We start from the raw sequence: 55754 nt of genomic DNA, 5'->3' as shown, positions 1-55754 counted from the left end.
GGGCCAGCTATATCGTCAAAGCCTATGCGTGGGTGCTGCTGCTGGCGAAAGATGGCGTGGCGCAGTGGTTCCTCGGTCATCTTGGACTGGAGGGGGCGCTGAACGCGCTGTTGAGCGTCCCGGCGGTCGGCGGCAATACCTTGTCCACCTCCGGCCTTGGACGCTTTCTGGTGTTCGTCTACATCTGGCTGCCGTTTATGATCCTGCCGGTGCAGGCGGCGCTGGAGCGTATTCCGGGATCGTTGCTACAGGCCTCGGCCGATCTGGGCGCGGCCCCGCGGCAGACCTTTCGCTACGTGGTGCTGCCGCTGGCCATTCCCGGCATCGCCGCTGGGTCGATCTTCACCTTTTCGCTGACGCTAGGCGACTTTATCGTGCCGCAGCTGGTGGGCCCGCCGGGATACTTTATCGGCAATATGGTTTACTCGCAGCAGGGGGCGATCGGCAATATGCCGATGGCGGCGGCGTTTACCCTGGTGCCTATCGTCTTGATTGCCCTCTATCTGGCGTTCGTGAAACGTCTGGGAGCCTTCGATGCACTCTGAACGTGCGCCCTGGTATCTGCGACTGGCGACCTGGGGCGGGGTGATATTCCTCCACTTTCCGCTGCTGATTATCGCCATCTATGCTTTTAATACGGAAGATGCAGCCTTTAGCTTTCCGCCGCAGGGGCTGACGCTGCGCTGGTTCAGCGAGGCGGCCGGGCGCAGCGACATTCTGCAGGCAGTGACACTGTCACTTAAGATCGCCGCCCTGTCGACCGCCATTGCCTTAGTGCTTGGCACGCTGGCTGCAGGAGCTCTGTGGCGCAGCGCCTTTTTTGGCAAAAATGCGGTGTCGCTAATGCTGCTGCTGCCTATCGCCCTGCCGGGGATCATTACCGGCCTGGCGCTCCTGACGGCGTTCAAAGCGGTCGGCCTTGAGCCTGGCCTGCTGACGATAGTGGTGGGGCACGCGACCTTCTGCGTGGTGGTGGTGTTTAACAACGTCATCGCCCGCTTCCGCCGGACTTCGTGGAGTATGGTGGAAGCCTCGATGGATTTAGGCGCTACCGGTTGGCAGACCTTTCGTTACGTAGTGCTGCCCAATCTGGGGTCGGCGCTGCTGGCGGGGGGAATGCTGGCATTCGCTCTGTCGTTTGATGAAATTATCGTTACCACTTTTACCGCGGGGCATGAACGCACCTTGCCGCTGTGGTTGCTGAATCAGCTGGGGCGGCCGCGAGATGTGCCCGTCACCAACGTTGTCGCGCTGTTGGTGATGCTGGTAACGACGATACCAATCTTAGGGGCCTGGTGGCTCACCCGCGACGGCGATAACGACGCCGGAAACGGGAAATAAAACCATGAAACAGGATAATGCTATGCAACACAACCTATTGATAAACGGTAAGTTAGTGGCAGGTGAAGGCGAGAAGGTTCCGGTATATAACCCTGCAACCGGCGAAGTGATCCTGGAGATTGCCGAAGCGACAGCGGCCCAGGTCGATGCCGCCGTTGAGGCGGCGGACCGGGCATTCGATGCCTGGAGTCAGACGACGCCGAAGACGCGTGCGGAATGTCTCCTGAAGCTGGCGGACGCCATCTCGGCGCAGGCTGAAACCCTGGCGCAGCTGGAGTCGCTGAACTGCGGCAAGCCGCTGCACTGCGTGATTAATGATGAAATGCCGGCCATCGCCGACGTCTTCCGCTTCTTCGCCGGCGCCGCTCGCTGCCTGCCGGGGATGGCGGCCGGAGAGTATCTCGAAGGGCATACCTCAATGATCCGCCGCGATCCGGTGGGCGTGGTGGCCTCCATCGCGCCGTGGAACTATCCGCTGATGATGGCGGCCTGGAAGCTGGCCCCGGCGCTGGCGGCGGGCAACTGCGTAGTGATAAAACCCTCGGAGATCACCCCGCTGACGGCGCTGAAGCTGGCGGAGCTGGCAAAAGATATCTTCCCGGAGGGGGTTATCAACGTGCTGTTTGGCCGCGGTAAAACGGTGGGCGACCCCTTGACCGCCCACGTTAAAGTGCGAATGGTCTCCCTGACCGGATCGATTGCCACCGGGGCCCATATCATCGGCCATACCGCCTCGTCGATTAAACGCACCCACATGGAGCTGGGCGGTAAGGCGCCAGTGATCGTTTTTGACGATGCGGACATCGATGCGGTGGTGGATGGGGTGCGGACCTTCGGTTTTTACAACGCCGGCCAGGACTGCACGGCCGCCTGCCGGATCTACGCCCAGCAGGGTATCTATGACCAGCTGGTGGAGAAACTTGGGGCGGCGGTGGCCAGCCTGAAAATGGGGGCGCCGGAGGACGCTGCCACCGAACTGGGTCCGCTGAGCTCGCTGGCCCATCTTGAGCGCGTTAGCGCGGCGGTGGAAGCCGCAAGGGCGCTGCCGCACATTAAAGTGGTCACCGGCGGCAGTCGGGCTGACGGCGCGGGCTATTACTTCCAGCCGACGCTGCTCGCCGGCGCCCGGCAGGAAGACGCTATTGTCCAGCGCGAAGTGTTTGGTCCGGTAGTCAGCGTGACGCCTTTCAGCGATGAAGCGCAGGCCCTGAGCTGGGCGAATGACTCTCAGTATGGCCTGGCCTCCTCGGTATGGACGAAAGATGTCGGTCGCGCCCATCGTCTTAGCGCCAGGCTGCAGTACGGCTGCACCTGGGTCAATACCCACTTTATGCTGGTCAGCGAAATGCCGCACGGTGGCCAGAAGCTGTCAGGCTACGGCAAGGACATGTCGATGTATGGCCTTGAGGATTATACCGTGGTCCGCCATGTGATGGTTAAGCATAGCTAAAGGATTAACCATTTAGTGCCAGGCGACTATTGCGCGATGGGTGTGTTAGGCCGCTAATAGTCACAATGGCAAAAATTGTCAAAACTCAACCCAGGGGATATGAGATTATTCTGATGCCCCTTCAAGAGCTAAGCCATCATGAGTGCCGGAGATAAGCGCCGGATGGGGTCCGCCAGTCACCCTGGGCGCACAGCGCCCGGCGGGTGGGGCGGCAACATCGCGGTTCGCGACCGAATTGCGGCCCCTGTCTGTCGGCAGGGGCTTTTTTGTGCTCGCAGAAGAGCGAAGAGATGAGCCGGCCAGTCGCGCCGGGGTAACGAGAATACTGCTTTAATTACTTTCAGCGCTTGGTTTTTTTGCTGGGCAGGCTGGCGCTGCGCCGGTCACGAATGTAGGAAATAAGATTATACACCGCCGCGACCAGCAGGATTAGCGCGATGACCAGCGTGATGATTCCGGACATATCCACCTCGAAATTCACAGCGCGAACTGCGCTAAAGCATTACCAATGGTTATGAATGTAAGTATTATCTGACGCGAAGGCAAATGATATTTGTTGTCATTTAGCGCTATTTCTGGCTCTTATCCGTGATGACGGAGATGAAGAGGTTATGTTACAACGGCTTGCCATCGCCATTTATCTTCTTACGATGACGGCCCGCGCGATATATTGCGCCTGTGGCGAAGGCGGCGATCCTTTTCCCCTTGCCGACGGCGAAATATTTTCCTTATTAGCGAAATTAACTCCCCTGAACAGAAAGTATTTCACGGCTAGAGATAAGCTTTTAATATTTACGGTTATCGCATGATATTTGTTCTGAATATTTTATAGCCCTGAGGCAGAGGCAAATACCGGATGCCGCCCGGTAGCGCGCCCCGGGTTTGACTTTCCGCCGCCGCTCATGCGATCATTTAGGGCATATTAGGTTTTGACGTTGATGTCGCTGTGAAAATTTTTGCTTTTATTCTGCTGGCTATCGGCGCTGTGGCGCTGAGCTATGGTAATGCCCCGGCGAAACGAATCCAAAGCTGTGAGAAGATGGGCGTAGGGCAGGCCGTCTGCGCCGCCGCCGAATGGGATAGTGAAAAAGTCAATGTACTGCCGCGCTATAACCCCAGTCTTAATAAGGTAATAGCTGCCGCGCAGTTAGCCCCCGCCGCCCGACAGCAAGATAATAACTCTGTTGTTCGCGCGTAAAAAAGCAGCCTTCGGGGCTGCTTTTTTAGGTTTCGTTGCTGAATTAAATGATTAAAACCAGCCAAATCTTACGGACAGCAGGCTGATAAGCGCGAACGCGGCGCAGACATTAATCATAACGACGGTTTTACTGGAGACATCCATAGCGCCACCCTAATGAGTAAGTCCTAAAGGTATAGTACGGCGCCAGCGGTTGCGCTATCAGATTAAGACGAATCAGGCTTTATTCTGAATATTCAGCCCGTTTCTGATTTTGTTATACAGGTATCTCTGAATCACGACGTCATGGCAGATAATCATCCCACCATGGAGCGCCCCTCAGGGAAGGAAAAAGTAAGAATGACGTTATATCAAAAAATGTTGGTGTTTTACGCCATTATGGGCGTGATATGCGCCGTGATTAGCTGGTTTTTAACCAAAGAGAGCCGGATGATCCGCCTGCTGGCGGCCCTGCTGATCGGCGCCACCTGGCCGTTCAGCTTCCCGATGGCGCTGCTCGTCTCGCTGTTTTAACCCTCAGGCGCTAGACGGCAGAAAAGGGTAGCACAAAGGATAAGGTTACTGTATAAAAAACCAGTAACCTTATCATGGAGGCATACAGGTGAACGGTTTTTATTCGTCCGTCGCTGGCGCCACGCTGCGCTGGCACGATTTCCCGGGAGATGGCCTTCCGGTGGTGTTTATCCACGGCCTTGGCTGCGCGTCATCCTACGATTATCCCCGCATTGCCAGCGATCCCGCGCTCCGCGAACGGCGCAAAATACTCATCGATCTGCCGGGCTTCGGCTATAGCGATAAACCGCGCGTGTTTAGTTACAACATACATGAACAGGCTTTAGTTTTGGAGCAGTTCCTCAGCCACCTGCGCCTGCAGCGCTTCGCGCTGTTCGGGCATAGCATGGGAGGGAGCATCGCCATCGAAGCGGCGGGGCTACTGGGCGAGCGGGTGACCACGCTGCTGGTCTCGGAACCCAATCTGTTCGCCGGCGGCGGCGAGTACAGCAGGCGCATTGCGGCGCAGTCAGAGTCAGCCTTTGTCGCTGACGGCTATGCCCGGCTGCTGGCGGAGGAGCGCTCGCCGTGGGCGGGTTGTTTACAAAACAGCGCCCCCTGGGCCGTCTGGCGGGCCGCCAGCAGCCTGATATGCGGCAGCGACACGCCCTGGTTTACCCAGCTATGCCAGCTGCGCTGCCAGAAAATGCTGATCGTCGGAGAGCGGTCGCTCCCTTATGCGGATAGCGACCTCGTTCAGGCACAAGGGATCCCGGTCGGCATCGTGCCCCATGCCGGACACTCGATGGCGTGGGAAAACCCGCAGGGGCTGGCGCAGCTTATCGCCAGCCATAGTTAAGAGGCGCTGGGCCTCAGAAGGGAAGCTCGCGGGGCTGGGTCTGGATCGTTATCCAGCGCAGCTCGGTGAATTCCGCGATCCCGGCCCGGCCGCCAAAGCGGCCATAGCCGGAGGCTTTGCAGCCGCCAAACGGCATTTGCGCCTCATCATGCACCGTTGGGCCATTGATATGGCAAATCCCGGTATGCAGACGTTGCGCTACGTTCCACGCTCTGGCGCTGTCGCGGCTGTAGACCGCAGCGGAAAGACCGTACTCACTGTCGTTGGCCACCGCCAGCGCCTCCTCTTCGCTATGAACGCGAATAATCGCTTTCACCGGACCGAAGGACTCTTCACGCCACAGCCGCATCTCGCGGGTCACGCCGTCCAGCAGGGTCGGGCTCATATGGGTATCGTTGGCTTTACCACCGGTCAGCAGGCGAGCGCCTTTCGCTAACGCATCGTCAATGAGCGCGTTGCAGCGGGCGATGGTGTTCATATCGACAACCGGGCCCGTGAGGGCGGCAGGCAGGGCGGCGGCGCGCCTGGCCAGCAGCGGGATAAACGCCTCCGCTACGGCATTGTCGACAATAATGCGCTCGGTGGACATGCAGATCTGCCCGGCGTTGGCGAAGGCGCCAAAAACAGCGCCCGCCGCCGCTTGCTCAATATCAGCATCGTCCAGCACCAGCAGGGGCGCTTTTCCACCGAGCTCGAGCACCGCTGGTTTCAGATACTGTCCGCAGGTGCGGGCGATAATGCGTCCCACCGGTGTGGAGCCGGTAAAGTTAACGCGCCGCACAGCCGGGTGGGCGATCAGCGATTCCACCAGCGCCGGCGCATCTTCAGGCGCACAGGTAAGATAGTTCACCACGCCCGGCGGGAAGCCCGCCGCGTCAAGGGCGTCGATAATCAGTCCCTGAGCGGCGGGGGAAAGTTCGGCGCCCTTAAGGATCACCGTGTTGCCACAGGCCAGCGGCGTCGCCAGGGCCCGGGTGGCCAGAATCAGCGGCGCGTTCCACGGCGCCATGCCCAGCACCACTCCCGCCCCCTGGCGGACGCCCATCGCCAGGTTACCCGGCACGTTGGACGGAATTATTTGCCCTTCAATCTGGGTGGTCAGCGCCGCCGCTTCACGCAGAATATCTGCCGCCAGATGAACGTTAAATCCGGCCCAGTGCGCGGTCGCGCCGGTCTCCGCGGCCATGGCGGCGATAAATTTCGCCTCCCGCAACAGCATCTGTTCCGCCGCCTCGAGCAGTAAGCGACGTCGTTCCGCCGGCGCAGTATCGCGCCACAGCGGAAAGGCGCAGGCCGCGGCTTCGACGCAGCGTTTGCCGTCGGCGAGGCTGGCGGCAGCGGCCACCGAGGCTGCCTCATCGTGGGCCGGGTGGCGTCGGGTAAAGGTGCGGCGGCCTTCGGCATCGTGCCACTGGCCGTCAATGTACAGATTGCAGGTGATTGTCATGGTGGAAACCTCTTGTTCTGCGGTTCCCCCAGTGTACCGGGCGGCACTGACGGGAAGCGTGAGCCGGGCGGTTATCGCACATTTTTTTGCAGGAATTTTGTGTGGCTCACAACATCCCGAAGCCCTCTGGCGTAAAAAGCAGCGCAACGTCGATTAAACCACCAAATTCCACGCGTTTTGCATAAGGTGATAGCCATTGATTATTTGCCGCCGTCAGGCGGCTGTGCTGTTATTACTGTTCTTATAATCAATAATCAGGACTTATAACCATGTCTACAGGGAAAACCACGCTGGCGCTGCTGCTGAGCGCACTGCTGCCGGCCGGCGCCGCCTGGGCCGCAGGCAATGACACTCTGGTCTACTGCTCAGAAGCCTCTCCGGAGTCCTTCAATCCGCAGATCGCCAGCTCCGGTCCGTCGTTCGTCGCCAGCTCGCAGGTACTGTATAACCGTCTGGTGAGCTTTGACCCGGTGAAAAATACGCCGATCCCGTCGCTGGCCACCGAGTGGCACGTCTCTGAGGATGGCAAAACCTGGACCTTTACTCTGCGTCAGGGGGTGAAGTTCAACAGCAACAAATTCTTCAAACCGACCCGCGATTTTAACGCCGACGACGTTCTGTTCTCCGTGCTGCGCCAGATGGATCCTCAGCATCCTTATCACAAGGTGTCGCAGGGGAACTATGAATACTTCCACGACGTGGGCCTCGATAAGCTGATTAAATCGGTGAAAAAGGTGGATGATTACCATGTCCAGTTCGAGCTCAACGAGCCGAACGCGGCGTTTCTTGCCGACTGGGGCATGGACTTCGCCTCTATTCTGTCGGCAGAGTATGGTGAGGCGATGCTGAAGAAAGGAACGCCGGAAAACGTTGATAACTGGCCTGTCGGTACCGGGCCGTATGCGCTGCAGCAGTATAAAGTGGATTCGCAAATCCGCTATATTGCCAATCCCCACTACTGGGAAGGCGAGGTACCGACCAAGCACTTAATCTTCTCCATTACGCCGAACGTCGAGACCCGTCTGGCGAAACTGCAGACCAACGAGTGCCAGATTATTCCCGCGCCGTCGCCGGTACAGTTCCCGGTGATTAAGGGCAATAAAGATCTGGCGCTGCATGCGATTGAGGCGCTGAACGTCGGCTATCTGGCGTTTAACACCGAGAAAAAACCGTTTGATAATGTGCTGGTGCGCCAGGCGTTAAACTACGCTACCGACAAGCAGGCGATCGTCAAGGCGGTATTCCTCGATTCCGGCAGCGTGGCGAAATCACCGATCCCGTCGACGATGCTCGGGTATAAGAAAGATCTCCCGGACTATGACTACGATCCGCAGAAAGCCAAAGCGCTGCTCAAGCAGGCGGGTCTGGAGCAAGGCGCGGAAGTGACCCTGTGGTCAATGCCGGTCCAGCGCCCCTACAACCCAAACTCAAAACGCATTGCCGAAATGATCCAAAACGACTGGGCGAAAGTGGGGGTGAAAGCCAAAATTGTCAGCTATGAATGGGGCGAATACCTTGCCGGTATGCGTAAAGGGGAGCACGACAGCGCCCTGTATGGCTGGATGTCGGACAACGGCGATCCGGACAACTTTGCTGGCACATTGCTCAGCTGTGATAATATCCAGACCGGCTCCAACGCCGCCCGCTGGTGTGATAAATCCTATGACGCGCTGGTAAAGAAAGCGCTGTTGGTGAGCGATCCGCAGGCGCGGGCCAAACTCTACGAACAGGCGCAGGAGATTTTTTATCAGCAGGCGCCATGGATCACCCTGGCGACCGGTAAAACCTTCTATGCGACGCGCAGCAACGTCAGCGGCTACACCGTCAGCATGATGGGGAGCGATTTTTCCAAAGCGAAGCTGAATTAAGCGAAAGGAGAACAGGATGGCACATCTGGATGAGGTTATCGTCAAAGTCGATGACGCCCTGGCCGAGGGCGTTATCGCGCATATGAATGAGCTGCTAATCGCCCTGAGTGATGATGCGCAACTCAGTCGTGAGGAACGCTATATCCAACAGCAGCGTCTGCGCACCGCCATCGCCCATCATGGGCGACAGCATCAGGAAGAGCAGGACGCGCGCCGCGAGCAGTTGACCAAAGGCGGCGCGATCCTCTGAAGATGCGCTCAGAACTGGCGTCTGGCCACCAGCCAGGCGCCCACCACCAGCATCACCGCCCCGCATAACGGTCCGATCAGCGCCCGCACCGGCACGCCGTGGGCGCGAACTAAATCCATGATCAACCCGCCCACCAGCTGGCTGGCCACCAGTACCGCAATGGTCGTCGCCGCGCCAACGTTTTGATAACCGCTGATGCTGGCGAAGACGAAAAAGGACCCCAGCAGGCCGGGGATCAGCGTCCACCACTTCACGCTCAGGGCCAGCTCCTGAAAGCCGGCGACGCCCTGGCGCAGCAGTAACATCGTCACGAAGATAACGATCCCGACCAGCGAATTGAGCAGCATAGCGATAAGGATCGTCGACGCCGACTGGGTGATGCGCACCATCAGAGTGTTCTGCACTACCAGGCCAACGCCGGCGGCGATCAGGCAGGCGAGAGTGAGCGACGCGTTCATGCTTTGCCGTCCGGGTCCTGACGCGCATCCAGCTGCAGCTGCATAAAGGTCAGATCCAGCCAGCGGCCAAATTTGGTGCCCACCTGCGGCATCTGCCCGGTGGTGATAAAGCCCAGCGTTTCATGCAGATGCAGCGAAGCGTGATTCTGCGACTCGATGCCGGCGACCATCACATGTTTATTCAGCCGTCGCGCTTCGGCGATCAAGGCGACCAGCAGCTTGCGGCCCAGCCCTTTCCCCTGATGTTCGGGATGAACGTACACCGAATGCTCCACGGTATGGCGAAAGCCGTCAAACGCCCGCCAGTCGCCAAACGAGGAATAACCGGTAATGACGCCGTCTTCCTCGCTCACCAGTACCGGAAATCCAGCCAGCTGGCGGGCTTCAAACCAGGCGATGCGGTTGTCGGTATCCACAGTTTTATCATTCCAGATGGCGGCGGTATGGACGACGGCATGGTTATAGATCTCGGCGATCGCCGCGCAGTCGTCTTTAATGGCAGGGCGAATGGACATAGCAAACCTCAATTTTTCGTACACTATAGTAGTACAATATTATTACAATAATGAACGCCACGCTGTCATCCGTTTTCAGCATAATTTTAACGGCTAACCCGGGAATAACACGTCTCGGTGGATGGTTGTGTAATGGGGGGGCGCACACTATAGTGTTACGTTATGAATACTATAGAAGACAACCTCAATCAGCGCATCAGCGCGCGCATCCGCATCGAGCGCGAGTCCCGCGGCTGGTCGCTGAACGACCTCGCCGAACGGGCCGGCGCCTCGCGGGCGATGATCCATAAAATCGAGCGCGGCGAAAGCAGCCCGACCGCCTCGATGCTGGGCCGCCTTTCCGGCGCCTTCGGCATCAGTATGTCGACCCTGATCGCCCGCGCGGAAATGCAGGAGGGCAAGCTGCTGCGCTTTGCCAGCCAGCCGGTATGGCGCGACCCGCAAAGCCACTATCTCCGCCGCCACGTTTCGCCGCGCAGCGATTTGCCGATCGATCTGGTGCAGATTGAGCTGCCGCCCGGTAGCGATGTGCCGATGCCCGCCGCGTCCTATGCGCTTGCCCGCCAGCTAATCTGGCTGCAACAGGGCGAGCTGGTGTTTGTCGAAGGCAATACCCGCCATGAGATGCAGGCGGGGGATTGTCTGGAGCTTGGCCCGCCCAACGATTGTCGCTTTATTAATGAATCCGCAGAGACCTGCGTCTATCTGGTGGTTCGCCTTAATCAATCGCCATCCGGCTCTTAATGGTAAAGCACGTTGCGCATAAAGCAGCTAGCCTCAGTACAGTCTGCTAACAAGAGGAGTTTGCTATGACAGATCAACCGCAACGCCATCGCCGCTGGGTACTGGCTTCCCGCCCCCATGGTGAACCGACGGCAGAGAATTTCCGCCTGGAAGAGAGCGAAGTGCCGACGCCAGGCCCGGGTCAAGTGCTGCTGCGTACCGTTTATTTATCGCTCGACCCGTATATGCGCGGGCGCATGAGCGACGCGCCGTCCTATTCGCCGCCGGTGGCCATTGGCGCGGTGATGGTGGGAGGGACCGTGAGTCGCGTGGTCAGCTCAAATCATGCCGATTATCAACCCGGCGACTGGGTGCTGGGCTACAGCGGCTGGCAGGATTATGAACTCTCCGACGGCAGCGGACTGGTGAAGCTGGGTGACAATCCGCAACACCCGTCCTGGTCGCTGGGAGTTCTGGGGATGCCCGGCTTCACCGCCTACATGGGTTTGCTGGACATCGGCCAGCCAAAGGCGGGCGAAACGCTGGTGGTCGCCGCGGCGACCGGGCCGGTTGGCGCCACGGTTGGACAGATCGGCAAAATTAAGGGCTGCCGCACCGTCGGCATCGCTGGCGGCGCGGAAAAATGCCGCTATGCGGTTGAGACGTTAGGCTTTGATCTCTGCCTTGACCATCGTGCGGATGATTTTGCCGAACAGCTGGCCCAGGCCTGCCCGCAGGGTATTGACGTTTATTATGAAAACGTCGGCGGCAAGGTTTTTGACGCGGTGCTGCCGCTGTTGAATACCGCAGCGCGGGTACCCGTCTGCGGGCTGGTGAGCGGCTATAACGCCACCGGGCTGCCGGACGGGCCAGATCGTCTGCCGCTGCTGATGGCGACCATCCTCAAAAAGCGCATCCGGATGCAGGGCTTTATTATCGGCCAGGATTACGGGCATCGGATCGCCGAATTCCAGCAGCAGATGGGGCGCTGGGTGCAGGAGGGGAAAATTAAATATCGCGAACAGCTTATCGACGGTCTGGACCAGGCGCCGCAGGCGCTGATCGGCCTGTTAAAAGGTGAGAACTTCGGTAAGGTAGTGATCCGCGTCGCGGCGGACGACTAACCTGGCGGGCTTCGAATTAACAGGCCCCTTTTTCCGCCAGGGAAAAGGGGCCTGGCATAGAGGTCAGGCGTAGAAGGCTAACCGCTGGGCGAGCAGATCGACAAAGGCTTCGCGGTCCACATCCAGCATCAGGGTGGTATTGGGCCGATTGCCGGTCAGATGGTAGTAATCGACCACCGTCATCCCCTGGGTATATTTGCCTTCCGTTTCTACGCCAACCCAGCGTTCGATCGTGGTAAAGATCTCCGGCTTGAGGAGCCAGGCGATGGTGCAGGGATCGTGCAGCGGCGCGCCGTCGAAGCCCCACTTTTCATCTTTGTGGTAGGCCATAAAGAAGTCGAGCAGCTCGGCGACGATGGTCGACACCGGGTTGCCAATCTGGCGGAATCGCTCGATATCGGCGGGAAGGATTTGCGCCTTATGGGTGACGTCAAGGCCCGCCATCACCACCGGGATCCCGGACTGAAAGACCATTTCCGCGGCCTGCGGATCAACGTAAATATTAAACTCCGCCGCCGGCTGCCAGTTGCCCAGCCCCATGGCGCCCCCCATGATCACGATGCGGGCGATCTTCGCGTGCAGCTCCGGATGGCTGGCGAGCAGCAACGCCACGTTAGTCTGCGGCCCGGTGGCCACCAGGGTCACCGGCTCCTGGCTTTCCCGCAGCACGCTGGCCATCAGCTCGACGGCGGTGCAGTTCTGCGGCGCAAAGGCCGGCTCAGGCAGGCTCGGGCCATCCAGTCCGCTCTCGCCGTGCACGTTATCGGCGATGATCAGATCGCGCATCAACGGCTTCCACGCGCCGCCGGCAACCGGAATGTCCGGCCGGTTCAGCAGCGTCAACATACGCAGCACGTTGCGCAGGGTCTTCTCCGGGGTCTGGTTGCCCGCGGAAGCGGTGACGGCTTTCACCTCCAGCTCCGGCGAGGCGAGGGCGAGGACCAGGGCGATCGCGTCATCATGTCCCGGATCGCAATCAATCATAATCGGCAGTGCCATAGCAGCTCCTTGTTGGCGATGTTCTGTGACCAGACTAACGCTGCGAGTCGGGGCAGACGAGATGGTGTGCAGAATAGTGTGATGGAGACCACGATTGCTGCGAGGCAACGCGTATCGTTACGCGACCGTCCGTAAACATGGTGCCACGTTTTGCGGTGGCGCAAGATGGCGCCCGGCGCGACGCGATATAATAGAAAAATTGCTAATCCTTACGGATATTAATGGTTTGCTTTTCGGTGGGCGGGTTCTTATCCTTAAGAAAACTCAAGAGGTTATTACGATGAAAGATGTAGTAGATAAATGCAGCACCAAAGGCTGCGCCATTGATGTCGGGACGATCATTGATAACGAGGACTGCGTCTACCGGGCCGAGAAGGTGTTCCCAAACCGCGAAGAAGCGGAATCCACCGTAGCCGCCGTGCGCGAACGTGCTGCCGCCGCAGCGCCGGCCAGTGAACCGCCGCAGGTCGATTACACCATCGCCGCCGCTGGCGACGCGGTGAAACTCGACCTCTCCATCGCCTTCTCCTGCCAGGCGGAAAAGATCATTTTCGAGTTATCCCTGCGAAATCTGCTTTAATTCGCTCCTGTAGCGGAAGAACGTTGCCCCTGACGGGCAGACGCCTTCCGCTGGAGCAGCACGCTGCCCGCCCGGCGACCTGAGCCGGGTGAGCGCGGTTAGTCTTGAAAGACGACGTTTCCGCCAACCATAGTCATCACCACGCGGCTGGCGCCAATCTCCTCATGGGCTACGGCGAAGATATCGCGGTCCAGCACCTGAAAATCAGCGACTTTGCCGACCTCTATCGATCCGCGTACCGCTTCTTTCCCTTCCTGATAGGCCGCATTGATGGTGTACATCCGCACGCCGTCCGCCACGCTAATTGCCAGCTCCGGGCGAATAACCTTGCCGCTGGAAGATGATTTGCGGGTGACCGCTGCCTGAACCATTTTGCGCCAGTTCACCAGCGCCATAATGCCATCTGACCCGCCGGCGATGATGACCCCAAGGTCGATGATATCCCGTAGCCCTTTGCAGATTTCCCCCTTGATGCCACAGTAGCGGGCGCGCTGTTCATAGTCATATGCCGGGCCGCCGGGTGAGGGTTGTTCGGAAAGCAGAATGCCGTATTTTGCCGCCATCACGAAATCTTGCCGATCGCCCATTGAGCCGTGCAGCACATAATGCCGTCGGCTCTCCCCCGGATAGCGCTGAATCGCCTGCACGAAGCTGTTAATCGTGACTTTTACCGCCTTATCGCCGACCGCATGGACAGCCACCTGAAAACCCCGCTGGTGAGCCAGCAGAATCATCTGCTGTAGCGCCTCAACTTGTGCTTCCTCGGTCGCCTCGGGGCCACCAAACACCGAGCGTCCGCGATATCCCGGCCGGTCGGCGTAATCCTGATTCATCCACGCTGTGTGCGATGTGGGAACGCCATCGCAGAACAGTTTTATGGTCCGACAGTCCAGCCAGTCCCGGTCGGTGAACTGGGAGAAATCAAAGCTATCCAGATCGCGCTTCAGGGTGGCGCAGGATTGAACCCCCCGCTCGGCGGAGTAAAAGGCGATGGATACCCGGGCGGTGAGTTTTCCTTCATCCTGCAGTTCACGGTAGGCGGCGATGGCGCGATCCCCCGCAGCGCCCACCTCGCGCGTGTTTTCCCCCGGACCCATGGCGCCTTCCGTGTAGCTGGCATACCCTTCGCTGTTCATCAGGCGCTGGGCTGCCAGAAGGTTCTCTTTGAGGGCCGCTACGGTCAGACGGGGCATCGTGCCGGATGCGAGATGCAGGGCGGGCAGGTCGATGAAATTGCCGTCCAGTTCGCCACTGGCCGTTCGCCCCAGATGTCCGCCGAGGGGATCAGGGGGGCTGGCGTCAAGACCGGAGAGGGCCAGCGCCCGGCTGTTGACGATGCAGGAGTGACCGTCCCACAGGGCGAGCAGGGTGGGATGATCGGCCGTGACGTCGTCAATATCCCAGCGCGTCAGAGAGCGCTGCTCGGCCGCGCACTCCTTGATTGCGTTTGGATCCAGACCGCAGACACGAATCCATGCCCCGGCGGGAGTGTGGGCTGCCTGGTCGCGCAGTCTTTCCCGCAGTACTGCCAGGGAACGCACGTCCTGGCAGTTCAGGCAATGCCAGCTGTCAGCGAGCCAGCCGATATGGATATGTGAGTCATGCGCGGCGGGTAAAATGAGTTTGCCGCCAAGGTCAATGACCTGCGTCTGGGGACCAATATGCTGCTGAATCTCCTGGTCTTCACCAACGTTAATAATCCATCCCTGCTTCACGGCGATGGCGCGCTTAAAACTAAAATGTGCGTCCACCGTGGCGACCTTGCCATTAATCAATACGCAGTCCGCATAAACGACATTATCCATTTATCCCTCCCTGGCTGATAAAAGTGCCGATCAATATAAATAGTAACCATGGTGATTATGTGGTGACTATATGACTACGAAGGGGGGGGAGTGTCAAGCGCGGGTGGTTGGCGGGTGTCCGCCTGGCGGTGGAATAGACGGTAAGGAAAAGCGCTTTGCCCGCCGATCGCGAGAGCCATCGGCGGGGAAGGGGCGTGTTATTCGAAGCGCCAGGCGAGGTTCAGGCCGATGCCGTAGTTACGTCCCGGGGCAGGCTCGTAGTAACGCCCGTTAGACTCGTTAACGATGACAGACCCGACGTACTCCCGGTCGAACAGGTTGTCGATGCGACCGAACAGATCCATATCCATCCTGCCGTAGCTCCATTTATAGCCGGTCGTCAGGCCAACCACCGTCCAGGAGGGCGCTTTGGCGGTGTTTTCGTCATTGGCCATGATATCGCTCATATAGCGAATATCGCTCCCGGCGTACCAACCTTGCTCCGGCTGATAGCCAAAGGAGGCGTAGCCCATATTGCGCGCGATCCCCGGAATGCGATTGCCATTGCAGCTGGCGTCGTCGCAGACGTTAGTGCGATAGGTCGCGTCCAGCCAGGTCCAGGCCGCCTTCAGACGCCAGCTCTCGCCAAACTGCTGATCCAGCCCCAGCTCCATCCCCTGACGGCGGGTCTTGCCGGCGTTTTTATAACTAGTGCGCCCGCCGCTGCTGCTGTCGACCACAATCTCATTATCGGTATTGGTCTGGAACAGGGCGGCGGTGAACAGCCCATTGCCGATCCGCGTCTTGCTGCCGATCTCCACCGTGTCGTTGGTGGAGGGTTTCAGGCCGAAGTTGAGGCCGCTCTGGTTATCGGAGCGGTAGGAGAGTTCGTTAATGGTTGGCGTCTCGAAGCCGCGGCCGGCGGAAAGATAGACGTTCCACGCGTCGGTCAGGGCATATTTCAGCGAGCCCGCGGGCAGCCATTTGTGATAGCTGGCATCACCGCTGTCATCGCCATTGCCTGGGGTGATGTAGTAGTCGTTCGAGTCGAACCATACCGAGCTGTAGCGAACCCCGGCATCGAGCGAGAGTTTGTCAGTGAGCTGCCACTGGGTCTGCAGGTAGGGGTCGACGTTCCACATCAGGTTGCGTTCGTTACGGCGCAGCGCGCCCTGTTCGCCATACTGTGGCGCGCCGTTGACCATCACAAAGTTTTCATACCCTTTGCGCCGCTCGCTCATGTTCTCGTAGTCGAGACCGGCGGTGAGCGTGACGGGCACCAGCAGCTCTCCGCGATGGGTCAGCCGGGTATCGATCCCCTGGTAGTGACGGGTAAGGTCGATCACCCCGCCGGCATGGCTCGGCTTCAGCTGCGGCGCGCGCGGGATCGACTGGAACTGCGTGGTTTCACGTTCTCCAGCGTACATCATAACGCTGAGATCGTCCTGGGCACTGAGCTGGCGCTCATAGCGCAGGCCGGCCTGGGTCTGTCGGGTATTCTTGCGGGTATTATACTGGTCGCCGCGCGGTGACTGGCGCGGGTTATCGCGCCATTCATCGGCGGTCAGGCCACCGGCGTCATTGGCTTTGATATCCACGCTATTCAGCAGCAGAGTCAGCTTACTGACGTCGTTGATACGCACCCCCAGCCGGGCGTTCGCCAGATTTTTGCGCGCGCCGCTGTGATCGCGATAGCCATGGGTGGTGAAGCGATTGGTTGAGACCGTGTAATCCACATCGCCTGCGTGGCTGCCGTCGCCAACGGCGCCAGTGGCTTTCATCCCGTAGTGCCAGGTGCCGAAGCTGCCATAGTAGCTGCTGGCTTCCACGGTGGGCGGCTGGGTGCCGGTCTGGCTGGTGACGTTGATCACCCCGCCGGACGAGTTACCGTACAGGGCAGAGAAGGGGCCGCGCAGCACCTCAATGGTGTCAACGCTGCCGATATCAATATTTGAGGTCTGCCCCTGGCCGTCGGGCATGGTGGCCGGAATGCCATCCACATAGATGCGCAGTCCGCGCACGCCATAGGTTGAGCGCGAGCCAAAGCCGCGAATCGACAGCTGCAGATCCTGGGCATAGTTTTGCCGGTTCTGCACCTGCAGGCCCGGCACGGCGCCCAGCGATTCAGAGAGATTGACGCGCGGCGCGGCCTGGCGCATCTCATCCCCATTCACCACGCTGACGGCGGCGGGGGTATCCAGTTCAGAAACCGTGGTTGGCGCGGCGGTCACCACCATGGTTTGTTCATCAGCGGCCTGGGCTGCGGCAATGAGCGGCAAGAGCAGGGCCGGGAGGGCGACGTGACGCACGGACAGGATTTTCATCGATAATACTCAAAGACGAACCAAATGGAACATATGTATATATGTTACCTCGTTTGTAAAATATTTGAAAATTATTAACTGCTGCTGGTTAACGGATAGTGCTCGCCAGGCATGAATTTACCGCACAACAACAATTAACGCTCCACTTTGATATAAATAATGATTACTATTCGCATTCAAAAGTAAGGGTAAAGCCAGGACTTTACCGCCGGAAGCGATGTCGGGTCAGCACATACTGGTTTATCAAAGGGAGTCGTCATGTCATTACGTCATTTTGCCGCGCCGCGTCTGCGCCATTCACTGCTCGTCACTTCTCTGCTGCTGGCAGGCAGCTTTAGCGCCCACGCCGCGGAAGAGATGCTGCGCAAGGCCGTCGGAAAAGGGGCCTACGAAATGGCCTACAGCCAGCAGGAGAATGCGCTGTGGGTCGCCACATCACAGAGTCGTTCGCTGGACAAAGGCGGGGTGGTTTACCGTCTTGACCCCACCACCCTCGACGTGACGCAGATTATTCACAACGATCTGAAGCCGTTCGGCGCCACTATCAACCATGCCACCGGCACGCTGTGGTTTGGCAATACCGTCGACAGCACTGTCACCGCTATTGACGCCAAAACCGGCGCCGTGAAGGGGCGCCTGGTGCTGGACGAGCGTCAGCGCAGCGAAACCGTGCGTCCGCTGCAGCCGCGCGAGCTGGCGGTCAATGAGCAGACCAACACGGTCTACATTACCGGTCTGGGCAAAGAGAGCGTGATTTGGGTGGTAGATGGCGCAACCCTGAAGCTGAAAACGACCATTACCGGCACCGGGGCAATGGCGACGGGTCTGGCGATCGATCCGCAGGCTAAGCGTCTGTATACCACCAACGCCGATGGCGAACTGCTGACCATCGACAGCGAGAGCAACACGATTGCGTCGCGCAAAAAATTGCAGGATGACGGCAAAGCGCATTTCTATCTTAACCTGAGTCTCGATACCGCCGGCCATCGTGCCTTTATTACCGACAGCAAGCAGCCGGAAGTGCTGGTGGTCGATACCCGCGACGGCAAGGTGCTGGAGAAAATCGCCGCGCCGGAGTCGCTGGCGGTGCTGTTTAACCCGGCGCGCAACGAAGCCTATGTGACGCATCGTAAGGCCGGGGAAGTCAGCGTTATCGACGGCAAGAGCTACAAGGTAGTGAAGACCTTTAAAACGCCGACTCACCCCAACAGCCTGGCGCTCTCCGAGGACGGCAAAACGCTGTACGTTAGCGTGAAACAAGCTTCCAGCCGTGAGAAAGAAGCCACCGCGCCGGACGATGTGATCCGCATCGCCCTGTAAGACCTCAGCGCGACGAAACCGGAAAACGGTGGTCGCGCTCCGCATGCCGCCGGGCCAGGCCCGGCGACTCACCCTCTGTTACAAACGCCTATTGGCCTGACAAACCAGATGGTTATACACTTAACCCTTTCCCGCCACGTGCGGGCAGTGGTAATCAGTGGAGATAAAATGAAAAAGCCATTCATGGTGATTTGCGCCGGCGCGATGCTGGCGCTGCTGGCAGGTTGTTCGTCAAACTACGTTATGACCACGAAGAGCGGTCAAACTATCGTTACCCACGGCAAGCCGCAGCTGGATAAAGAAACGGGGATGACCAGCTATATCGATGAGTCAGGTAATAAGCGGGAAATTAACAGCAGCGATGTGTCGCAGCTGGTTGAAGATAATTAAGTTCTGACCTCCCGGTTTGCCCGCGATGGACAAACCGGGAGTCCTGCCAGTTACTTCCTCAGCGTCGGCGCCGTGCTGTGAATCTCATGCACGCGTTTACGCACACCAAACCAGCCAGCCACCAGCAATACCGCCAGCAGCGGAATTGATCCTATGGTGTAGGTACCGTTCGGATAATCGAAGGCCATCAGCACCAGCACGCTGAACAGGAACAGCAGCGTCAGCCAGGAGGTGAACGGCGCCCCCGGCATTCTGAAGCTGACCTTTGCCGCTTTCCCTTCCTTGATCGCTTTGCGCAGACGCATCTGACACACCACGATAAAGCCCCAGGAGGCAATGATCCCCAGCGAGGCGACGTTGAGTACGATCTCAAATACCTGAGATGGCACCAGATAGTTGAGGAAAACCCCGACTACATATACCCCCAGCGTCGCCAGGATCCCGGCGTAAGGGACGTGGTGACGGCTCATCTTCGACATAAACTTCGGCGCGGAGCCTCCCATCGACATCGAGCGCAGAATACGCCCGGTACTGTAGAGACCCGAGTTAAGGCTGGAGAGGGCCGCGGTTAACACCACGATGTTCATCACGCTGCCGATATATGGCACGCCCAGCTTTGAGAAGAAGGTAACGAACGGGCTCTGTCCGGCCTGGTAGGCGTTCCACGGCAGAAGCAGCACCAGCAACACCACCGAACCGACATAGAACAGACCGATACGCCAGATCACGCTGTTGATGGCCTTCGGCACCATTGTCTCCGGATCCTTACACTCTCCGGCCGCGGTCCCCACCAGCTCGATGGAGGCGAAGGCGAAGACCACCCCCTGCACCAGCACCAGCGCCGGCAGGAGGCCGTGCGGGAAGAAGCCGCCGTTATCGGTGATCAGATGGAAGCCGGTGGCATTGCCGTCCAGCGGCTTACCGGAGCCGAGGAAAATGGTGCCGACCACGAGAAAGGCGACGATCGCCAGCACCTTAACCAGCGCGAACCAGAACTCCATTTCGGCGAACCACTTCACGCCGATCATATTCATGGTGCCGACGATAGCCAGCGCGCCGAGGGCGAAGACCCACTGCGGCACATCGCCAAACGCGCCCCAGTAGTGCATATACAGCGCCACGGCGGTGATATCGACAATCCCGGTCATCGCCCAGTTAACGAAGTACATCCAGCCGGCCACGTAAGCGGCTTTTTCACCGAGGAACTCCCTGGCATAAGAGACGAAGCTGCCGCTCGAGGGGCGGTGGAGGACCAGTTCGCCGAGGGCGCGAAGAATAAAGAAGGAGAAGATGCCGCAGACCAGATAGACCAGGGCGAGCGCTGGCCCTGCCATTTGTAAACGTGCCCCGGCGCCGAGGAACAAACCGGTACCGATAGCGCCGCCGATGGCGATCATCTGTACCTGACGGTTGCCCATCGCTTTGTGATAACCCGCTTCATGTGAGTTAAGCCAGTGGCGTTTTGCAGCATGATGCTCCGCTGCACTTTCGTGTTTCGTATTCATTGATGTATCAGTTTCCTGTCAATGCCCATGTTTGCAGCCGGAATGGAGGACGGCTGGCACATTATGCTGGCTTTCTCATCATTCTGACGTAGGAGATAAGCTCAGACATGGCGCTGAATCCTACACGTAACCTAATAGTTACGCACCTAAAACATTTACCGAGAGCATTTGACAGATTTATCAATGAGATCAGCGTCGCAGAGTTTCCAGTAACAGCGTGAAAGCGCTGGTATGCTGGCGCCGGCTGGGGTAATAGAGATGGTAGCCGGGGAAGGCGGGGGTCCACTCCGCCAGCACCCGCACCAGCCGGCCGCTGGCTAAGGCCTCCGCCACGCAGTCATCCGGAACGTAGGCCAGCCCGAGGCCCGCCTCCGCCGCGTCGATGCGCTGCGGCAGGCTGTTGAGGATCAGCTGTCCCTCCACCCGCACCTGAATCTCCCGGCCATCGCGGGCAAATTCCCAGGCGTAAAGTCCCCCTCGTGTCGGCAGGCGCAGATTGATGCAGCGATGTTGGGCAAGATCCCAGGGCGTTTGCGGCGTACCGGCCCGCTGCAGATAGGCCGGCGAACCCACCACCGCCATCCGCATATCCGGGGCGATGCGCACGGCAATCATGTCTTTTGCCACCTGTTCGCCGAGACGCACCCCGGCGTCGAAGCGGTCACCCACGATATCCGTGAGCCCATTATCAACAGTGATTTCGATGTTAATATCAGGATATTGCAGCATAAATGGCTTTAGCGCCGGCCAGAGTACCGCGCTGGCGGCATGCTCCCCGGCGGTAATGCGCAGGTTGCCCGCCGGGCGTTCTCGGGTGTCGCGCAATGCAGCCAGGGCCTGCTCGATCTCTTCCAGATGCGGACCGAGGCGCTGAATCAGTCGCTCTCCCGCTTCGGTCGGCACCACGCTGCGGGTGGTGCGGGTCAACAGCCGGACATCGAGCCGCGTTTCGAGATGGCGCATGGCATGGCTGAGCGCCGACTGCGACACGCCAAGCTGGGCCGCCGCGCGGGTAAAGCTGCGTTCACGCGCCACCACCATAAAGGAGAGCAGATCGTTTACGTTCTCTTTTAGCATAATCTTTCCGGATTGATGAATACTGCTCACAGGTACGCAGAGTGTATGCCCGGCCTGAGGATTGTGCCAGCCTGATGACCGGACGCAGTGGAGCAGAATGGTTATGCCGGATGATTTATTCCTCTGTGCAGGGCAGGTATTGTAGTAGGCCCAAAAAACGCCAGCGCCAGGTGAACCGACATTCGCTGGCGCGGCATGACCGGGGGGACGGCAGCCCGAAAGATGATCCAAGAGTATCGCCAGGCAGAGTCTGGTAACCGGGAGAAACAGAGATGAATATCAACGTGGTCGGCACCAGCGGCTCAGGCAAATCCACTTTGGCCCGGCGCCTGGCGCACAGGCTGGAATTACCCTGGATCGAGCTCGATCGCCTGTACTGGCGGCCGAACTGGCAGGGCGCGCCGGATGAGGCATTTTTCGCCGCCATTGCCGCCGCGACGGCCACGCCGGGCTGGGTGCTGGATGGCAATTACAATCGCAGCCGCAGCGTTAAATGGCGTGCGGTGGATTTGGTGATCTGGGTAGATTATGGTTTCTGGCGCACGCTGCGCCAGGCGGTATGGCGGGCGGCGAGCCGGGCGTGGCGACATCAGGAGCTGTGGCCGGGCACGGGCAACTGCGAGAGTTTTCGCCGTTCGTTCTGCAGCCGGGAATCCATCATCCTCTGGACGCTGAAAACATGGCGGCAGCATCGCCGACGCTATCTGGCCGATATGCAGGATCCGCAATATCGTCATATTCGCTTCGTCCGGGTGCGCAATCCGCGGCAGGCCGAGGCGCTGCTCCGCGAGCTGGAAGCGCAGCGTTCAGCCGGGCATATCTAATTTTCAGCAGTACACATGTGAATTAATTGTTTCTCAATAGTTAGCAGAGATTTTAATAATGCAGGCACGTACTTTCATATGAGCCTGCGAAATGTCTTATCGAATCAGTATCCTGGATAAAAGTCCGCTTGCCGCCGGGGAAACCGCCGCGCAGGCGCTGGCGCGTACATTAACGCTGGCGCAACACGCCGAAGCCTGGGGCTACCACCGCTTCTGGGTCGCCGAACACCACAATACCGATCAGCTGGCGAGCCCCTCGCCGGAGCTGGTTATCGCCTGGCTGCTGGGCCACACCCGGCGGATCCGTCTTGGGTCCGGCGGCGTCATGCTCCAGCACTATAGCCCCTATAAGGTCGCGGAAAACTTTAACCTGCTGGCCGCCCTCGCGCCGGGCCGCATCGATCTCGGGGTCGGCAAGGCGCCTGGCGGCCTGCCGCTCTCCACCCGCGCCCTGCAGCAGGGCCTGCATCAAGAGGAGAAAGGGACCTTTGCCGATCAGCTGGCGCAGCTGGATAACTGGCTGTCGCTGACTGAGCCCGGGGGAGAGGAGAGCCTGCGCGCCACGCCGATCCCGCCGCGCCGGGCAGATGGTTTTCTGCTCGGCGCCAGCCTGGAGAGTGCTGAACTGGCCGCCCGCCTTGACTGGAACTTTGTCTTTGCCGCCCATCTCAATGGCGACAGCGCGCTGCGCCGTGCCGTGTTCAACCGCTGGCGCGAGCTCAGCCCGCGTGAGGCGATGGTCGCCGTCCAGGTGGTGGTTGCTGACGATCCGGCCACCGCCGCCGCGCTGGCGCAGCAGGTCGAGGTGTGGGGCGTCGAGCTGGAGAACGGCCAGCGGGTGACCGTCGGCAGTGAGGCGCAGGCCGTCGCTTTTGCCCGCCAGGCCGGCAGCCGACCGACGCGCATTGCCCGCCGTGAATCTTCGCTGATCTCCGGTACTCCCGAACAGGTTAAAGCCCGGCTTGACGCGCTGCAGGCGGAAGAACAGTTGGATGAACTCATCATTGATACCCCCATTAGCGACGGGCCAGCGCGCCTGCACTCCCTGCGCCTGCTGGCGCAGGCTCACTACGGCAAGGAGGTGCTGAATGTCCTTTGAACAACAACTGATTAGCTGGCGGCGCGAGCTGCACCAGAACCCGGAGCTCTCCCTGCAGGAGGTGGCCACCACCGCGCGGATCCGCGACTGGCTGCAGAGCGGCGGGCTGACCCTGCTGCCCTACGATCTGAAAACCGGGCTGGTCGCCGAAGTCGGCAGCGGCGACAAGGTGATTGCCCTGCGGGCGGACATCGACGCGTTGCCCATCGAGGAGGCGACCGGTCTGCCTTACCGCTCGCAGAATCAAGGGGTAATGCATGCCTGCGGCCACGATATTCACACCAGCGTGATGCTGGGGGCGGCGCTGCTGCTGAAGGAGCGGGAAGCGGAACTCCCGGGGCGGGTGCGGATCCTGTTTCAGCCGGCGGAGGAAAATTTTGGCGGGGCGAAAACCCTGATCCGCGCCGGGGCGCTGGAGGAGGTGTCGGCGATCTTCGGCATGCACAATGAGCCCGGCCTGCCGGTGGGCGAATTTGCCACCCGCGGCGGCGCGTTCTACGCCAACGTCGACCGCTTCGTCTTCAAAGTGACCGGGAAGGGGGCGCATGCTGCCCGCCCACATGAAGGAAGGGATGCGATCCTGCTGGCCAGCCAGCTGGTGACGGTGCTGCAGAGCGTGGCCAGCCGGGAGGTGAACACCCTCGACTCGGTGGTGCTCAGCGTGACGCGGATCCAGGGAGGCAATACCTGGAACGTGCTGCCGGAGAGCGTCGAGCTGGAGGGGACGCTGCGCACCCACAGCAGTGAAGTGCAGCAGCGGGTCAAGGCCCGGGTCAGCGAGATTGCCGCCGGTTTCGCCAGCGCCTTTGGCGCGCAGATTGACGTCTTCTGGTACGCCGGCCCGACGGCGCTGGTCAACGACGCCCGCTGGGCCGACTTCGCCAGCGAGGTGGCAGCCCAGGCCGGGTATCGCACCCACCATGCCGATCTGCATCTCGGCGGCGAAGATTTTGCGGTCTATCTTCAGCATATTCCCGGGGCGTTTGTCAGCATCGGCAGCGCCAGCGAATATGGTTTGCACCATCCGGCATTTAATCCGGATGAACGGCTGATTGCGCCCGCGGCGCACTATTTCGCCCGTCTCGCGGAAGAAGCGTTACAACACATTTAACGAATGACAGGGGAAGGGGTAGCTATGTCTGAAAATCGACAATTGCGTCTGGGAACCATATTGCATGGCGCATCGGGAAATATGTCCGCCTGGCGTCATCCGGCGGCCCAGGCGGACGCCAGTATTAATTTTGATTTCGTCACCCAGACGGCGCTAAAAGCAGAAGCGGGGAAGCTGGATTTTATTTTTGTCGCCGACGGTTTATATATTAACGAAAAATCGATTCCCCATTTTTTAAATCGCTTCGAACCCTTAACGGTACTTTCCGCGCTGGCCGCGATCACCCGGCGACTGGGGCTGGTGGGGACCTTATCGACTTCCTACAGCGAGCCGTTTACCACCGCCCGCCAGTTCGCCAGCCTTGACCATTTAAGCCAGGGACGGGCGGGGTGGAACGTGGTCACTTCCCCGCTGGAGGGGTCGGCGAAAAACTTCTCCCGGGCCCAACATCCGGATCATGCGCTGCGCTATCGCATTGCCGATGAATATCTGCAGGTGGTGAAAGGCTTATGGGATTCATGGGAAGAAGATGCCTTTGTGCGCAATAAGGAGACTGGCCAGTTCTTTGATAAAAATAAACTGCATACGCTCGATCACCACGGCGATTTCTTTAAAGTTGCCGGGCCGCTAAATATTGCCCGCACGCCGCAGGGCCGACCGATTATTTTCCAGGCCGGCGCATCGGACGACGGCAAAAAATTAGCCGCACGCCACGCCGATGCCATTTTTACCCATCAGGACTCGCTGGCCGAGGCGCAGGCATTTTATCGGGATGTCAAAAGCCAACTCGCCGCATATCAGCGCAGCCCGGACCAACTGCATATTTTCCAGGGCGTCAGCGTCATCGTCGGGGATGACGCCGAGGATGCGGAGCGGCAGTACCAGACCACCGCGGCGCTGGTCTCCATCGAGGATGCCCTGAATTATCTCGGGCGCTATTTCGAACACCATGACTTTTCGCAGTACCCGCTTGATGAACCGTTCCCGGATATTGGCGACCTGGGACAAAACAGCTTCCGCAGTACCACCGATGAGATTAAGCGTCACGCCCGCGAGCGGGGATTAACCCTGCGCCAGGTGGCTCTGGAGGCAGCCAGCCCGCGTCCGCGCTTTACCGGCACCGCCAGCGATGTCGCTGATGGCCTGCAACTGTGGTTCGAGCAGCACGCGGCGGACGGCTTCATTATTCAGGGCGGCACGCCGGAAACCTTCCCGCGCTTTGTGGATGAGGTGGTTCCGCTGTTACAGGCGCGCGGACTGTTCCGTCGCGACTATCCGGGCACCACCCTGCGGGAAAGTCTGGGTCTGGCGCTACCCGCTAATCAATTCCAAAAATAATAAAAGAGAATCACGCTATGCAGAAAACAACACTCTTGCTGGCCGTCGCGTTGGCATTTAGCGCCTCATCGTGGGGTCAGGACGTCAAGATCAATGGCACCGGAGTGAGCCTGGAGGCCAACAAAACGCCGATTCATACAGCGAAAAATCCGCAGGCCATTGCCCTGTTGCCGCAAGATCTGCATCTGGCGGTGCCGGGGAAATTCACCGTCGCGGTGGCGGCCCTGAACTCTCCGCCGCTGACGGTCTTTGCCGATGACAACAAAACCCTGCTCGGCAGCGAGGCGGATATCGCCCGGCTGGTGGCGGAGAGCCTCGGGCTGGAAGTAAACGTGGTTCCCACTTCATGGGAAGACTGGCCGCTGGGGGTCACCTCCGGCAAATATGATGCCGCGATCAGCAATATTACCGTCACCAAAGAGCGGAAAGAGAAGTTCGATTTCGCCACCTACCGCAAAGACTCGCTGGGCTTCTACGTCAAAAGCACCAGTCCGCTGAGCAAGATTGACAAAGCGGAAGATATCGCCGGGCTAAAGATTATTGTCGGCTCCGGCACCAACCAGGAGGCGATCCTGCTGGCGTGGAACGCGGAGAACGTCAAGAAGGGGCTGAAGCCGTTTATCCGGGTCTACACCAAGGATGATGCCGCCCAGACGCTGGCCCTGCAGACCGGACGAGCCGACGCCTTCTTCGGCCCCAACGTGATTGGCGCGTGGAAGGCGGCGCTGACCGGCAAAACCAAACTGGTGGGCAGCGTCGATGGCGGCTGGCCGAAAGCGGCGCACATCGCGGTAACGCTGAAAAAAGACAGCGGGCTGGTGAACGCCGTCCAGGCGGCGCTGAACGGGGCTATCGCCAGCGGGGACTACGCCAAAGTGCTTAACCGCTGGGGCGAAGGGGTGGAAAGCATTCCGCAATCGGAAATCAATCCGCCCGGACTGGGCGACTGACAGGAGGCGCGATGAGCGAAGCATTCCGCGATATTTCTCCGGAGGCTCCGGAGCTGCAGCCGATTATTAGCGGGCTGTTTGCCGAATATGCCGCCCGCTACGGCGACTATTTTTCCCGCGATGCGGAAGTGGAGTTAAGTGAGTGGTATGTGCCGCCGCAGGGGCTGTTTATTGTCCTTGAGCGTGAGGGCGAAATTATCGCCACCGGCGCGTATAAGCCGAAGGATCGCCACACCGCAGAGATCAAACGTATCTGGACGCACCGCCGTCTGCGCCAGCAGGGGCTGGCGGCGAAGGTGGTCCAGGAGCTGGAGCGACGGGCGGTGCTGGCCGGGTACAGCCATATCTACCTGACCACCGGTTTCCGTCAGCCGGAGGCGGTAAAGCTCTATCTCAGCCAGGGGTATGAGGCGCAGTTTGACCTCACGAGAGACCCAGAAGAGTACAGTCAGCCGCCGTACGATGGCCGGCTGCGGTTCACTAAAGCGCTGGCGGTGAGCGCCTACAGCCACAGCGCCTGAGGAGGCATTATGCATTCATCTGAAACGATCAAAGTGGTGCCGGCGCGCTATCCGCTGCGGGTGGTCGGGGCTCTGGTCGCCCTGCTGGTGCTGGCGGTGGTGATCCAGTCGGTGGCCTTTAACCCGCGCTGGGAGTGGGGCGTCTTCGCCCGCTGGTTCTTCGACCCGGTGATCCTCGAGGGGCTGGGGCAAACCCTGCTCCTGACCCTGCTCGGCACGGTGCTAAGCGTGATCTTCGGCGGCCTGCTGGCGCTGGCCCGTTTGTCCTCATCGTGGCTGCTCAGCAGTCTCGCCTGGGGCTATATCTGGCTGTTTCGCTCGCTGCCGCTGATTGTGGTGCTGATCATTCTCTATAACTTTTCCTATCTCTACGACACCCTGTCGCTGGGGATCCCGTTTACCGGCGTGACCTGGGCCAGCTATCAGACCATTAACGTGCTGGGGCAATTCTCCACGGCGGTGGTGGGCCTGACCCTGGTGCAGAGCGCCTATACCGCGGAGATTATTCGCGGCGGCTTTCTCGGCGTCGACCACGGGCAGTATGAAGCCGCCGCCGCGCTGGGGCTACCCGCCTGGCGGCGCACGCTGCGCATTATTCTGCCGCAGGCGCTGCGCACCATCCTGCCATCCGGCTTCAACGAGATCATCAGTCTGGCCAAGGGAACGGCGATGGTGTATGTCCTGGCGATGCCGGAACTGTTCTACACCATCCAGATGATCTACAACCGTACCCAGGAGGTGATCCCGCTGTTGATGGTCGGCGCCGCCTGGTATCTGGCGATCACCAGCGTCCTCTCCGCCATTCAGTATCTGGTGGAACGGGGCCTGGCGCGCAGCGAGCGCCGCTCGGCGGTAAACAGCGCCCGCAGCAGCCGTCTGAATCAACCCGCACGTCAACCACAGCCGCAGGAGGCCGCTCATGCCCAGCTCTCATAATGGCCATATCTCTATCACCGGAGTCAGCAAATACTATGGCCGCCACAAGGCGCTGGACGATGTGTCGCTGGAGATCCCCCCGGGCACGGTGACGGTGATCCTCGGCCCTTCCGGTTCGGGCAAGTCCACGCTGCTGCGCACCATAAATCACCTCGAACGGGTCGATGAGGGATTTATTCAGATTGACGGCGACTATATCGGCTATCGCCGCAAAGGCGACAAGCTGTATGAGATGAAAGAAAAGGAAATTCTTCGCCAGCGGATCAACGTCGGCTACGTGTTCCAGAACTTTAACCTGTTTCCGCACCTGACGGTGCTGGAGAACCTGATTGAGGCGCCGATCGCCCACCAGCAGGTCACGCGCAAAGAGGCCATTGCCCGCGCCTATGAGCTACTGGACGTCGTCGGACTGCGCAATAAAGCCGACGCCTGGTCGCGGCATCTCTCCGGCGGCCAGCAGCAGCGTATCGCCATTGCCCGGGCGCTGGCGCTGAACCCGCGGGTGATCCTGTTTGATGAACCCACCTCGGCGCTGGATCCCGAGCTGGTGGGCGAGGTGCTGGATGTCATCAAGAAGCTGGCGCGATCGGGCACCACCCTGGTGGTGGTCACCCATGAGATTGGCTTTGCCCGCGAGGTGGCCGACCAGGTGGTGTTTATGGTCGACGGCAGGATCGTCGAGCAGGGCAGCAGCGACGAGGTGCTCAACCATCCGCAGCATCCGCGTACCCGGCAGTTTTTATCCAGGGTGCTGCCGTCATGAACAGAGCGCTAATGACCCTTGTTCTCAGCGCTTTTGCCATGAGCGCTTACGCGGCGCTGGATCTGCGCGCCAATGAGCAGCCATTGCCGGTCACCCGCGACCCGCAGGCGATAGCGAAAATTCCGCCGGGCTATCGCTTCGTCGAGCCGGGGACGCTAACGGTGGCGATCTCGGCGCTCAATTCGCCGCCGCTGGCCCTGCTGGCCAGCGACAACCGCACGCGGATCGGTAGCGACCCGGATATAGCCCGCCTGCTGGCCGGAAGCCTTGGCCTGAAGCTCAGGCTGGTGCCCACCGCGTGGGAGGACTGGCCGCTGGGCATCGCCTCCGGCCGCTACGATGTGGCGCTGATCAATATCGCGGTAACCGAGAAGCGCAAAGAGAAGTTCGATTTTGCGACTTACCGGGTGGACTCCCTGGCCTTCTCGGTGAAATCCACCAGCGATATCGCCGCGGTAAACGGACCCGCCGACCTTGCCGGGCGCAAAGTGATCGTCGGGTCCGGCACCAATCAGGAGCGGATCCTGCTGGGCTGGAACGAGGACAACCGCGCCGCCGGACGGCCGCAGGCCCAGCCGGTCTACCTGACCGATGATGCCTCCGGCAACCTCTATATCCAGTCCGGGCGGGCGGATATCTTTTTCGGCCCGCAGTCGGTGGCAGCCTATAAAGCGGCGCTTAACGGTCAGACCCGGGTGGTGGGCCTGGGGCCGAAAAAAGCGTGGGTGGCGACAACCACCAAAAAAGGCAACGGTCTGGTCTATGCCCTGCAGGCGGCTCTCGACGGGGCGATTGCCCGCGGTGAATATCAGCAGGTGCTGGCGCGTTGGGGGGAGCAGGGCGAAGCGGTGGCGCAGTCGGTGGTCAACCCGCCGGGGATAACCTACTAACCCCCAGTGGCATGGTGTGCCGGGTGGGTGAGCGGCAAATTTCTGCCTACACTTAGGCTTTACCCTGGAGGCAGACCATGATAACCGTTTATGGCGTGCCGGGATGGGGCTCGACGATTAGCGAGCTGATGCTCTCCCTGGCCGATATTCCCTACGAGGTGGTTGACGTGGAGGGCTTTGACCAGCCCGGTCCGGCGCGCGAGCGTCTGCGACAGATTAATCCGCTGTGCCAGGTGCCCACCCTGAGGCTGGCCGACGGGAGCATCATGACCGAAACCGCCGCCATCGCGCTGATGATCCTCGACCAGCGTCCCGATCTGGCCCCCGCGCCGGGGACGCCACAGCGTCCGCAGTTTCAGCGCCTGCTGGTCTGGCTGGTGGCCAATGTCTATCCTACCTTTACCTATGCCGATTACCCGGAACGCTGGGCGCCCGCCGCCGCGGAGCAGCTGGTGGAGAATTGTCGCCAGTACCGGAAAAATCTCTATCTCTGGTTCGAACAGCAGCTGGCCGCCGGGCCGTGGGCGCTGGGCGCGTCGGTAACGTTGCTGGATTGCTATATCGCGGCGATGTACCGCTGGGGACCCCGCCAGGCGTGGTTTGACGACCACGCGCCAAAATTCGCCGCCATCGCCCGGGCGGTCTGTCAGCGACCGGAGCTGGCCGCGGCGCTACGCCGTAACAAGCTGATTTAACGCACGCGATGCCAACCATAACGGCCATTCTGTGGTAGCGTTATGGCTCTGATCACAAGGAGTCTTTGCTATGCCGCATGTTGATATTAAATGCTTTCCCCGTGAACTGACTGATGAACAAAAAACCGCGCTGGCCGCCGACATTACCGAGGTGCTGATCCGCCATCTGAACAGTAAAGAGGGCGCGGTCAGCGTCGCACTCACTCAGGTTGAGCCGGACGCGTGGCAGGCGGTGTGGGACAGCGAGATCGCCCCACAGATGGCGCAGTTGATTAAGCAGCCGGGTTATAGCATGTAGTTGCCACTGGCGGGCATGATGCCCGCCAGTGACACTCGGTCAGAACCAAATCTCCGTCTGCACGCCGAAGTTCCATGTCCCACCGGCGGTAAAGCCTTTGCTGCCGAAATCGTCGAGAACGGTTTATTCGTCGAGGGAGTTTGCCCGCACATGACGGCCGCTGGCGACAAAATTGCCGGTGCCAAGATGATGCAGGGTATTGAGCTTATCGTCGTCGAATTGCCAGCGTCCGGTGACGAACGCGCGCTCATCGGCGGCGGCAGAGACCACCTCCCCGAACAGGGTATCGTACTGGGTCTGGGCCGCCGTCGCCGGCAGCAACCGGCACTCCATCCATGCCAGACACTTCTCCTCGATCAGCGGCAGCCCCAGCTCCGGACCGGTCACCACCGGGATCCCCCAGGCATTGAATTTGTCCTCATCGCGGCCGCTGACACTGCCGACGGCGTAGGTCCAGCTGGCGGCTGCGACGCCGGGAACCACAATGCCGAAGGTGCCATTGCGCTCGATGATCTCCCGCGTCCAGGTGCTTTTATCCACCACGATAGCCACCCGCGGCGGGGCGAATTCCACCGGCATTGACCAGGCGGCGGCCATAACGTTGCGCCGGTCGGACGGGGCATCGTAGCTGGTGATCAAAATGGTTGGGCCGTGGTTGAGCAGGCGGCTGGCGTACTGCAGTTCAACGTGGCGAAAGCGGCTCATAGGCGTTCCTTGAATAATGGGTCGGTTGGCAGGTAACACGTTAAGCCGCAATGAAAATGTAATCAATACGTCATCTCGTCTGACTATAGTCGCCAGCACTAAGTCCCAAAGAGGATCACAATATGTTGGCTCCCCTGATGCTATCCCAGGTGAGCGTGCCCCGTCGGATGTCGACCGCCGGGCTGGTCTCGCTGTCCCGAAAGGGAGGGCGATGATGCGCACGCTGACCCCTATCACCCTGCAGGAGGTCTCTTTCGCCTTCGCAGAGACCCCCATTCTTGACCGCTTCACGTTGCATATCGAACCCGGCCGCATCGTGGCGCTACTGGGCCCTTCCGGCTGCGGCAAAAGCACGCTGCTGCGTCTGCTGGCCGGGCTGAGCGTGCCGGCCAGCGGCGAAATCCGCTTTGGCGACAGGCTGGTCGCCAGCGCAGGATGGGGATTGCCCCCGGAGCAGCGCGATATCGGCATGGTTTTTCAGGATTATGCCCTCTGGCCGCATATGAGCGTGGCGCAGAACGTCGCCTTTCCGCTGCGCATGCGCGGCGTCTCCCGCAGCGAACGCGAGCGCCGGGTCAGCGAGGCGCTGGCGCGGGTAGGCCTCAACGGCTTTGCCGAACGTAAGCCTTCAGGCCTCTCCGGCGGTCAGCAGCAGCGGGTGGCGCTGGCGCGGGCGATCGTCGCCGCGCCGCGGGTGCTGCTGTTTGATGAACCGCTCTCCAACCTGGACAGCGAACTGCGCGAATCGCTGTGCGGCGAAATGAGCCGCCTGTTGCGACAGCTCGGCATCACCGCCCTGTATGTCACTCATGACCGACGTGAAGCCGAGCTGTTAGCCGACCAGATTGTCTATTTATCCGCGGGCCGCGTGGCCGCTGTCCGCGCCGTTACGCCAACCTCAGGGGAAGTTGCATGAACACCGTTATGACCGTTAAGAAAGGAGTGGTACTCGCGATGGCTCTTTCCGCCATGATGCTCTCCAGCGCCCATGCGCTGACCGTTTACACCGCCGGACCCGGCTCGCTGGCGAAAAGCCTGGCCAGCGGTTTTGAACAACAGACCGGGGTGAAGGTGACCGTTTTTCAGGCCACCACCGGCAAAGTGATGGCCCGACTGGAGGCCGAGCAGGCCAACCCGCAGGCGGATGTGCTGATCTCCGCCTCGTGGGATACCGCCGAAGATCTGCACCAGCGGGGCTGGTTGTTGCCTTTTGCGAGCGCCAACGCCGACCAGGTACCGGCGAACCTGAAATCGGCGGACTATATCGCCCAGGGCGTCTCCGCCCTGGGTATTGTCTGGAACAGTAAAAGCGGCACCCCGGAACCGAAAGAGTGGCGGGATCTCACCCAGCCGGCGTTTAAAGACAAGGTGACAACCCCCGACCCGGCGCTCTCCGGCGCGTCGCTGGATTTGCTGATCGGGCTGCAAAACAGCATGGGCGACCAGGCCTGGCAACTGTTTGACGATCTGAAAAAGAACGGCATGGTAGTCAGCGGACCCAACGCCCAGGCGGTGACGCCGGTGATGCAGGGGGCGAAAGCGGCGGTGTTTGGCGCGGTGGATTATGTCTCCTACGGCAACATTCAGCAGGGCGAGTCGCTGAAGGTGATCTTCCCGGCCAGCGGAACAGTGATTGCCCCGCGCCCGATGATGATCCTCAAAACCAGCCAGCATCCCGGCGATGCCAAAGCCTTTATCGATTACGTGCTGTCGCCGGAAGGTCAGGCGAAGGTCGCCGACGCCTGGCTGATGCCCGCCCGCCGCGACGTGGCGGCTAAACGTCCGCTACTGGACGCGCTGAAGGTGCTGCCCACCACCAGCGAGGGCAGCAGCGAGCGGGGCGCCGTGCTCGCCCGCTTCAGTCAGCTGTACGCGCAGTAATTGATCCCGTTTCTCCGGCGCTGGCCGCCGGAGGACCCTCAGCTTCAGGAACCGGTTGTGAAACAAACATTCCTTTCCGGCGCGACCCTTGCCGCCCTGGTGATGCTGGTCGCGTTACCGTTAGTGTTTATTCTGCTGCAGGCGATTTTTCCCCATTTTAGCGCCGGTTCGCTCGGGGACGCCTTTGGCGGTATCCCGGCGCTGCTGGCCGATCCTCAGCTGCCGGCGATGCTCGGCGGTACGCTGTGGATCGCCGCCGGCGTGGCGCTGGTCAGCGTAATGATTGGCCTGCCGCTCGGCATCCTGCGCGGTATGTTTTCGCTGCCGCTGCCCCGGCTGTGGGATCTCCTGTTTTTGATCCCCTTTCTGACGCCGCCCTATATCTCGGCGCTCTCCTGGATGCTGGCCCTGCAAAGCCAGGGCTATCTGCAGCAGCTGACCGGCTGGCAGCTGAACGATCTGCTGTTCAGCCGCAGCGGGATCGTGCTGGTGATGACCTTTAATATATTTCCGGTGGTCTACTTTGCCGTCTCCCGCAGCCTGCTGGCGAGCGGGACCCGGCTGGCGGTGGTCGCCCGCGTCCATGGCGCCAGCGCCTGGCGCGCCTTCTGGCACGTGACGCTACCGATGCTCTCTCCGGCGCTGGCGGCGGGGATGCTGCTGGCGTTTACCCTCGCCATCGAGGAGTTTGGCGTACCGGCGGCGCTGGGCAGCCGGGCGGGAGTGGTGATGCTGACGGTCGGTATTGAGAAAAAGCTGGCCGACTGGCCGGTGGATCTCCCTGGCGCCGCGCTATTGTCGCTGCTGCTGATGGCGGTGGCGTTGTTCGCCTGGTGGCTGCAAAGGCGGCTGGTGGGGGAGAAAGAGGTCACCAGCATCACCGGTAAGCCGGGGGAGAACCACGGGGCATCGCTGGGCTGGATGACGCTGCCCGCCGTGCTGGCGATGGCGGCCGTCGGCGGCCTGGCGGTCGGCGTCCCCGCCGTCTCGATGATGCTCACCAGCGTGATGGGCACGCTCTCCGGTGGCGTGAGTGTTGAGAATGTCACGCTGCGTCATTTCGCGGCGCTGTTTGACCAGCAGGGAGATGCCCTGTCGGCCCTCGGCACCAGCCTGTCGCTAGCCCTGGGTTCGGCGCTAATCGTCGGCGCGCTGGGCCTGCTGGCCGCCTGGCTGGTGATGGTGCAGAAGATTAAAGGGCGCGGGATGGTGGACGCGCTGTCGCTGATGCCGGCGGCGCTGCCGGGCGTGGTGGTGGGGGTCGGTTTGATCCTGCTGTGGAATCAGCCCTTCTGGCCGCGCTCGCCCTATAACACGCTGTGGATGCTGCTGCTCTCCTATTGCTGCCTGCTGTTGCCCTGGCCGGTGCGCTATGTCGGCAGCGCGCTGCGCCAGCTGGGCCCGAACCTTGAGCCCGCCGCCAGGGTGCATGGGGCGTCGCCACTGCAGGCGCTGCGGTTGATTGTCCTGCCGCTGATCTTTCCGGCGCTGCTGGCGGCGATGCTGATGGTGTTCGCGGTGGCCTCCCGGGAGCTGGTGACCTCGCTGCTGCTCTCTCCGGCCGGTACGCAAACCGTGGCGGTGTTTATCTGGCGCCAGTTCGAACAGGGTTCCGTCGGTCAGGGCATGGCGATGGCCAGCCTGACGTTGTTGACCGGTCTGGTCCTGATGCTGACGGCGCTGGCGCTGATGCAGCGCCGCACGCGCGGTTAACGCTAAGCGCACAAAAAAGACGGTCGGCGCGGAAAAATAGGCTATAAATGTCGGACACCTACAGCTGGAGGCCCTGATGAGTCCCTTTTTACGCGCCTATTTTTCCCGTCTGAGCTGGACGGGTGAGCCTGATGTTTCCATTGATACCCTGCGGGAACTGCATCTGCAGCATAACAGCGCCATCCCCTTTGAAAACCTCGACGTCCTGCTGCCGCGTGAAATCCACCTTGACGATGGGGCGCTGGAAGAGAAGCTGATCGCCGCCCGCCGCGGGGGGTATTGTTTTGAACAGAATGGCCTGCTGGAGCGCGCGCTGCGCGAGATAGGCTTTAACGTCCGCAGCCTGCTGGGCCGCGTGGTGCTGGCCAACCCGCCGCAGATGCCGCCGCGTACTCACCGTCTGTTGCTGGTGGAGGTGGCGGGGGAGCGCTGGATCGCCGACGTCGGCTTCGGCGGCCAGACGCTGACCGCGCCGATCAAACTGCTGGCCGATATCCCACAGCAAACGCCGCACGGCAGCTATCGTCTGGTGCATGAAGGGGATGAGTGGACGCTGCAGTTCAACCATCACGAACACTGGCAGTCGATGTACCATTTCGATTTAGGCCGCCAGTATGCGTCTGATTATGTGATGGGCAACTTCTGGTCGGCGCACTGGCCGCAGTCCCACTTCCGTCACCATCTGCTGATGTGTCGTCATCTGCCGGAAGGCGGCAAAATGACCCTCACCAACTTCCACTTTACCCACTGGGAGAATAACCATGTGGTGGAGAAGGTCGATTTTGCCGATGTCTCCGCGCTGTATGAAGCGCTGCAGACCCGCTTCGGCCTGGGGGTGGACGATCCTAAACATGGCTTCAGCGAAGCGGCGCTGGCGGCGGTGATGGCGGCGTTCGATACCCATCCGGAAGCCGGGAAGTAAATCTCCTCATGCCCGGCGGCGCTGCGCCTGCGCGGGCCTGCGAGGTATGAGCCTGTGAGAGGCCCCTGTAGGCCGGGCAAGGCGACAGCCGCCACCCGGCGAAATTACAGGAACCGTGCCTGATATCTTGCCCGGCGGGCGCTGCGCCTGCGCGGGCCTGCGAGGTATGAGCCTGTGGGAGGACCCTGTAGGCCGGGTAAGGCGACAGCCGCCACCCGGCATAAAGCCTGGAGCCAGGTACGATAAATACCCGGATTTGGCGCGAAGGCCTCGTCCGGGCTACCGGTAAGGATGAATGGTAAACGCCGCCAGCGCTCAGCGCCGGGAGCGTACCACCTGGTAACGCCGGGTGAAATACTCCACCGGCGCGCTCCAGACGTGAACCAGGCGGGTGAAGGGGAAGATCAGAAAGATGGTCATTCCGAGCACCAGGTGGACGCGGTAAATCCATGCGACACCGTCCAGATGCGCCGAGGCGCCGCCGTGGAAGGTGACCACCGCCTGCGCCCAGTCCACCAGCTTGAGCATTTCGCTGCCGTCCGGATGCTGGGCGGAGAAGGGGATGGTTGTCAGCCCCAGCGCGCACTGAATCAGCAGAATGCACAGGATCAAAATATCCGCGGTCGTGGAGGTGGCGCGAATTCGCGGGTTGGTCAGGCGGCGCATCAGCAGGCCGATACCGCCTACCAGGGTCAGCACGCCGCAGATGCCGCCAAGGATCATGGCCATCAGCTGCTTCTGGGACATCGGCAGGAACCACGAGTAGACCCAGTGTGGGGTCAGCATGCCAAAGAGATGGCCAAAGAAGATGCCGAGAATGCCGATATGAAATAAGTTCGACCATAGCACCATCCCGCGCTTATCCAGCATCTGGCTGGATGAGGCGCGCCAGGTATACTGCCCGTAATCGTAGCGCAGCCAGCTGCCCACCAGAAAGACGGTGCCGCACAGGTAAGGGTAGATATCGTAAAAGAAGACGTTCAGATACTGGATCATTTCGGGCCTCCGGCGCGGATGTCAACGTACTGCGGCGCCACATCCTGACTAAAGCGTCGTTGATAAGCTTGCATCGACGAGCTATCGCAAGCGGTCGCATTATCTTCGATAAACTTCACCTGCTCTTCTTCCCACACGGCGTCCAGCGCCTGACGGGTATCGTCGCGCTTTTCTCCTGCCACCTGTTTTGTGACACTGTCACTGGTGAGCGGGCTTTTAGCCAGCGCCAGCAGGGCGTCAAACAGCTGGTAGTACGGGCAGGCTCGCTGCTTAAGACGGCCGCCGATCAGCGCCAGAATCGGCGCGATATTCTGCAGCCCCTCCCGAGCCTCCGCGGGAGGTAGAATACTGAGATACTCCAGATACAGCGGCAGATGGTCGGGCAGCTCGCGACAATCGATCTGCAGACCCGCCTGCTGATACTGATTCATCAGGTCGACCATCGCCTGGCCGCGGTCGCGGGATTCGGCATGCACATGTTCAAACAGCAGCAGCGAGGTGGCGCGCCCGCGCTCGAACACCTCGCACCATTCGGCCTGGCGATCCAACAGCGGAGCCGTCAGCAGCTCACCGACAAACGGCGTCAGGGAAGGGACATCGGCCCTGACCAGCGCCAGGGCGTCGTCGCGGTTCTCCCACAGTAACTCGTCGGGGTACTCCAGCAGCAGACCGATCACTTTCAGGATCCGCATCACTCGCCCTCCCCATGCTTACGCACGCCGCTGACGTCGATGGCGTCGATCCGCCGGCTGTTAAACAGGTTGAATTTCGTATCTGACCCGTGGCAGCCATCGCCGAAGGTAAAGCCGCAGCCGTTACGTTCCGGAAAGGCATCCTCCGCCAGTTCGCGATGGCTGGTGGGGATCACGAAGCGGTCTTCGTAGTTGGCGATCGCCAGATAGCGATACATCTCTTCGACCTGCTCAACGCTGAGGCCCACCTCTTCAATGGCCCGGGTATCGGTGACGCCCTCGACGGTTTGCGAGCGCTTGTAGTGGCGCATCGCCATCATCCGTTTCAGCGCGCGCAAGACCGGTCCGGTATCGCCGGCGCTCAGCAGATTCGCCAGGTATTGCACCGGGATGCGCAGACTCTCAACCGCCGGCAGGATGTTGCCGTTGCTCGGTAAGCCGCCGGCGTCGGCAACCGACTGGATCGGCGACAGGGGCGGCACGTACCAGACCATCGGCAGGGTGCGATACTCCGGATGCAGCGGCAGGGCCAGCTTCCAGTCCATCGCCAGCTTATAGACCGGCGACTTCTGCGCCGCCTCAATGACGTTGTGCGGGATCCCTTGCTTTAGCGCTTCCTCGATGACCGCCGGATCGTTTGGATTAAGGAACACCTCGCACTGGCGCTCATAGAGGTCGGTTTCATGTTCGGTACTGGCCGCCTCTTCAATGCGGTCGGCGTCATACAGCAGTACGCCAAGATAGCGGATGCGCCCGACGCAGGTTTCTGAGCAGACCGTTGGCTGCCCGGACTCAATGCGCGGATAGCAGAAGATGCATTTTTCCGACTTACCGCTCTTCCAGTTAAAGTAGATTTTTTTGTACGGGCAGCCGCTGATGCACATCCGCCAGCCGCGGCATTTATCCTGATCGATCAGTACGATGCCATCTTCCTCACGCTTGTAGATGGCGCCGCTCGGGCAGGTGGCCACGCAGCTCGGGTTGAGGCAGTGCTCGCACAGGCGCGGGAGATACATCATGAAGGTATTTTCGAACTGACCGTACATCTCTTTTTGCATGGCTTCGAAGTTACGGTCGCGGGCGCGTTTCTCGAATTCGCCGCCGAGCAGCTCCTCCCAGTTCGGGCCCCAGTTAATCTTATCCATACGCTCGCCGCTGATCAGCGAGCGCGGGCGGGCGGTCGGCAGATATTTGCCCTCCGGCGCGTTGTGCAGGTGCTGGTAGTCGTAGGTAAAGGGTTCGTAGTAATCGTCGATCGCCGGCAGCACCGGGTTGGCGAAAATCTTCGATAACACGCTGACCCGATTGCCGAGGCGGGGCGTCAGTTTACCGCTAATGCCGCGGATCCAGCCGCCTTGCCACTGATCCTGGTCCTCCCAGTTTTTGGGGTAGCCAATGCCCGGTTTGGTCTCCACGTTATTGAACCACGCGTACTCCATGCCTTCGCGGCTGCTCCAGACGTTTTTACAGGTGACCGAGCAGGTGTGACAGCCGATGCATTTGTCCAGATTCAGCACCATTCCAACCTGAGAACGGATTTTCATTTTTTCGCCTCCTGTACCTGATCGCGACCTTCGTCATCCAGCCAGGCAATCTTCTTCATTTTGCGGATCATGATGAACTCGTCGCGGTTCGATCCGACGGTGCCGTAATAGTTAAAGCCATAGGCCAGCTGGGCGTAGCCGCCAATCATGTGCGTTGGCTTCGGACAGACGCGGGTTACCGAGTTATGAATGCCGCCGCGACGACCAGTCACTTCCGAACCCGGGATATTCATAATCCGTTCCTGAGCGTGGTACATCATGGTCATCCCCGGCGGCACCCGCTGGCTCACCACCGCCCGCGCGGTGAGAGCCCCGTTGGCGTTGAACGCTTCAATCCAGTCGTTATCTTCAATGCCCAGCTCTTTCGCGTCGGTTTCGCTAAGCCAGACGATCGGCCCGCCGCGCGACAGCGTCAGCATCAGCAGGTTTTCGCTATAGGTGGAGTGGATCCCCCACTTCTGGTGCGGCGTCAGGAAATTCAGCGCTTTTTCCGGAAAGCCGTTTGGCGGTACGGCCTTCATCTGGCTGACGCTGCGGGTATCAATGGGCGGGCGATAGGCTACCAGGCTTTCGCCGAAGGCGCGCATCCACGGATGGTCCTGATACAACTGCTGGCGGCCGGAGAGGGTGCGCCATGGGATCAGCTCATGCACGTTGGTATAACCGGCATTGTAGGAGACGTGCTCGCTTTCCAGTCCCGACCACGTCGGGCTGGAGATAATTTTGCGCGGCTGCGCCTGAATATCGCGAAAGCGGATCTTCTCATCCTCTTTATTGAGCGCCAGATGGGTATGATCGCGGCCGGTAAACTCTCCCAGCGCCTGCCAGGCTTTCACCGCCACCTGGCCGTTGGTTTCCGGGGCGAGGCTAAGAATAACTTCGGAGGCGTCAATGGCGCTGTCGATCCGCGGCCGGCCTTTGGCCGGACCGTCGGGCTTGACGTAGTTAAGCTTGCCGAGGAAATCGACTTCGCTTTGCGTATTCCACGCAATGCCTTTCCCGCCGTTGCCAAGCTTATCGAGCAGCGGGCCGAGAGAGGTGAAGCGTTCCCAGGTGGCAGGATAGTCGCGTTCCACCAGGGCAATCGACGGTGCGGTTTTCCCGGGGATCAGATCGCATTCGCCCTTGCGCCAGTCAAGCACCTCGAACGGCTGCGACAGTTCGCCGGGGGAATCATGCTGCAGCGGGACCAGCACCACATCGGTCTCTTTGCCAAGATGGCCGACGCAGACCTGCGAGAAGGATTTAGCGATATCCTTGTAGATCTCCCAGTCGCTTTTCGCCTCCCAGGCCGGGTCGACGGCGGCGGAGAGCGGGTGGATAAACGGGTGCATATCCGAGGTGTTCATATCGTCTTTTTCATACCAGGTGGCGGTCGGCAGGACAATATCGGAGAAGAGACAGGTACTGGACATGCGGAAATCGAGGGTCACCAGGAGATCGAGTTTGCCCTCAATCGCTGCGGTCTGCCACTCGACTTCCTCAGGTTTTACCTCATCGCTGGCGCCCAGTTCATCACCCTGAATACCGCTGTCGGTCCCGAGCAGGTATTTCAACATGTACTCATGCCCCTTACCGGACGATCCCAGCAGGTTTGAGCGCCAGATAAACAGGTTGCGCGGATGGTTTTTGCCGCTATCCGGCTGCTCGGCGGCAAAGCGAATATCGCCTGATTTTAACGACTGGACGGTGAACTCCGCGGGGGAGAGCCCGGCGGCCTCGGCCTGCTGCTTAATGGTCAGCGGGTTGATGTTGAGCTGGGGCGCAGAAGGTAACCAGCCCATCCGTTCCGCACGGACGTTGAAGTCGATAAGGCTGCCGCTAAATTTGCTGGCGTCGGCCAGCGGCGACAGCAGCTCCTGCGCGGTCAGTTTTTCGTAGCGCCACTGGCTGGCGTGGTTGTAGAAATAAGAGGTACTGTTCATCTGCCGCGGCGGACGACTCCAGTCCAGGGCGAACGCCAGCGGCAGCCAGCCGGTCTGCGGGCGCAGTTTCTCCTGACCGACATAGTGCGACCAGCCGCCGCCGCTCTGGCCGACGCAGCCGCAAAATACCAGCAGATTAATCATCCCGCGGTAGTTCATATCCATGTGGTACCAGTGGTTCACCCCGGCGCCGAGGATAATCATTGAGCGGCCGTGGGTCTTATGCGCCGTATCGGCAAACTCGCGGGCGATTTGTTCGATATGTTGACGCGGTACGCCGGTGATCTGCTCCGCCCATGCCGGGGTATAGGCTTTGACCTCGGCGAAATCCTTCGCCGCATTGACATCATCAAGCCCGCGATCCAGACCGTAGTTGGCCAGAATCAGGTCATAGACGCTGACCACCAGGCCGCTTTCGCCACTGGCCAGCGTCAGCTGTTTAGCCGGTAGCGGGTGAAGGGTCACCGGTGACTGCGATACGCTGCGAAAATGTGGGTTTTCGTTGCCGCCAAAGTAGGGGAAGCCCACCGACACCACGCTGTCGCGAATATCCAGCAGCGACAGCTTAAGCTCGACATCTTTGCCGTCTGCCCGTTGTTCGAGATTCCATTTGCCTTTTTCGCCCCAGCGAAAGCCGATGGAGCCGTTCGGCGCCACCAGTTCGCCGTCGCTGTTATAGGCCACGGTTTTCCATTCCGGGTTATTACTTTCCCCGAGACCGTCAAGCAGGTCGGAAGCACGCAGCATACGGCCCGGCGTATAGCTGCCGTCGTCGCGCGGCTCGAGTATCACCAGCATCGGCATGTCGGTGTAGGTCCGGCAGTAGTTGAGAAAGTAATCGCTCGGGTTATCGAGGTGGAAGGCTTTGAGGATCACATGGCCCATGGCCATCGCCAGCGCGCTGTCGGTGCCTTGCTTCGGCGCCAGCCACTGGTCGCAGAGCTTAGCGACTTCCGAATAGTCCGGCGTGATGGCGATAGTTTTGGTGCCCTTGTAGCGCACTTCGGTAAAGAAGTGGGCGTCCGGGGTTCGGGTCTGCGGCACGTTGGAGCCCCAGGCAATAATGTAGCTGGAGTTGTACCAGTCGGCGGATTCCGGCACGTCGGTCTGTTCGCCCCAGGTCATCGGCGAGGCGGGGGGCAGATCGCAGTACCAGTCATAAAAGCTCAGGCAGGTGCCGCCAATCAACGATAAATAGCGAGTGCCCGCGGCGTAGGAGACCATTGACATCGCCGGGATCGGCGAGAAGCCGGCGACGCGGTCCGGGCCATAATGTTTGATGGTCCAGACGTTGGCGGCGGCGATGAGCTGGTTCAGCTCTTTCCAGCTGGAGCGGACAAAACCGCCTTTGCCGCGCGCCGCTTTATAGCTGCGGGTTTTTGCCGGATCCTGCATGATGCTATCCCATGCCAGCACCGGGTCGGGATGCTGCGCCAGGGCTTCGCGCCACAGCTCAATCAGTCGTTTACGCGCCAGCGGGTACTTCAGGCGGTTGGCGCTGTAGAGATACCAGGAGTAGCTGGCGCCGCGCGGGCAGCCGCGCGGTTCGTGATTTGGCAGATCCGGCCGGGTGCGCGGATAATCGGTCTGCTGGGTTTCCCAGGTAACGAGACCGTTTTTGACGTAAATTTTCCAGCTGCAGGAGCCGGTGCAGTTCACACCGTGCGTGGAGCGGACAATTTTGTCGAACTGCCAGCGTTGACGGTAGCTATCTTCCCAGTCACGGTTGTTGTTGTAGACCTGGCCGTGGCCGTTGGCAAAGGTCTCGCCCTTCTGCTTAAAGTAGCGAAAGCGATCCAGAAGTTTACTCATGACATTTCTCCTGCTCCGATGATGTCCGGCATCGTGCCACCCGGCCGGATGAGCGAACGAACTCGTAAGGCCGGATAAGGCGTAAGCCGCTATCCGGCAGATAAATCGTTATGGTTAAGCGGATTTACGGCGGCCGTAGACCAGCCAAGTCACCAGCACGCAAACCACATAGAAGACAAAAAAGACTTTCATCGCGCCAACCGGTGAGCCGGTCATCGCCAGCGAGGTGCCGAAGGCTTTCGGAATAAAGAAGCCGCCGATGGCGCCGATCGCCGAGATAAAGCCCAGCGCGGCAGCGGTATCGGTCACCGCCTCGTGCTGCGCTTCTTCATCGCTGCCGCCGCGCTGTTTTACGCTGTCGATGGTGAGCTGGCGGAAGATGACGGCGATCATCTGGAAGGTGGAGCCGCTTCCCAGACCGGCGGTTAAAAAGAGCCCCATAAACACCACGTAGAAAGCGAGAAAGCTGCCGGAGCCGCTGCCTGGCAGGGTCAGAAACAGCAGGCCGGTAAACAGCGCCATCAGGACGAAGTTAACCAGCGTCACCCGCACGCCGCCGAGACGGTCGGAGATGATCCCGCCGAACGAGCGCGCCAGCGCGCCGATGAACGGTCCAAAGAAGGCGAGCTTGAGGATATCGACCGCGGGAAACTGGGTTTTCGCCAGCATGGCAAAGCCGGCGGAAAAGCCGATGAACGAGCCAAACGTCGCCAGATAGAGCAGGCTTAACAGCCACATATGCGGTCGCTTGAGCACGGGAAGCTGATCGCGAATCGAGGCCTTTGAACCGGCGATATCGTTCATGCCGAACCATGCCGCGACGGTGGCGAGCAGCAGCAGCGGTACCCAGACGAGCGCCGCATTACTCAGGGTGATTGTCGAACCATCGGGCTGGGTGACGCCATGGACGCCGAGAAAGGTGAAGAGCGGCAGGAAGATGACCGCCGGGGCGACCATCTGCATCACGCTTACGCCCAGATTGCCAAGGCCGCCGTTGACTCCCAGCGCGCTGCCCTGTTTCGCTTTGGGGAAAAAGAAACTGATATTTCCCATGCTGGAAGCAAAATTCGCTCCGGCAAAACCGCACAACAGCGCAATAATAATAAATACCCAGAACGGAGTAGTAATATTCTGGATTGCCACCCCTAACCAAATACAAGGCACGATCAGGATAACGGTACTTAATACGGTCCAGTAGCGCCCGCCAAAAAGGGGTACCATAAAGGAGTAGGGGACCCGTAATATCGCGCCGGAAAGTGAAGGCAGGGCGGTTAATAAAAAAAGCTGGTCGGTGGTGAAATGAAAACCGACCTTATTGAGATTCACCGCTACGGCGCTGAATAACATCCATACGCAGAAAGCAAGCAGCAAACAGGCCACTGATATCCATAGATTTCTTCGCGCAATGGCTTGGCCTTTATTTTCCCAGAACGCCTTGTTTTCAGGCCGCCAGTTGTTCAAAAGGTAATGATTATCTTTATCATTCTGCACCGACATATTGCCCTCTACTTGCCCGGAAAGGAGTAAATAAATAAGGTCAACAGCTGAATACAAGGGGATAGTGAATAACGCTTAATTTGCGTTATCTATGAAGCGTAGATAAAAAAAACGTGCTGACAGAGAGCACGTGGTAAGCGTAGCGGAATTAATTGTTACTAAATGTAAATATGCCTAAAACAACTCCAGCGTAATCATCTTATTTACATAGCGGCTAAACGCCGCCTCATCCAGGGCCTGCGCGTCCAGCGCATAAATCCCGTCGAGGCCGCACACCAGGGCGATAAAGCGCCAGGCGATATCCGCCGCAGGCTCAGCCGACCGAAATTCGCCGCTGGCGAGGCCCTGCTCGATGATGGCGACGGTCTCGGCATGCCACATATTCATGGTCAGCAGGTAGGCCGCTTTGATGTCCGGATCGCTGTCGGCCAGCACCTGGCCTTCGCGCCACAGGCGGATATAGGGTTCCAGTCGGCCATCCTCGCTGCCGATCATCGAGAACAAGCGCTCGCGCCAGCTGGCGTCCTCAGCCACCAGCGGCATGTCGAGCATCTCGCGGATCAGGCGGATGAAAACCTGCGCTTTCAGCTCGCCGATGGAGGTGAAGTGGTGGTGCAGCTGCCCGGCGGCCACCTGGGCTTCGCGGGCGATCTGCCGCACGGTCATGGCGGCAAAGCCGCCGCGCAGCGCCAGGCGCATGGCGGCCTGCATAATCCCTTCCCGTCGCGCATCACGTTGTAAATAGTGCATAGAACCCCGCTGTCATCTGGCTTTGGCCGAGTGTAACAAAAAGTTGGACATGTGTTCAACAATCCGGCAGGATCGCCATCCTGGACGTGTGTCCAATATTCAATATTGATTGAGGTACAAGCTATGTCACGGCAATGGATGACGCTGATGGCGATTTTGCTGGTTTATATTCCGGTGGCGATTGACGCTACGGTGTTACATGTGGCCGCGCCGACCCTCAGCGTGGCGCTGGGTAGCAGCGGCAATGAGCTGTTGTGGATCATTGATATCTACTCATTAGTGATGGCCGGGATGGTGCTGCCGATGGGCGCCCTTGGCGATAAGATCGGCTTTAAGCGCCTGCTGCTGCTCGGCAGCGCCATTTTTGGCATCGCCTCGCTGTGCGCCGCGCTGTCGCCGACGGCCATGACGCTGATTGCCTCACGCGCTTTGCTGGCGGTGGGGGCGGCGATGATCGTCCCGGCGACGCTGGCCGGGATCCGCAGCACCTTTGCCGAGGCCAGCCAGCGCAATATGGCGCTGGGGCTATGGGCAGCGGTCGGCTCCGGCGGCGCGGCCTTCGGCCCGCTGGTGGGAGGTATCCTGCTGGAGCATTTCTACTGGGGGTCGGTGTTCCTGATCAATGTGCCGATCGTGCTGGTGGTTATCGCGATTAACGCGAAAGTGGTGCCGCGCCAGCCCGCGCGCCGCGAACAGCCGCTCAATCTACTGCAGGCGCTCGTTTTGATTGCCGCGATCCTGATGCTGGTGTTTAGCGCGAAATCGGCGCTGAAGGGCCAGCTGGCGCTGTGGCTCACCGCGCTGGTGGCGCTCGGCGGGGCGGCGATGTTAACCTGGTTTATCCGCAAGCAGCTGTCGGCGGCCCGCCCGATGGTGGATATGCGCCTGTTCACCCATCGCATAATCTTAAGCGGGGTGATGATGGCGATGACGGCCCTGATTACCCTGGTCGGTTTTGAGCTACTGATGGCCCAGGAGCTGCAGTTTGTGCACCAGAAAACGCCGTTCGAGGCGGGGATATTTATGCTGCCGGTAATGGTGGCCAGCGGCTTCAGCGGCCCGATTGCCGGCCTGCTGGTGTCGCGGCTTGGGCTGCGCGAGGTGGCGACCGGCGGGATGCTGCTCAGCGCCTTCAGCTTTCTCGGCCTGGCGTTGACCGATTTCAGTACCCAGCAGTGGCTGGCCTGGGGGCTGATGACGCTGCTGGGCTTTAGCGTGGCCAGCGCGCTGCTGGCCTCCAGTTCCGCGATTATGGCGGCAGCGCCGAAGGAGAAAGCGGCGGCCGCGGGGGCGATTGAAACCATGGCCTATGAGCTGGGCGCCGGTCTCGGCATAGCGCTGTTCGGCCTGATCCTGACCCGCAGCTACAGCGCCTCTATTGCGCTGCCGTCTGGCCTGAGTGGCGCCATGGCGCAGCAGGCGACGTCATCGATTGGCGAGGCGGTGAGTCTGTCCCAGGCGCTGCCCGCCGGGGTGGCGCAGGCGCTGATGGCGGCGGCGAAGACGGCTTTTATTCAGGCTCATAGCCTGGTGCTGGCGACGGCGGGTGTATTGCTTCTGCTGCTGGCCGCCGGGATCTGGCGCAGCCTCGCCACCGTGGCGAAACCGCAGTCGGCGCTATAGCTGCAGCGAAAGATCCATCGCCGCGCGCCGTAGCGGGGCGAGAGCCTTCTCTTTTAACGCCGCGGCGCTGACCGTCGCGGCAGGTACCCCGACATTCAGGGCGGCCACCACCTGACCGTGACGCGACAGCACGGGTACCGCCAGCGAGCACAAGCCTACCTCGATCTGCCGGTCGGCGAGGGCATAGCCCTGCATGCGCACCCGAGCGATCTCTGCACGTAAACCGGACAAATCGCACAGGGTATGCGGAGTGTAGCGAATAAGCGTAACTCGTGACAACGTCACTTCCAGCTGTTCCTCCGGCAGCGCGCTCAGCAACACCCGCCCCATCGACGTGGCCCACGCCGGCAGGCGACTGCCGCGCCCCAGATCGATGCTCAGTAAATTATTGACCGCCGCGCGGGCAATATAGAGCACGTTATCCCCGTCGAGCGTGGCCGCCGAACAGGATTCGCCGAGCGCTTTGCCAAGATTATCCAGCGCCGTCTGCGCCACCTTGGCCAGCGGCGTGCCTGCCAGATAGGCGTGGCCGACGGCCAGCACCCGAGGGAGCAGTTCATAGCTACGGCCATCCGGACTGTGCACCATGCCCAGCGCGGCGAGGGTATACAAACAGCGGCGTACCGCCGCGCGCGAGATTTGCGTTTTCTGGCTGAGCTGGGAAATGGTCAGCCGCTGGCGCTGGGGGGTGAAGGCGTTAAGGACCTCCAGCCCGCGGGCCAGAGACAGCATAAAGTTAGGGTCGTGCTCGGCCTGCCTGGCGCTCAGCGTATTGGGGATATTGTCGCTCATCGCATCCTTCTCCGTTGCAGCGTAAAGCTCACGGCAGATCACTATACCTTGCGCAAAATGGGGCGCGCTGAATTGTGCCGGTTTTACCACCACGATCACATTAATAACCGTCTTTTAACAAACGCGTCGATAATCGCACAACATTTCGATTATCGCCGTTGACCATCCGCCAGGCTGAACCCTATTGTCAATGGCACAGACCCCCGTTATGGATGTGGGTACAAAAAGTTATATATCTCATCAGGAACAGAAAATGACTGCCACCGTAGAGCAAATCGAGAGCTGGATTGTGGATGTCCCGACCATCCGGCCGCATAAATTGTCGATGACCACCATGGGCTGCCAGTCGCTGGTGATCGTGCGCCTTACCCGTTCCGACGGCATCTGCGGCATCGGCGAAGCCACCACCATCGGCGGCTTGAGCTATGGCGTTGAGAGCCCCGAGGCCATCTCGTCGGCGATCACCCATTATCTGACGCCGCTGTTGAAAGGGCAGCCGGCCGATAACCTGAATGCGCTGACCGCCCGCATGAACGGCGCCATTAAAGGCAACACCTTTGCGAAGTCCGCCATCGAAACCGCGCTGCTCGACGCTCAGGGCAAAGCCTTAGGTCTGCCGGTATCAGCCCTGCTCGGCGGCGCGTTGCAAACGGCGTTGCCGGTGCTGTGGACCTTAGCCAGCGGCGATACCGCGAAAGATATCGCTGAAGGAGAAAAACTGTTGGCCGAAGGCCGCCACCGGGCGTTCAAACTGAAGATCGGCGCGCGTGAACTCGCCACCGACCTGCGTCATACCCGCGCCATCGTTGAAGCGTTAGGCGACCGCGCCAGCATCCGTGTCGACGTCAACCAGGCCTGGGACGCCGCCACCGGCGCGAAAGGCTGCCGCGAACTGGCGGCGATGGGCGTCGATCTTATCGAACAGCCGGTCAGCGCCCACGATAATGCCGCCCTGGTGCGGTTAAGCCAGCAAATTGAAACCGCGATCCTCGCGGATGAAGCGGTCGCGACCGCTTACGATGGTTATCAGCTGGCGCAGCAGGGCTTTACCGGCGCTTACGCGCTGAAAATTGCCAAAGCCGGGGGGCCGAACAGCGTGCTGGCGCTGGCCCGCGTCGCGCAGGCGGCAGGGATTGGCCTGTACGGCGGCACCATGCTGGAAGGCACCGTAGGGACCGTGGCTTCTCTGCACGCCTGGTCGACGCTGCCGCTGCAGTGGGGTACCGAGATGTTCGGCCCGCTGTTGCTGAAAGACGATATTGTCAGCGTGCCGCTCACCTTTGCCGACGGTCAGGTGGCGCTGCCGCAAACGCCGGGACTTGGCGTCGAGCTGGATGAAGACAAACTGCATTTTTATACCCGCCAGCCGTAGCGGGGAACAGGAGAAAAAAATGTTATTTAAAGTGGAGATGACCGTCAATATTCCGCCTGGCTTTCCCGCCAACGAGGCGGAGGAAATAAAACAACGCGAAAAAGCCTATTCGCAACAATTACAGCGGGAAGGCAAATGGCGACATATCTGGCGCGTTGCCGGCCTTTATGCCAACGTCAGTATTTTCGATGTTCAAGATGCCGAAGAATTGCATCAAATATTAATGGGATTGCCGCTATATCCCTTTATGGCGATAAAAGTGGAAGCCCTCTGTCGTCATCCGTCATCAATTCGCGATGACGATCGCTAATAATAATATCTGACCTCACGCCGGTATTACCGGCGTATACCCTGCAAAATATAAGAGAGAACCAGTATGAGTAATGTATTCGTACAACAACCAGCTATTCAAAAATTATTACGCGATAGTGCCGGATTAGATGTTGCCGGCGGCGATGAACGTTTTAAGGCGATTATTCATCGTCTGCTGGAAAATATCTGCACGCTCATCGACGACTATAACGTTACGGAAGAAGAGTTCTGGCACGCGGTAAACTATTTGCACGAGCTGGGCGGGCGTCAGGAGGCGGCGCTGCTGGCGGCGGGTCTGGGACTGGAGCATTTCCTCGATCTGCGCCAGGACGCCATCGACGCGGCAGCGCATCGGGAAACCGGCACCCCGCGCACCATCGAAGGGCCGCTGTACGTGGCTAATGCGCCGCTGGCCGAGGGTCACGCCCGCATGGATGACGGCGCCGACGCCGGAGAAGTGATGTGGCTGCACGGTGAAGTCAAAGACACCGAAGGCCGGCCAGTGGCCAACGCTATTGTTGATATCTGGCACGCCAACACCCTCGGAAATTATTCCTTCTTCGACCCAGGCCAGAGTGAGTACAACCTGCGCCGGCGGATCCGCACCGGCGCCGATGGCCGCTACAGCGTGCGCAGCATCATGCCCTCCGGCTACGGCTGCCCGCCGGATGGCCCAACCCAGAAACTGCTGGACAGACTGGGTCGCCACGGCAACCGTCCGGCGCACATTCACTTTTTCGTCTCCGCGCCGGGTCATAAACATCTGACCAGCCAGATTAACCTCAATGGCGATAAATACCTGTGGGACGATTTTGCCTTTGCCACCCGCGACGGCCTGATTGCCGATCCGGTAAAAGTGACCGACCGCGAGATCATCGCGCAGCGCAATCTTGAGGGAGAGCACACCGAGGTTTGTTTTGATTTCACCCTGTGTAAAGCGCTGAGCGCCGACGAAGAGCAGCGCGGGATCCGCGTGCGCGCCAAAGAGTAAGCGGCATTATCGGCCCCGGGCACGCTACTGCCCGGGCCAGATATTGCACTCGAAAACGAAGAATTCACCCTGTTTCTTTCATCCTGAATCCTGCAGGAGGGACCGACTCATGCAAAAAACGCTCTCGACGCTCAAAGACAAAATCAATAATGCCTTAGTTGTCGACCGTGAAAATCATATTTACCGTTGCCACCGCTCTATATTTACCGACCAGCAGTTATTTGATTTTGAAATGAAACATATCTTCGAAGGAAATTGGGTTTTTCTTGCCCATGAAAGCCAGATTGCCGAGCCGGGAGATTATTATACCCTGACGCTTGGACGGCAGCCGGTTATTATTACCCGCGATAAAAAGAATGAGCTGCACGCGCTAATTAACAGCTGCGCCCACCGCGGCGCCATGTTATGTCGACGCAAAACCGGGAATAAAAATTCGTTTACCTGTCCGTTTCACGGCTGGACCTTCAGCAATAATGGCAAATTATTAAAGGCCAAAGATGAGAGCACTGGCGGCTATCCGCCGAGCTTTAAACAAGACGGCTCCCACGACCTGCAAAAATTGCCGCGTTTTCAGTCCTATCGCGGTTTCTTATTCGGTAGCCTCAAGGCCGACGTGCAGCCGCTGGAGGCCTATCTCGGGGAAACCTGCAAGATTATCGACCTGATCGTCGACCAGGCGCCGGAGGGGCTCGAGGTACTTAAGGGTTCGTCGAGCTATGTATATGAGGGCAACTGGAAACTGGGCGCGGAAAACGGCGCCGATGGCTATCACGTCAGCGTGGTCCACTGGAACTACGCCTCAACCATGTCACGCCGCAACTATGAAGCGGAAGGGACGCACACGGTGGATGCCAACGGTTGGTCAAAAAGCCTCGGCGGCGGCTATGGATTTGATAACGGCCATATGCTGTTGTGGACCCGGGCGCTCAACCCGGAAGTGCGCCCGGTCTATGCCCACCGCGAACGGCTGCAGGCGGAATTTGGCGAACGCCGTGCCGACCAGATGGTCAACGAAACCCGCAACCTGTGCCTGTACCCCAATGTCTACCTGATGGATCAGTTCTCGACGCAAATCCGCGTAATCCGCCCCATTGCGGTGGATAAAACCGAAGTCACCATCTGGTGCTTTGCGCCGAAAGGGGAATCCGACCAGGCCAGAGCGCTGCGTATCCGCCAGTACGAGGATTTCTTTAACGTCAGTGGGATGGGGACGCCGGACGACCTCGAAGAGTTCAGCGCCTGTCAGCGCGGCTATCTCGGCGAAAATCTGCCATGGAGCGACCTCAGCCGCGGCGCGCTGCGCTGGGTCGATGGCGCGGATGAGCATGCGCAACATGCCGGCTTTTCGCCGCGGTTAAGCGGGGGGAAATCGGAGGACGAAGCGCTGTACATCGCCCATCACCACCACTGGCAGACGCTGATGCTGGCGGCCATTGAACAGGAACAACAGCGTTACGACCAGTCCATTACCCAGCGCGTGGAGGTGGCCTGATGCTTAACCTCGAACAGGTTCGCCAGTTTCTCTACTACGAAGCCCGTCTGCTGGACGATCGTCAGTGGGACGAATGGCTCAGCTGCTACAGCCCGCAGGTGGTCTACTGGATGCCGGCGTGGGGCGACGATGACCAGCTGACCCGCGACCCGCAAAAAGAGATTTCGCTTATCTACTACCCCAACCGCGAAGGGCTGGAGGATCGCGTTTACCGCATTAAAACCGAGCGCTCCGGGGCCAGCACGCCAGAGCCGCGGACCACCCATATCATCAGCAACGTTGAGCTGATGGGCGAAAGCGACGAGGGTCTGGAGGTGCGTTACAGCTGGGTCACCTGGAGCCATCGCTATCAGCACACTGATGCCTATTTTGGCTCTACCTGCTGCACGCTAATCGAACAGGACGGCAGACCGCAGATCGTCCGCAAAACCGTGCGCCTGAATAACGATTATATCCGTCAGGTGATTGACGTTTACCACATTTAAGAGGCGCTTATGACCTTCAATATTGCTCTTAATTTTGAGGACGGCGTAACCCGTTTTATTCAGTGCAATGCCGGAGAGAAGGTGCTGGATGCCGCCTATCGCCAGAAGGTGAATCTGCCGATGGACTGCTCGGACGGCGTTTGCGGTACCTGCAAATGCCACTGCGCCAGCGGTGAGTACGACCTGGGTGAAGATTATCTCGACGAGGCGTTAAGCGACGACGAAGCGCAGGCCCGCCAGGTGCTGACCTGCCAGATGGTGCCCACCAGCGACTGCGTGATCGATGTGCCGGTGGCCGCTGCCCAGTGCAAAACGGCCCTGGCGACGCTCGGGGCGCAGGTGCGGCAGGTGAATTTACTGTCCGATACCGCCATCGAACTGGTGGTCGCCCTCGATGAGCCGCTGGCCTTCCTGCCGGGGCAGTACGTCAACATTCAGGTGCCGGGTACGCCTCATGTCCGCGCCTACTCATTTAGCTCGCAACCGGGTTCCCTCGAAGGGCGTTTTCTGATCCGTAACGTGCCTGGCGGCATGATGAGCCAGTGGTTAACCCAGCGGGCGCGGCCCGGCGATCGTCTTACCCTCAGCGGCCCGATGGGCAGCTTCTATCTGCGCCACGGCGAACGTCCGCTGCTGATGCTGGCGGGCGGTACCGGCCTGGCGCCGCTGCTCTCCATGCTCCATACCCTGCAGACACAGGGCAGCCAGCGTCCGGTGATGCTGCTGTACGGTGTTACTCGTGACTGCGATCTGGTGAAAACCGACGCGCTGGATACCTTTATTCAACAGCTGACGGGGTATCGTTGGCTACCGGTGGTGGCCGATGAAAACAGCACTTGCCTGCAGCGCGGCTTTGTCACCGACCATCTCGACGACGCGATGCTGAACAACGGCGACGTGGACATCTATCTCTGCGGCCCGCCGCCGATGGTTAACGCGGTTGCCACGGCGTTGCGCGACCGCGGGATCACCCCGGCGGGGTTCTGGTATGAGAAATTTATCGCCAGCCAGAGCGCGGCGGCATAAGGAGACAAAATGCGTTTTACCGATAAAGTCGTCGTCATCACCGGCGCGGCGCAGGGCATTGGCCGCCAGACGGCGGAGCAGGCGGCTGCAGAAGGCGCGGCTCTGCTGCTCATCGATCGCTCGTCATACGTCCATGAGCTGGCGGCGACGCTGGCGCAATCCGGCTGTCTGGTGCTGGCGCTGGAGGCGGATCTGGAAGCGTGGGAAAGTACCGAGCAGGCGTTTGCCGCCGGGGTCGCTCATTTTGGCCGTATCGACGTGGTGATCAACAACGTTGGGGGCACCATCTGGGCGCGCCCCTTTGCCGAATATCAGCCGGAGCAGATTGAGAAAGAGATCCGCCGCTCGCTGTTCCCCACGCTGTGGGGCTGCCGCGCGGCGCTGCCATGGATGCTGAAGCAGGGCAAAGGCAGCATCGTCAACATTTCGTCGGTGGCGACGGCGGGAGTGAATCGGGTGCCGTACTCGGCGGCGAAAGGCGGCGTTAACGCGCTGACCCGGTCGATTGCCATGGAGTACAGCGGCAGCGGTATTCGGATTAACGCCGTGGCCCCGGGCGGGACCGAGGCGCCGCCGCGCCTGACGCCGCGTAACGAAGAGCAGCCGAGCGAGCAGGAAAAGGCGTGGTATCAGCAGGTCGTCGATCAGACGGTGGCGAGCAGTCTGCTGCACCGGTACGGCACGCTGGCGGAACAGGCGAATGCGATCCTGTTTCTCGCCAGCGATGAGGCCAGCTATATCACCGGCGTGACGCTGCCGGTAGCCGGAGGCGATCTCGGCTAACGGCGGGTGGCGTACCAGCAGAGCAGGGAGCCGAGACATACCATCCCGGCCCCCTGCCAGAAGGACCACGACAGGGTCGCACTCAGCAGGATCGCCGCCAGCGCAGAGGAGAGCACCGGCGTGAAGTAGGAGGCCGCCGCCAGTAGGCTGACGTTGCCGTGCAGGATGCCAACGTTCCACGCCGCGTAGGCCAGCCCCAGCGCCACGGAGACCGTCATCAGCTTAATGACTACCGGCCAGCTAAACAGCATCGGCGGCTGGTCGCTGGCGAGAAATTTCAGCCATAGCGTCAGGGCGGTTAACAGGACGAACAGCGTAATGGCGTTTTTACCGCGGGCATATTTGGCCGTCACCGTGCAGTAGGCGGCCCAGATAAACGCCCCGACAAAGGCCAGCAGATAGCTAAGCGGGCTGGAAATGACGTTACTGATAATCTCATCGGGCTGTAGCCCATGCTCACCGCCCAATACCCAGCCAACGCCCAGCAGGGCGAGAATCAGTCCGGGGATCACCAGCCAGCTGCTTTTCTGGCCATTAAAGAGAATGGCGAATAAAATCGTCAGGCTGGGCCACAGGTAATTGACCATTCCCACCTCAATGGCCTGCTGGCGGCTGGCGGCATAGCCCAGCGACAGCGCGAGGCAGATTTCATAGCTGACAAACAGCACGCTGCCGGCCAGCAGATAGCGACGCGGGATCTGGCGCAGGTTGGGAAAGCCGACGGTAAAGATCAGCAGCAGGCCGCTAAGGCTGTAAATCATCGCCGCGCCGCCGACCGCTCCCAGTCCTTCGCTGACGCCGCGAATCAATCCGACCATCGTGCTCCATAAGATAATGGCGGCGAAGCCGATCGTCGTGGCTCTCTTTTTCTCCATGCTTTTCCTGATGGTTACGCAAATGCAGCCGGCATATATATCATCTTTTTATCGGTGAGGGGCGAAATTTTCCGCCGTTGCTAACCCTTAGGGATTAGCGAAAATGGCCAGGGCTGGCGATTAAGGGGGCGAAGGTTTTCCTCCTTGATTTGACGCAAATTTTCCCGGGATTTTGCTGTTAGTTTCCTCCGCGCGATGAATCAACATCCTGCATGGAGGAATGCAATGGACGTCAGCCGCAGAAAGTTCTTTAAGATCTGCGCAGGCGGTATGGCCGGAACTACCGCCGCCGCCCTGGGCTTTGCCCCTAAAATGGCGCAGGCTCAGGCACGCAATTTCAAATTGCTGCGTGCGAAAGAGATCCGCAACACCTGCACTTACTGCTCCGTGGGCTGCGGGCTATTAATGTATAGCCTCGGCGACGGTGCGAAAAACGC

55 protein-coding genes and 3 pseudogenes (1 of these 58 running past the window's edge) are annotated in these 55754 nt (G+C 60.0%); 38 read left to right on the top strand and 20 right to left on the bottom strand.

What is annotated here, in order from left to right; translation table 11 throughout:
• The 3 genes in view from HMPREF3140_RS20580 to patD are tightly spaced (at most 22 nt apart) and all read left to right on the top strand, a layout consistent with a single transcriptional unit that may run on beyond the window.
• Positions 1 to 545, top strand: partial view of an ABC transporter permease gene (locus HMPREF3140_RS20580; protein ID WP_004189770.1) — the 3' portion only. It extends 385 nt beyond the left edge of the window; only the last 545 of its 930 coding nucleotides appear in the window; the start codon falls outside the window, past its left edge; it ends in the stop codon at positions 543 to 545.
• Positions 535 to 1341, top strand: a complete 807-nt coding sequence (locus tag HMPREF3140_RS20575; protein WP_032411591.1) for an ABC transporter permease — start codon at positions 535 to 537, stop codon at positions 1339 to 1341. The genes HMPREF3140_RS20580 and HMPREF3140_RS20575 overlap by 11 nt, the downstream gene beginning before the upstream one ends.
• Before the next feature lie 22 nt (positions 1342 to 1363).
• Complete coding sequence (gene patD / locus HMPREF3140_RS20570; protein ID WP_004175939.1) at positions 1364 to 2791, top strand: aminobutyraldehyde dehydrogenase; 1428 nt, start codon at positions 1364 to 1366, stop codon at positions 2789 to 2791.
• Between the two features lie 340 nt (positions 2792 to 3131).
• Here patD and HMPREF3140_RS28420 read toward each other — a convergent pair whose 3' ends face one another.
• Positions 3132 to 3254: a small membrane protein gene (locus HMPREF3140_RS28420; protein WP_004175940.1), complete on the bottom strand. Its 123-nt coding sequence runs from the start codon at positions 3252 to 3254 to the stop codon at positions 3132 to 3134.
• A 148-nt stretch (positions 3255 to 3402) separates the two neighbouring features.
• On the opposite strand from HMPREF3140_RS28420, the gene HMPREF3140_RS20560 reads away from it, so the two are divergent.
• On the top strand, positions 3403 to 3600 hold the full coding sequence (locus HMPREF3140_RS20560; protein WP_004189776.1) for a hypothetical protein: 198 nt from the start codon (positions 3403 to 3405) through the stop codon (positions 3598 to 3600).
• A 137-nt stretch (positions 3601 to 3737) separates the two neighbouring features.
• Positions 3738 to 3989, top strand: coding sequence for a hypothetical protein (locus tag HMPREF3140_RS20555; RefSeq protein ID WP_002906893.1), 252 nt, complete (start codon positions 3738 to 3740; stop codon positions 3987 to 3989).
• A gap of 51 nt (positions 3990 to 4040) precedes the next feature.
• Here HMPREF3140_RS20555 and yncL read toward each other — a convergent pair whose 3' ends face one another.
• Positions 4041 to 4133: a stress response membrane protein YncL gene (yncL, locus tag HMPREF3140_RS20550; protein ID WP_002906891.1), complete on the bottom strand. Its 93-nt coding sequence runs from the start codon at positions 4131 to 4133 to the stop codon at positions 4041 to 4043.
• 195 nt (positions 4134 to 4328) lie between these two features.
• On the opposite strand from yncL, the gene HMPREF3140_RS20545 reads away from it, so the two are divergent.
• Together HMPREF3140_RS20545 and HMPREF3140_RS20540 are read left to right on the top strand one after the other, a co-directional pair.
• Positions 4329 to 4502, top strand: coding sequence for a GhoT/OrtT family toxin (locus HMPREF3140_RS20545; protein ID WP_002906888.1), 174 nt, complete (start codon positions 4329 to 4331; stop codon positions 4500 to 4502).
• An 88-nt stretch (positions 4503 to 4590) separates the two neighbouring features.
• Positions 4591 to 5340, top strand: coding sequence for an alpha/beta fold hydrolase (locus HMPREF3140_RS20540; RefSeq protein WP_004891556.1), 750 nt, complete (start codon positions 4591 to 4593; stop codon positions 5338 to 5340).
• A 13-nt stretch (positions 5341 to 5353) separates the two neighbouring features.
• Here the strand turns inward: HMPREF3140_RS20540 and HMPREF3140_RS20535 are convergent, their stop codons facing one another.
• Complete coding sequence (locus HMPREF3140_RS20535) at positions 5354 to 6787, bottom strand: aldehyde dehydrogenase (RefSeq protein WP_021466034.1); 1434 nt, start codon at positions 6785 to 6787, stop codon at positions 5354 to 5356.
• A 269-nt stretch (positions 6788 to 7056) separates the two neighbouring features.
• On the opposite strand from HMPREF3140_RS20535, the gene HMPREF3140_RS20525 reads away from it, so the two are divergent.
• Positions 7057 to 8655 (top strand): ABC transporter substrate-binding protein, encoded by a 1599-nt coding sequence (locus HMPREF3140_RS20525; RefSeq protein ID WP_009484786.1) that lies wholly within the window; start codon positions 7057 to 7059, stop codon positions 8653 to 8655.
• Between the two features lie 16 nt (positions 8656 to 8671).
• Positions 8672 to 8905, top strand: coding sequence for a YdcY family protein (locus HMPREF3140_RS20520; RefSeq protein WP_004180136.1), 234 nt, complete (start codon positions 8672 to 8674; stop codon positions 8903 to 8905).
• 8 nt (positions 8906 to 8913) lie between these two features.
• Here HMPREF3140_RS20520 and HMPREF3140_RS20515 read toward each other — a convergent pair whose 3' ends face one another.
• Together HMPREF3140_RS20515 and HMPREF3140_RS20510 are read right to left on the bottom strand one after the other, a co-directional pair.
• A complete protein-coding gene (locus HMPREF3140_RS20515) occupies positions 8914 to 9363 on the bottom strand; it encodes a DMT family transporter (RefSeq protein ID WP_004180135.1) in 450 nt (149 codons plus the stop codon).
• Positions 9360 to 9878, bottom strand: coding sequence for a GNAT family N-acetyltransferase (locus HMPREF3140_RS20510; RefSeq protein WP_002906796.1), 519 nt, complete (start codon positions 9876 to 9878; stop codon positions 9360 to 9362). Before HMPREF3140_RS20510 ends, HMPREF3140_RS20515 begins: the two co-directional genes overlap by 4 nt.
• A 162-nt stretch (positions 9879 to 10040) precedes the next feature.
• Between HMPREF3140_RS20510 and HMPREF3140_RS20505 the strand changes: the two genes are divergently transcribed.
• Both HMPREF3140_RS20505 and HMPREF3140_RS20500 read left to right on the top strand, forming a co-directional pair.
• Positions 10041 to 10622, top strand: coding sequence for a helix-turn-helix domain-containing protein (locus tag HMPREF3140_RS20505; protein ID WP_002906794.1), 582 nt, complete (start codon positions 10041 to 10043; stop codon positions 10620 to 10622).
• A 65-nt stretch (positions 10623 to 10687) separates the two neighbouring features.
• A complete protein-coding gene (locus tag HMPREF3140_RS20500) occupies positions 10688 to 11725 on the top strand; it encodes an NADP-dependent oxidoreductase (RefSeq protein WP_002906792.1) in 1038 nt (345 codons plus the stop codon).
• A 63-nt stretch (positions 11726 to 11788) separates the two neighbouring features.
• Here the strand turns inward: HMPREF3140_RS20500 and rihA are convergent, their stop codons facing one another.
• The gene (rihA, locus tag HMPREF3140_RS20495) at positions 11789 to 12724 is read right to left on the bottom strand and encodes a pyrimidine-specific ribonucleoside hydrolase RihA (protein WP_002906791.1); all 936 of its coding nucleotides are present in this window, start codon (positions 12722 to 12724) and stop codon (positions 11789 to 11791) included.
• On the opposite strand from rihA, the pseudogene HMPREF3140_RS20490 reads away from it, so the two are divergent.
• Positions 12686 to 12915 (top strand): annotated as a pseudogene (locus HMPREF3140_RS20490) (hypothetical protein). The gene rihA and the pseudogene HMPREF3140_RS20490 sit on opposite strands and share 39 nt — an antisense overlap.
• A gap of 89 nt (positions 12916 to 13004) precedes the next feature.
• Entirely contained in the window at positions 13005 to 13304 is a 300-nt protein-coding gene (locus HMPREF3140_RS20485) for a DUF406 domain-containing protein (protein WP_031589973.1), read from the top strand.
• A 98-nt stretch (positions 13305 to 13402) separates the two neighbouring features.
• On the opposite strand, the gene HMPREF3140_RS20480 is transcribed toward HMPREF3140_RS20485, so the two are convergent.
• Both HMPREF3140_RS20480 and pqqU read right to left on the bottom strand, forming a co-directional pair.
• Entirely contained in the window at positions 13403 to 15109 is a 1707-nt protein-coding gene (locus tag HMPREF3140_RS20480; RefSeq protein ID WP_032411588.1) for an amidohydrolase, read from the bottom strand.
• A 197-nt stretch (positions 15110 to 15306) separates the two neighbouring features.
• Positions 15307 to 17412: a TonB-dependent receptor PqqU gene (gene pqqU, locus HMPREF3140_RS20475; RefSeq protein WP_004189794.1), complete on the bottom strand. Its 2106-nt coding sequence runs from the start codon at positions 17410 to 17412 to the stop codon at positions 15307 to 15309.
• Positions 17413 to 17670: 258 nt separating this feature from the next.
• Between pqqU and HMPREF3140_RS20470 the strand changes: the two genes are divergently transcribed.
• A complete protein-coding gene (locus HMPREF3140_RS20470) occupies positions 17671 to 18732 on the top strand; it encodes a 7-bladed beta-propeller protein YncE (RefSeq protein WP_002906780.1) in 1062 nt (353 codons plus the stop codon).
• A 168-nt stretch (positions 18733 to 18900) separates the two neighbouring features.
• Positions 18901 to 19122, top strand: a complete 222-nt coding sequence (locus tag HMPREF3140_RS20465) for a YgdI/YgdR family lipoprotein (protein WP_002906779.1) — start codon at positions 18901 to 18903, stop codon at positions 19120 to 19122.
• Positions 19123 to 19172: 50 nt separating this feature from the next.
• Here the strand turns inward: HMPREF3140_RS20465 and ansP are convergent, their stop codons facing one another.
• Together ansP and HMPREF3140_RS20455 are read right to left on the bottom strand one after the other, a co-directional pair.
• Positions 19173 to 20627, bottom strand: coding sequence for an L-asparagine permease (gene ansP / locus HMPREF3140_RS20460; RefSeq protein WP_014907513.1), 1455 nt, complete (start codon positions 20625 to 20627; stop codon positions 19173 to 19175).
• A 189-nt stretch (positions 20628 to 20816) separates the two neighbouring features.
• Positions 20817 to 21704 (bottom strand): LysR family transcriptional regulator, encoded by an 888-nt coding sequence (locus HMPREF3140_RS20455; RefSeq protein ID WP_002906776.1) that lies wholly within the window; start codon positions 21702 to 21704, stop codon positions 20817 to 20819.
• A gap of 272 nt (positions 21705 to 21976) precedes the next feature.
• Here HMPREF3140_RS20455 and HMPREF3140_RS20450 point away from each other — a divergent pair, with 272 nt between their 5' ends.
• The 10 genes and pseudogenes from HMPREF3140_RS20450 (at position 21977) to pptA (ending at position 31129) form a co-directional block, all read left to right on the top strand.
• Positions 21977 to 22528 (top strand): P-loop NTPase family protein, encoded by a 552-nt coding sequence (locus HMPREF3140_RS20450; protein WP_004180132.1) that lies wholly within the window; start codon positions 21977 to 21979, stop codon positions 22526 to 22528.
• Between the two features lie 91 nt (positions 22529 to 22619).
• The gene (locus HMPREF3140_RS20445) at positions 22620 to 23627 is read left to right on the top strand and encodes an MsnO8 family LLM class oxidoreductase (protein WP_004151219.1); all 1008 of its coding nucleotides are present in this window, start codon (positions 22620 to 22622) and stop codon (positions 23625 to 23627) included.
• On the top strand, positions 23617 to 24738 hold the full coding sequence (locus HMPREF3140_RS20440; protein ID WP_004180131.1) for a M20 peptidase aminoacylase family protein: 1122 nt from the start codon (positions 23617 to 23619) through the stop codon (positions 24736 to 24738). The genes HMPREF3140_RS20445 and HMPREF3140_RS20440 overlap by 11 nt, the downstream gene beginning before the upstream one ends.
• A 24-nt stretch (positions 24739 to 24762) precedes the next feature.
• A pseudogene (locus HMPREF3140_RS29360) lies at positions 24763 to 27026 on the top strand (NtaA/DmoA family FMN-dependent monooxygenase).
• Positions 27027 to 27037: 11 nt separating this feature from the next.
• Entirely contained in the window at positions 27038 to 27547 is a 510-nt protein-coding gene (locus tag HMPREF3140_RS20425) for a GNAT family N-acetyltransferase (protein ID WP_002906702.1), read from the top strand.
• Positions 27548 to 27556: 9 nt separating this feature from the next.
• A complete protein-coding gene (locus tag HMPREF3140_RS20420) occupies positions 27557 to 28483 on the top strand; it encodes an amino acid ABC transporter permease (RefSeq protein ID WP_032411581.1) in 927 nt (308 codons plus the stop codon).
• A complete protein-coding gene (locus tag HMPREF3140_RS20415) occupies positions 28467 to 29246 on the top strand; it encodes an amino acid ABC transporter ATP-binding protein (protein ID WP_002906697.1) in 780 nt (259 codons plus the stop codon). The genes HMPREF3140_RS20420 and HMPREF3140_RS20415 overlap by 17 nt, the downstream gene beginning before the upstream one ends.
• A gap of 38 nt (positions 29247 to 29284) precedes the next feature.
• Positions 29285 to 30136, top strand: coding sequence for a transporter substrate-binding domain-containing protein (locus HMPREF3140_RS20410; protein ID WP_014343117.1), 852 nt, complete (start codon positions 29285 to 29287; stop codon positions 30134 to 30136).
• A 77-nt stretch (positions 30137 to 30213) separates the two neighbouring features.
• Entirely contained in the window at positions 30214 to 30831 is a 618-nt protein-coding gene (locus HMPREF3140_RS20405; RefSeq protein ID WP_004175955.1) for a glutathione S-transferase family protein, read from the top strand.
• 70 nt (positions 30832 to 30901) lie between these two features.
• Positions 30902 to 31129 carry a tautomerase PptA gene (gene pptA, locus HMPREF3140_RS20400; protein WP_032411578.1) on the top strand — a complete coding sequence of 76 codons (228 nt, stop codon included), beginning with the start codon at positions 30902 to 30904 and terminating at the stop codon, positions 31127 to 31129.
• Between the two features lie 39 nt (positions 31130 to 31168).
• Here pptA and HMPREF3140_RS29355 read toward each other — a convergent pair.
• Positions 31169 to 31243: pseudogene (locus tag HMPREF3140_RS29355) on the bottom strand (hypothetical protein); the annotation flags it as partial.
• 9 nt (positions 31244 to 31252) lie between these two features.
• On the bottom strand, positions 31253 to 31834 hold the full coding sequence (locus tag HMPREF3140_RS20395; RefSeq protein WP_004151228.1) for a flavin reductase family protein: 582 nt from the start codon (positions 31832 to 31834) through the stop codon (positions 31253 to 31255).
• Between the two features lie 211 nt (positions 31835 to 32045).
• On the opposite strand from HMPREF3140_RS20395, the gene HMPREF3140_RS20390 reads away from it, so the two are divergent.
• The 4 genes from HMPREF3140_RS20390 (at position 32046) to nhoA (ending at position 36350) form a co-directional block, all read left to right on the top strand.
• Complete coding sequence (locus HMPREF3140_RS20390) at positions 32046 to 32750, top strand: ABC transporter ATP-binding protein (RefSeq protein ID WP_020802150.1); 705 nt, start codon at positions 32046 to 32048, stop codon at positions 32748 to 32750.
• Positions 32747 to 33715 carry an ABC transporter substrate-binding protein gene (locus HMPREF3140_RS20385; RefSeq protein WP_002906621.1) on the top strand — a complete coding sequence of 323 codons (969 nt, stop codon included), beginning with the start codon at positions 32747 to 32749 and terminating at the stop codon, positions 33713 to 33715. Before HMPREF3140_RS20390 ends, HMPREF3140_RS20385 begins: the two co-directional genes overlap by 4 nt.
• A gap of 57 nt (positions 33716 to 33772) precedes the next feature.
• Positions 33773 to 35428 carry an ABC transporter permease gene (locus HMPREF3140_RS20380; RefSeq protein WP_032411576.1) on the top strand — a complete coding sequence of 552 codons (1656 nt, stop codon included), beginning with the start codon at positions 33773 to 33775 and terminating at the stop codon, positions 35426 to 35428.
• Between the two features lie 76 nt (positions 35429 to 35504).
• Positions 35505 to 36350: an N-hydroxyarylamine O-acetyltransferase gene (nhoA, locus tag HMPREF3140_RS20375; protein ID WP_023286503.1), complete on the top strand. Its 846-nt coding sequence runs from the start codon at positions 35505 to 35507 to the stop codon at positions 36348 to 36350.
• A 315-nt stretch (positions 36351 to 36665) separates the two neighbouring features.
• Here nhoA and narI read toward each other — a convergent pair whose 3' ends face one another.
• The 6 genes from narI to HMPREF3140_RS20345 all read right to left on the bottom strand — a co-directional run bounded on the left by narI (position 36666) and on the right by HMPREF3140_RS20345 (position 45566).
• Positions 36666 to 37346, bottom strand: coding sequence for a respiratory nitrate reductase subunit gamma (gene narI, locus HMPREF3140_RS20370; protein ID WP_004175972.1), 681 nt, complete (start codon positions 37344 to 37346; stop codon positions 36666 to 36668).
• Complete coding sequence (gene narW, locus HMPREF3140_RS20365) at positions 37343 to 38038, bottom strand: nitrate reductase molybdenum cofactor assembly chaperone (protein ID WP_019705698.1); 696 nt, start codon at positions 38036 to 38038, stop codon at positions 37343 to 37345. Before narW ends, narI begins: the two co-directional genes overlap by 4 nt.
• On the bottom strand, positions 38038 to 39582 hold the full coding sequence (gene narH / locus HMPREF3140_RS20360) for a nitrate reductase subunit beta (protein ID WP_004148517.1): 1545 nt from the start codon (positions 39580 to 39582) through the stop codon (positions 38038 to 38040). The genes narW and narH overlap by 1 nt, the downstream gene beginning before the upstream one ends.
• Positions 39579 to 43319 (bottom strand): nitrate reductase subunit alpha, encoded by a 3741-nt coding sequence (locus HMPREF3140_RS20355; RefSeq protein ID WP_032411573.1) that lies wholly within the window; start codon positions 43317 to 43319, stop codon positions 39579 to 39581. Before HMPREF3140_RS20355 ends, narH begins: the two co-directional genes overlap by 4 nt.
• A 114-nt stretch (positions 43320 to 43433) precedes the next feature.
• Positions 43434 to 44816: a NarK family nitrate/nitrite MFS transporter gene (locus HMPREF3140_RS20350; RefSeq protein WP_023283774.1), complete on the bottom strand. Its 1383-nt coding sequence runs from the start codon at positions 44814 to 44816 to the stop codon at positions 43434 to 43436.
• Between the two features lie 174 nt (positions 44817 to 44990).
• Positions 44991 to 45566 (bottom strand): TetR family transcriptional regulator, encoded by a 576-nt coding sequence (locus tag HMPREF3140_RS20345; RefSeq protein WP_004888643.1) that lies wholly within the window; start codon positions 45564 to 45566, stop codon positions 44991 to 44993.
• 123 nt (positions 45567 to 45689) lie between these two features.
• Between HMPREF3140_RS20345 and kmrA the strand changes: the two genes are divergently transcribed.
• On the top strand, positions 45690 to 47189 hold the full coding sequence (kmrA, locus tag HMPREF3140_RS20340; protein WP_023282635.1) for an efflux MFS transporter KmrA: 1500 nt from the start codon (positions 45690 to 45692) through the stop codon (positions 47187 to 47189).
• Here kmrA and HMPREF3140_RS20335 read toward each other — a convergent pair.
• The gene (locus HMPREF3140_RS20335; protein WP_009485870.1) at positions 47184 to 48074 is read right to left on the bottom strand and encodes an IclR family transcriptional regulator domain-containing protein; all 891 of its coding nucleotides are present in this window, start codon (positions 48072 to 48074) and stop codon (positions 47184 to 47186) included. The genes kmrA and HMPREF3140_RS20335 overlap by 6 nt on opposite strands.
• A gap of 115 nt (positions 48075 to 48189) precedes the next feature.
• Between HMPREF3140_RS20335 and HMPREF3140_RS20330 the strand changes: the two genes are divergently transcribed.
• The 7 genes from HMPREF3140_RS20330 (at position 48190) to HMPREF3140_RS20300 (ending at position 54442) form a co-directional block, all read left to right on the top strand.
• Positions 48190 to 49353 (top strand): muconate cycloisomerase family protein, encoded by a 1164-nt coding sequence (locus HMPREF3140_RS20330; protein ID WP_072143290.1) that lies wholly within the window; start codon positions 48190 to 48192, stop codon positions 49351 to 49353.
• 19 nt (positions 49354 to 49372) lie between these two features.
• Positions 49373 to 49663 (top strand): muconolactone Delta-isomerase, encoded by a 291-nt coding sequence (gene catC, locus HMPREF3140_RS20325; protein ID WP_002906471.1) that lies wholly within the window; start codon positions 49373 to 49375, stop codon positions 49661 to 49663.
• 66 nt (positions 49664 to 49729) lie between these two features.
• Positions 49730 to 50656, top strand: a complete 927-nt coding sequence (gene catA / locus HMPREF3140_RS20320) for a catechol 1,2-dioxygenase (RefSeq protein ID WP_004175986.1) — start codon at positions 49730 to 49732, stop codon at positions 50654 to 50656.
• A gap of 109 nt (positions 50657 to 50765) precedes the next feature.
• Positions 50766 to 52148 (top strand): Rieske 2Fe-2S domain-containing protein, encoded by a 1383-nt coding sequence (locus HMPREF3140_RS20315; RefSeq protein ID WP_032411570.1) that lies wholly within the window; start codon positions 50766 to 50768, stop codon positions 52146 to 52148.
• A complete protein-coding gene (benB, locus tag HMPREF3140_RS20310) occupies positions 52148 to 52633 on the top strand; it encodes a benzoate 1,2-dioxygenase small subunit (RefSeq protein ID WP_004200052.1) in 486 nt (161 codons plus the stop codon). Before HMPREF3140_RS20315 ends, benB begins: the two co-directional genes overlap by 1 nt.
• A gap of 9 nt (positions 52634 to 52642) precedes the next feature.
• A complete protein-coding gene (gene benC, locus HMPREF3140_RS20305) occupies positions 52643 to 53659 on the top strand; it encodes a benzoate 1,2-dioxygenase electron transfer component BenC (protein ID WP_032411567.1) in 1017 nt (338 codons plus the stop codon).
• A 9-nt stretch (positions 53660 to 53668) separates the two neighbouring features.
• Positions 53669 to 54442, top strand: coding sequence for a 1,6-dihydroxycyclohexa-2,4-diene-1-carboxylate dehydrogenase (locus HMPREF3140_RS20300; RefSeq protein ID WP_032411565.1), 774 nt, complete (start codon positions 53669 to 53671; stop codon positions 54440 to 54442).
• Here the strand turns inward: HMPREF3140_RS20300 and yddG are convergent.
• Entirely contained in the window at positions 54439 to 55317 is an 879-nt protein-coding gene (gene yddG, locus HMPREF3140_RS20295; RefSeq protein WP_002906464.1) for an aromatic amino acid DMT transporter YddG, read from the bottom strand. The genes HMPREF3140_RS20300 and yddG overlap by 4 nt on opposite strands.
• A gap of 225 nt (positions 55318 to 55542) precedes the next feature.
• Here yddG and HMPREF3140_RS29350 point away from each other — a divergent pair.
• Positions 55543 to 55754, top strand: a 212-nt coding sequence (locus HMPREF3140_RS29350) for a hypothetical protein (RefSeq protein ID WP_228705083.1), incomplete at its 3' end; no start/stop codon positions are given.

Source organism: Klebsiella sp. HMSC16A12, from assembly GCF_001808265.1.
Lineage (GTDB): Bacteria > Pseudomonadota > Gammaproteobacteria > Enterobacterales > Enterobacteriaceae > Klebsiella > Klebsiella pneumoniae.
The sequence above is the reverse complement of the archived record's forward strand: the minus strand, read 5'-3'. Positions and strand labels throughout refer to the sequence as shown.

Coding starts and splice junctions, on each gene's coding strand:
- HMPREF3140_RS20575 (WP_032411591.1), top strand. CDS start 535: ATGCACTCTGAACGTGCGCCCTGGTATCTGCGACTGGCGACCTGGGGC.
- patD (WP_004175939.1), top strand. CDS start 1,364: ATGCAACACAACCTATTGATAAACGGTAAGTTAGTGGCAGGTGAAGGC.
- HMPREF3140_RS28420 (WP_004175940.1), bottom strand. CDS start 3,254: ATGTCCGGAATCATCACGCTGGTCATCGCGCTAATCCTGCTGGTCGCG.
- HMPREF3140_RS20560 (WP_004189776.1), top strand. CDS start 3,403: ATGTTACAACGGCTTGCCATCGCCATTTATCTTCTTACGATGACGGCC.
- yncL (WP_002906891.1), bottom strand. CDS start 4,133: ATGGATGTCTCCAGTAAAACCGTCGTTATGATTAATGTCTGCGCCGCG.
- HMPREF3140_RS20545 (WP_002906888.1), top strand. CDS start 4,329: ATGACGTTATATCAAAAAATGTTGGTGTTTTACGCCATTATGGGCGTG.
- HMPREF3140_RS20535 (WP_021466034.1), bottom strand. CDS start 6,787: ATGACAATCACCTGCAATCTGTACATTGACGGCCAGTGGCACGATGCC.
- HMPREF3140_RS20525 (WP_009484786.1), top strand. CDS start 7,057: ATGTCTACAGGGAAAACCACGCTGGCGCTGCTGCTGAGCGCACTGCTG.
- HMPREF3140_RS20520 (WP_004180136.1), top strand. CDS start 8,672: ATGGCACATCTGGATGAGGTTATCGTCAAAGTCGATGACGCCCTGGCC.
- HMPREF3140_RS20515 (WP_004180135.1), bottom strand. CDS start 9,363: ATGAACGCGTCGCTCACTCTCGCCTGCCTGATCGCCGCCGGCGTTGGC.
- HMPREF3140_RS20510 (WP_002906796.1), bottom strand. CDS start 9,878: ATGTCCATTCGCCCTGCCATTAAAGACGACTGCGCGGCGATCGCCGAG.
- HMPREF3140_RS20505 (WP_002906794.1), top strand. CDS start 10,041: ATGAATACTATAGAAGACAACCTCAATCAGCGCATCAGCGCGCGCATC.
- HMPREF3140_RS20500 (WP_002906792.1), top strand. CDS start 10,688: ATGACAGATCAACCGCAACGCCATCGCCGCTGGGTACTGGCTTCCCGC.
- rihA (WP_002906791.1), bottom strand. CDS start 12,724: ATGGCACTGCCGATTATGATTGATTGCGATCCGGGACATGATGACGCG.
- HMPREF3140_RS20485 (WP_031589973.1), top strand. CDS start 13,005: ATGAAAGATGTAGTAGATAAATGCAGCACCAAAGGCTGCGCCATTGAT.
- HMPREF3140_RS20480 (WP_032411588.1), bottom strand. CDS start 15,109: ATGGATAATGTCGTTTATGCGGACTGCGTATTGATTAATGGCAAGGTC.
- pqqU (WP_004189794.1), bottom strand. CDS start 17,412: ATGAAAATCCTGTCCGTGCGTCACGTCGCCCTCCCGGCCCTGCTCTTG.
- HMPREF3140_RS20470 (WP_002906780.1), top strand. CDS start 17,671: ATGTCATTACGTCATTTTGCCGCGCCGCGTCTGCGCCATTCACTGCTC.
- HMPREF3140_RS20465 (WP_002906779.1), top strand. CDS start 18,901: ATGAAAAAGCCATTCATGGTGATTTGCGCCGGCGCGATGCTGGCGCTG.
- ansP (WP_014907513.1), bottom strand. CDS start 20,627: ATGAATACGAAACACGAAAGTGCAGCGGAGCATCATGCTGCAAAACGC.
- HMPREF3140_RS20455 (WP_002906776.1), bottom strand. CDS start 21,704: ATGCTAAAAGAGAACGTAAACGATCTGCTCTCCTTTATGGTGGTGGCG.
- HMPREF3140_RS20450 (WP_004180132.1), top strand. CDS start 21,977: ATGAATATCAACGTGGTCGGCACCAGCGGCTCAGGCAAATCCACTTTG.
- HMPREF3140_RS20445 (WP_004151219.1), top strand. CDS start 22,620: ATGTCTTATCGAATCAGTATCCTGGATAAAAGTCCGCTTGCCGCCGGG.
- HMPREF3140_RS20440 (WP_004180131.1), top strand. CDS start 23,617: ATGTCCTTTGAACAACAACTGATTAGCTGGCGGCGCGAGCTGCACCAG.
- HMPREF3140_RS20425 (WP_002906702.1), top strand. CDS start 27,038: ATGAGCGAAGCATTCCGCGATATTTCTCCGGAGGCTCCGGAGCTGCAG.
- HMPREF3140_RS20420 (WP_032411581.1), top strand. CDS start 27,557: ATGCATTCATCTGAAACGATCAAAGTGGTGCCGGCGCGCTATCCGCTG.
- HMPREF3140_RS20415 (WP_002906697.1), top strand. CDS start 28,467: ATGCCCAGCTCTCATAATGGCCATATCTCTATCACCGGAGTCAGCAAA.
- HMPREF3140_RS20410 (WP_014343117.1), top strand. CDS start 29,285: ATGAGCGCTTACGCGGCGCTGGATCTGCGCGCCAATGAGCAGCCATTG.
- HMPREF3140_RS20405 (WP_004175955.1), top strand. CDS start 30,214: ATGATAACCGTTTATGGCGTGCCGGGATGGGGCTCGACGATTAGCGAG.
- pptA (WP_032411578.1), top strand. CDS start 30,902: ATGCCGCATGTTGATATTAAATGCTTTCCCCGTGAACTGACTGATGAA.
- HMPREF3140_RS20395 (WP_004151228.1), bottom strand. CDS start 31,834: ATGAGCCGCTTTCGCCACGTTGAACTGCAGTACGCCAGCCGCCTGCTC.
- HMPREF3140_RS20390 (WP_020802150.1), top strand. CDS start 32,046: ATGATGCGCACGCTGACCCCTATCACCCTGCAGGAGGTCTCTTTCGCC.
- HMPREF3140_RS20385 (WP_002906621.1), top strand. CDS start 32,747: ATGAACACCGTTATGACCGTTAAGAAAGGAGTGGTACTCGCGATGGCT.
- nhoA (WP_023286503.1), top strand. CDS start 35,505: ATGAGTCCCTTTTTACGCGCCTATTTTTCCCGTCTGAGCTGGACGGGT.
- narI (WP_004175972.1), bottom strand. CDS start 37,346: ATGATCCAGTATCTGAACGTCTTCTTTTACGATATCTACCCTTACCTG.
- narW (WP_019705698.1), bottom strand. CDS start 38,038: ATGCGGATCCTGAAAGTGATCGGTCTGCTGCTGGAGTACCCCGACGAG.
- narH (WP_004148517.1), bottom strand. CDS start 39,582: ATGAAAATCCGTTCTCAGGTTGGAATGGTGCTGAATCTGGACAAATGC.
- HMPREF3140_RS20355 (WP_032411573.1), bottom strand. CDS start 43,319: ATGAGTAAACTTCTGGATCGCTTTCGCTACTTTAAGCAGAAGGGCGAG.
- HMPREF3140_RS20350 (WP_023283774.1), bottom strand. CDS start 44,816: ATGTCGGTGCAGAATGATAAAGATAATCATTACCTTTTGAACAACTGG.
- HMPREF3140_RS20345 (WP_004888643.1), bottom strand. CDS start 45,566: ATGCACTATTTACAACGTGATGCGCGACGGGAAGGGATTATGCAGGCC.
- kmrA (WP_023282635.1), top strand. CDS start 45,690: ATGTCACGGCAATGGATGACGCTGATGGCGATTTTGCTGGTTTATATT.
- HMPREF3140_RS20330 (WP_072143290.1), top strand. CDS start 48,190: ATGGATGTGGGTACAAAAAGTTATATATCTCATCAGGAACAGAAAATG.
- catC (WP_002906471.1), top strand. CDS start 49,373: ATGTTATTTAAAGTGGAGATGACCGTCAATATTCCGCCTGGCTTTCCC.
- catA (WP_004175986.1), top strand. CDS start 49,730: ATGAGTAATGTATTCGTACAACAACCAGCTATTCAAAAATTATTACGC.
- HMPREF3140_RS20315 (WP_032411570.1), top strand. CDS start 50,766: ATGCAAAAAACGCTCTCGACGCTCAAAGACAAAATCAATAATGCCTTA.
- benB (WP_004200052.1), top strand. CDS start 52,148: ATGCTTAACCTCGAACAGGTTCGCCAGTTTCTCTACTACGAAGCCCGT.
- benC (WP_032411567.1), top strand. CDS start 52,643: ATGACCTTCAATATTGCTCTTAATTTTGAGGACGGCGTAACCCGTTTT.
- HMPREF3140_RS20300 (WP_032411565.1), top strand. CDS start 53,669: ATGCGTTTTACCGATAAAGTCGTCGTCATCACCGGCGCGGCGCAGGGC.
- yddG (WP_002906464.1), bottom strand. CDS start 55,317: ATGGAGAAAAAGAGAGCCACGACGATCGGCTTCGCCGCCATTATCTTA.